Here is a 54379-nt window from a genome sequence, read left to right as displayed (position 1 = left end):
GCCCCACTTGCTCGGCGTACTTCCACAGCGCACCAGATGTATGGTTCGTCGCGCGAGGGGCCCATTTGGTCTTACGATTTGCGAGTTCGGCGTCGCTCAAATTTACGTTAAGGGTGCCGGCGACCGCATCGATCTCGATGATGTCGCCGTCTTGCAACAACCCGATCGGCCCGCCGACGGCCGCTTCAGGTCCAATATGTCCGATGCAGAAGCCACGGGTGGCGCCGGAGAACCGGCCATCGGTGATCAGGGCAATCTTGCCGCCCATCCCCTGCCCGGTCAGTGCCGCCGTGGTCGCCAGCATCTCCCGCATGCCGGGACCGCCCTTCGGCCCCTCATAGCGGATCACGATCACCTCGCCTTCCCTGTAGGTGCGCTTCTGCACCGCCTCGAAGGCGTCTTCCTCGCGGTCGAAGCACCGGGCCGGACCGGTAAACCTCAGGTTGGACATTCCCGCGACCTTCACGATCGCACCCTCCGGAGCGAGATTACCCTTTAGCCCGACAACGCCACCCGTCACGGTGATCGGATTGTCGGCGGGCCGCACCACATCCTGGTGCGGATTCCATTTCACGCTTTTGAGGTTTTCGGCGATCGTTCGGCCAGTGACGGTTAGGCAATTCCCGTGCAGGTGGCCATTGTCGAGCAGCGTCTTCATCAGCAGCGGAATGCCACCTACTTCAAACATGTCTTTGGCAACATAACGGCCGCCCGGCTTCAAATCCGCGACGTAAGGAGTCTTTTTGAAGATTTCGGCAACGTCGAACAAATTGAATTTAATGCCGCACTCATGGGCGATCGCCGGCAGGTGCAGCGCAGCATTGGTCGAACCACCTGAGGCTGCAACCACGGCCGCAGCATTTTCAAGGGCTTCGCGGGTGACGATGTCGCGGGGCCGGATGTTTTTCTCGATCAGCTCCATCACCTTCTCGCCGGCGGCGGCGCAGAAGGAGTCGCGGATCTCGTAAGGCGCCGGGGCCCCGGCGGAATACGGGAGCGCAAGGCCGATCGCCTCGGAGACGGTCGCCATGGTGTTGGCGGTGAACTGGGCGCCGCAGGCGCCGGCCGACGGGCACGCCACCCGCTCGATCTCGTCGAGGTCCTCGTCCGACATGGCGCCGACCGAGTGCTTGCCAACCGCCTCGAACATGTCCTGGACGGTGACCGGCTGGCCGCGGAAGTTGCCCGGCAGGATCGAGCCGCCATAGATGAAGATCGACGGCACGTTGAGGCGGACCATCGCCATCATCATGCCCGGCAGCGACTTGTCGCAGCCGGCGAGCCCGACCAGCGCGTCATAGGAGTGGCCGCGGACCGTCAGTTCGACCGAATCGGCGATGCATTCGCGCGACGGCAGCGACGAGCGCATGCCGTCATGACCCATCGCGATCCCGTCGGTGACGGTGATGGTGCAGAACTCGCGCGGCGTGCCGCCGGCCGAGGCCACGCCCTTCTTCACCGCCTGCGCCTGGCGCATCAGCGAAATGTTACAGGGAGCGGCTTCGTTCCAACATGAAGCAACGCCGACAAAGGGTTGATGAATCTGGGTTGTCGTCAGCCCCATCGCGTAGAGATAGGAACGGTGCGGAGCGCGCTCGGGCCCTTCGGTCACGTGACGGCTGGGCAGCCTGCCCTTGATGTTCGTCTTGGCGTCCATCGCACCCCTGTTCCCGGCGCTCTTTCCTCCATCAACGCCGGAACCCAAAAAAATGTCCCGCCGTCGGAGCGCTGGCTATTCAGCTAAGTGAATATCCTTTCATGTCGGGGTGTGGCTAAAAAGCGGCGCGAGTGCGGACCGGGTGCTTTTAAGGTTAAATGTTCAAGCACCGTTGCAACATCGCAACAATCGTGGCCGCCGGGCAACCATGTATTATCAGTCCTTATAGGGACCTGACGGGGACCCGACCACCTGCAATTTACCCGGCGGCCAGCTTCGGTGGCGACGGAGGTGACCAGCACTCCGTGCGATTCCTGCCGTGCTCCTTGGCCTGGTAGAGCGCCGCATCGGCAGCCTTCATTAGGGCATCGATCCCCGGCATGCTTGTGAGCGCCTCGGCAACGCCGATGCTCACCGTGAGTGATACCGGCCGATCATCCGCACCCACCGTCAGCGCTTCCGCCCTCTTGCGGATGCGTTCGGCGACGGTTCGGGCGCGCGACAATGTGGTCTCCGGCAGCAGGACGGCGAACTCCTCGCCTCCAACGCGGCCGACGACGTCGGACTTGCGCTTGCCCCGAATGCATATCCCGGCAACAGCCTTGATGGCCTCGTCACCGACCGCATGTCCGAAGCGGTCATTGATGCTCTTGAAGTGATCGATATCGACCATCAGCACGGATACCGAACGATAGTAGCGCTGGAACCGGCTCCACTCCGCATCCAGCGTCGTCAGGAAGTGCCTGCGGTTGAACAATCCGGTGAGCGGATCGGTGGTCGCGAGCACCTCCAGCTGCCGTGCGTTGCGTACGAGATCGGTCACGTCGACGAAGGTCAGCATGCGACCGCCGTTTGCCATCGTCGAGCAATGGATCCTGATATGGCGACCGTCCGGCGTCTGCACGTCGCGCTTGTGATCGCCTGCCTTGATCTCCGCAATCCGCTTCGCAGGAAAGGCCCTGATCTGCTCCGGGGTCGCGCCCGTCGGAGCGGCGCGGCGGCTGCGCGTGAGCAGCGTGATGTATGCCGGATGCCGCGCGACCTCCTCCTCGCTCACCTCCCAGAATTCCCGCATTCGCCGATTGAGGAAGATCGCATTGAGATCGCGGTCGAGCAGGACGACGCCGTCCTCCACAGTCTCGAGCGCGCCGGTCAGCACCTTCAGCTTGTCGGACGCGCGCACGATGTCGGTCACGGGCGTGTAGCTCACCATCCGGCCGCCGTCGGGCAGCGGCGTGCACTGACATCGAACCACGTCGCCATTGCTGCGCCTGAGATCGATCGGGCTCGGGTCCCCGACGTTCACGAGGCGGACGCGCTCGGCAACATAGGCTTCGAGTTGCGCGGCCGGCAGCTCGTAGGCCATCGTCTTGCAGCCGTGATGCATCAGGTCGGTGAAGCTGGGGTTGCGGTCGGCCACCTCGTCCGGAAGCCGCCACATGTTCCGAAACGCGCGGTTGATGAACTGGGCCTTCAGCTCCACGTCCAACAGCAGGATGCCGACGGGTATCTGATCGAGCGCCGCGCGCAGCGCCAGCATGTGCCCGCGCAGAATATCGCCGCTGCGCCGCTCCGGAATGGCGGCCGGCGCAGGAGCGGCAGGCGTGGGCGCCGCAGCGTTGGCCTGCTGCTCTTCAAAAGCCAGGCCGAGCTGGCGGTCCGATTGCCACAGCCGTTTGCATGGCTTCACCTGATTGCTGCCGACGAGCAACAGTTGAATGTGATCGGGAATGCCAACGACACTTTCGAGTTCCACGGTGGCGCCCGTCTCCGTGAGCTGGCGGACCGTGCAGTCGAAGGCCGACCGGCCGAAGTTGAAGACGATCTTTCCGGCCAGAAACGTTCGGCCGCGGGAAGCTGACACCTGTCCGGACATAGCGAGAATCCACCTGGAGCAATTGCGAGCCCCCTCACCTCAGCACGTTTGAGTCACCAAGCCATGAACGCTTTCCGGAGGGTTTATCGGGAGCCGAGCCGATGACGCCGGCTGTGTGCGCCGCAAAACGGGTTCCATTCGGTGGAAAGGACTCGCTCGTAGGGTGGAGCGAAGCGATACCCATCATTCGCGCCGCGGATACTGAATCGATGGGCTTCGCTGCGCGCTACCGATCCGATTACGGCTCCGCCGCATCGTCCTCATATCCGAGCGCTTCGATTTGCCTCCGGAATTCCTCGAAACGCTCATGCGCTTCCGCCTTCGCTGTTCGAGCTACGGCGGACAAGTCGCTCCCATCAATCGGTCAAAGTCACTGCCGGGAAGAATTTAGTTCTACCCTATAATTATGCTGTGTTAGACGCAGTCCGAGTAGTAGCGTCGCAACTCCCTCAGTAACAGTGTCAGGGAAACGCCGGCCATGTCTGCTCTCCAAGCAAAGCTGGAACGATTTGAGATCCTCGCCGACGAATGCGAGCTGATCGCTAGCAGGACGCTGGATGGGAGCAACCGCGAGCTATACCAGCGGCTGGGCGGGCACTATCGCGAGCTGGCGACCGATATGAGGGCCGTGATCGCGACGATCAATGCTCCTGCGGCGTAAGAAAAAGGGCCGCTCGAAACAACAAGCGGCCCAAGTCTAGGGAGGAAACGCCCTCAAGGAGGGCGGCGATAGCGCGAGGCGCTGTCGCACGCTACGCATATGGGTTGAGAGTCCAGCATCGGGAGCCCAGACTGCGCAAGCCAGAGGCGCGACTATGAGCCTTGAATCTGCGCTTCGCAGCGCATAACTCCGAACGCGACCGCCGACGATTGAGGCGGCTACGATCCCAAATCGCTCCAAGCATCCCACAATTTACGATTTGGCGAGCCGCGTGCGCTTCGCGTTGAGCGCGGACGCAACACGGCTGACCGGCGGACGGCCGAGCAAGCCGGCCATCTCGTTGGTCGCGGCCAGCAGTCTGTCCATATCGATCCCGGTCTTCACGCCCATGCCCTCGAGCATGTAGACGACGTCCTCGGTCGCAACGTTGCCGGTGGCGCCGGGGGCGTAGGGGCAGCCGCCGAGCCCCCCGGCGGCGGCATCGATGACGCGAACACCCTCTTCCATGCCGGCATAGAGATTGGCCAGCGCCTGGCCGTAGGTGTCGTGGAAGTGCATCCCGAGGTTGCCGACCGGCAACTCAGAACCGACCGCACGCAGCATCTGTTTGGCCTTCAGCGGCGTGCCGACGCCGATGGTGTCGCCAAGCGAGATCTCGTAGCAGCCGAGATCCCACAGCGTCACCGCGAGGTCGGCGACCGCCTTCGGCTTGATCTCGCCGTCGAACGGACAGCCGAGCACGCAGGAGATATAGCCACGCACCTTGACGCCGTCGGCCTTGGCGCGCGCCAGCACCGGCTTGAAACGCTCGATCGATTCCGCGACCGAGCAATTGATATTGGCGCGCGAGAAGCCTTCGGAGGCCGCCGCGAACACCGAGACCACCGCGGCGCCGGCCGCGCGCGCGGCGTCATAGCCCTTCTCGTTCGGCACCAGCACGTGGAATTCGGCGCCCTTGATGTGGCTGACGCCGCGCAGCACCTGGTCGGAGCTCGCCATCTGCGGGATCGCCTTCGGCGACACGAAGGCGCCGACCTCGACGGTATTGAGCCCGGCCGCCACCAGCGCCTCGACGAAGGCGATGCGCGCCTCGACGCTGACCGGCGTCTTCTCGTTCTGCAGGCCGTCGCGCGGCCCCATCTCGACGAGCTGGATCTGATCGCTCATGATGCGGCCGCAGGTTCGACTTCGGCAAGCTCGACGCCCTCGCCGACGATGTCGCCGACCTTGCATTTGAGCTTCTTCAGCAGCCCGGCATAGGGCGCGCGCAGGGTCTGCTCCATCTTCATCACTTCCAGGGTGAGGATCGGGGCGCCCTTCTCCAGTGTCGCGCCCTCCTCGGCCAGCAGCGCCACCACCGTGCCCGGCAAGGGCGCCACGATCTTGTCCTCGCCGACCTGCTCCTCGCTCTCGCCGCCGAACGGATCGACCCAGTGCAGGTCGAAGCGGCCGTTGCGGGTGCGCAAGTAAAGCTCGTGGCCCTCGATGACCGAGGCTATACGCGACTTGAGGCCGTTGAGCGTCAGGTCGAAGCCGTCATCGCCGGCTGACGAGATGGCGAAGACGAGTTCGCGCCCGCCGACGGAGAGCGTCGACGGTCCGTTGCCATAGTGCAGCGTGATGGTCTGGGCAGGCTCATGGCCCTGCCGGAACGAAAACACCCGCTGACGGCGGCCGACCGGCATCCAGCCGAAGGCCTGCCAGGGCGAGTTGGCCTCGCGTCGCGCCGCCTTCTGCTCGTCGTTGACGATCGCGGCCACCGCCGCGCAAAGCTCGAACTCGCCGGCCGTGCCCGTGCTCGATGTCAGGTTCTTCAGCTCGCGCTCGATGAAGCCGGTGTCGATCGCATTGGCTCGCGTATCCTTGTGCGTCACCAGCGCCGACAGGAACGGGATATTGGTGACGATGCCGCGGACATCGGTCTCCTGCAGTCCGCGATTGAGCTTGTCGATCGCGCCCTCGCGCGTCGGCGCCCAGGCGATCACCTTGGCGAGCATCGCGTCGTAGTACGGCGAGACGTTATCGCCGCTGCGATAGCCGGCATCGATGCGCAGGCCGTCGCCTTCCTGTGGCGTGCGCCAGGTCTTGATGCGGCCGACCGAGGGCATGAAGTTCTTCTGCGGGTTTTCCGCGTAAACGCGCGCCTCGATGGCATGCCCGTTCAGCCTGATCTCGTCCTGCTTCAGCGGCAGCGCCTCGCCGAAAGCGACGCGGAGCTGCCATTCAACGAGATCGACGCCGGTGATCAGCTCCGTGACGGGATGCTCGACCTGCAGGCGGGTGTTCATCTCGATGAAGAACACGTCCTTACCGTCGGAGACGAACTCGATGGTGCCGGCGCCGATATAGTTGACCGCGCCGGCGGCCTTGCGGGCGGCCTCGCAAACCGTCTCGCGTTGCGCGGCGTTCAGCGTCGGCGACGGCGCCTCCTCGATCACCTTCTGGTGACGGCGCTGCAGCGTGCATTCGCGCTCCCACAGCGAGAGCAGATTGCCGTGGCTGTCGCCGATGATCTGCACCTCGATGTGGCGCGGGTTCTGCACGTATTTCTCGATCAGCATGCGGTCGTCGCCAAACGCCGCCTTGGCCTCGCGCTTGGCGCTGGTGATCGCGGCCGTGAGCTCAGCCGCCGAATTGACCACGCGCATGCCGCGCCCGCCGCCGCCGGCGGACGCCTTCACCAGCACCGGGAAGCCGATCCGGTTGGCGGCTTCCGCCAGCGTCGCCTCGTCCTGGGCCTCGCCGTGATAGCCCGGCACCAGCGGCACGCCGGCCTTCTCCATCAGCGCCTTCGAGCCGGACTTCGACCCCATCGCCGTCATCATCTCGGCGGTCGGACCGACGAACACCAAACCTGCTTCAAGACAGGCCTGCGCGAACTCGGCATTTTCAGACAGGAAGCCGTAGCCAGGATGCACCGCCTCGGCGCCGGTCTCCTTGGCGGCGGCGATGACGCGCTCGATGTTGAGATAGCTGTCGCGCGCCCGGGCAGGCCCGAGCAGCACGGCCTCGTCGGCGAGCGCGACATGCATCGCGTCGCGGTCGGCCTCGGAATAAACCGCGACGGAGCGCAGCCCCATGGCGCGCGCCGAGCGGATGACGCGGCAGGCGATCTCGCCGCGGTTGGCGATCAGAAGCGTGCGAAAACGCCGGGTGAGTTTTGAGCGGTCCATGATCAGATCCTGGGTCACATCCTGAACAGGCCGAATTTCGTCGGCTCGATCGGCGCATTCGCCGCCGCCGAGAGGCCGAGCCCGAGCACGAGGCGCGTATCGGCGGGATCGATCACGCCGTCATCCCACAGCCGCGCCGTGGCGTAATAGGGATTGCCCTGCTTCTCGTATTGCGCGCGGATCGGCTCGCGGAACTTGTCTTCCTCTTCCGCCGACCAGCTCTCGCCCTTGGCCTCGATGCCGTCGCGCCGCACCTGGCTCAGCACCATCGAGGCCTGCTCGCCGCCCATCACCGAGATGCGCGCGTTCGGCCACAGCCAGAGGAAGCGCGGGCTGTAGGCGCGGCCGCACATGCCGTAATTGCCGGCGCCGTAGGAGCCGCCGATCACGACGGTGAATTTCGGCACCCCGGCGGTGGCGACCGCCGTCACCAGCTTGGCGCCGTCGCGCGCGATGCCGCCGGCCTCGTACTTCTTGCCGACCATGAAGCCGGTGATGTTCTGCAGGAACACCAGCGGAATGCCGCGCTGGCAGCACAGCTCGATGAAATGCGCGCCCTTCAGCGAGCTCTCGCTGAACAGGATGCCGTTGTTGGCGATGATGCCGACCGGATAGCCAAAAATATGGGCGAAGCCGCAGATCAGCGTGGTGCCGTAGAGCTTCTTGAACTCGTCGAATTCGGAGCCGTCGACGATCCGCGCGATGATGTCGTGCACGTCGAACGGTTTTCTGCCGTCGGCGGAGACCACGCCATAGATCTCCTCGGCCGGAAACAGCGGCTCCTGCGCAGGGCGCATGTTGAGCTGTGCCTTCACCGGCTGCTTCAGCGTGCCGACGATGCGGCGCGCGATCCCGATCGCGTGGGCGTCGTTCTGCGCGTAGTGATCAGTGACGCCCGACTGCCGCGAGTGGACATCGGCGCCGCCGAGCTCTTCGGCGGTGACGACCTCGCCGGTCGCCGCCTTCACCAGCGGCGGACCGCCGAGGAAGATCGTGCCTTGATTCCGCACGATGATGCTCTCGTCGGACATCGCCGGCACATAGGCGCCGCCCGCGGTGCAGGAGCCCATCACGATCGCGATCTGCGGGATGCCCTGCGACGACATCTGGGCCTGGTTGTAGAAGATGCGGCCGAAATGCCGTTCGTCGGGAAAGATCTCGTCCTGCAGCGGCAGGAAGGCGCCGCCGGAATCCACCATGTAGACGCAGGGCAGATTGTTCTGCCGCGCGATGTCCTGGGCGCGCAGATGCTTCTTCACCGTCATCGGGTAATAGGTGCCGCCCTTGATGGTGGCGTCGTTGGCGACGATGATGCATTCGCGGCCCGAGATGCGCCCGACGCCGGTGATCACGCTGGCCGAATGCACGTCACCGCCATAGAGCCCGTTGGCGGCGAGCGGCGACAGCTCGAGAAATGCGGTGCCGGGGTCGACCAGGAGATCGACGCGATCGCGCGCCAGCATCTTGCCGCGCGAGGTGTGCCGCTTGCGCGAGGTCTCGCCGCCGCCGCCGGCCACCTGGTTGAGCTTGCCGCGGAGCTCCGCGACCAGGCCGCGCATCACCTCGGCGTTGCGGGCAAATTCAGAAGATGTGGGATCGATCGTCGAATGAAGCGGCATCGGTGTTTGCACGTTTCGTTGGAGTATCGGTGGGGTTCAAGGTCAATCATCGTGCCGGGGTGAGCACAACTGCCACCACTGGTGCGGTGACAGCCCCTCACCCCGCCCCTCTCCCCGCAAGCGCGGGGCGAGGGAGAAGACATCAGGCTGTCTTGGCGAACAGTTCGCGGCCGATCAGCATGCGGCGGATCTCGCTGGTGCCGGCGCCGATCTCGTAGAGCTTTGCGTCGCGCAGCAAGCGGCCGGTGGGATAATCGTTGATGTAGCCGTTGCCGCCGAGCAGCTGGATCGCATCCAGCGCGCATTGGGTGGCCTTCTCCGCGGCATAGAGGATGGCGCCGGCGGCGTCCTCGCGCGTGGTCTCGCCGCGATCGCAGGCCTTCGCCACCGCGTAAACATAGGCGCGCGAGGCGTTCATCGTGGTGTACATGTCGGCGACCTTGCCCTGCACCAGCTGGAACGAGCCGATCGGCTCGCCGAACTGCTTACGCTCGTGCACGTAGGGCAGCACGACGTCCATGCAGGCCTGCATGATGCCGATCGGCCCGGCCGCCAGCACCGCGCGCTCATAGTCGAGACCGCTCATCAGCACGTTGACGCCGCGGCCGACCTCGGAGAGCACGTTCTCCTCCGGCACCTCGCAATCCTCGAACACCAGTTCGCAGGTGTCGGAGCCGCGCATGCCGAGCTTGTCAAGCTTCTGCGCGGTGGAAAATCCCTTCATGCCCTTTTCGATGATGAACGCGGTGATGCCGCGCGGGCCGGCGTTCGGATCGGTCTTGGCGTAGACCACCAGCGTATCGGCGACCGGGCCGTTGGTGATCCACATCTTGTTGCCATTGAGGACGAAGCGGTCGCCCTTCTTGTCGGCGCGCGTCTTCATCGAGACCACGTCCGAGCCCGCCTGCGGCTCCGACATCGCGAGCGAGCCGACATGCTCGCCCGAGATCAGCTTCGGCAGGTATTTGCGCTTCTGTGCCTCGTTGCCGTTGCGGCGGATCTGGTTGACGCAGAGGTTGGAATGCGCGCCGTAGGACAGGCCGACCGAGGCCGACGCCCGCGAGATCTCCTCGACCGCGATGCAGTGCTCGAGATAGCCGAGGCCCGAGCCGCCATACTCCTCCTCGACGGTGATGCCGTGCAGGCCGAGCGCGCCGATCCTGGGCCAGAGGTCGCGCGGAAACCGGTTGCTGCGGTCGATCTCGGCGGCGCGCGGCGCGATCTCGTTGGTCGAGAAATCATGCACCGTCTCGCGGATCGCATCTGCGGTCTCGCCAAGGTCAAAATTGAAGATTGCCGCCTGGTTCGAGGCCATGATCCCTCCCGTGACATTCATCTTGCAATTAAACGATCATACGTTTTTTTCTTGGCTTCGCAAGCAATCGTGCTATGGTTTGCGCGCGAAATCCGCAGTTCATTGAATTCACTGGGATTTCATGCGATATACATACGGTCGTTCGCTTGTTTCCTGGTCCTCCCTGGCAAGCCAACACCCTCCGAGGCCCCGATGGCACGCACGATCGGCTCACACGGCCCCACCACGCTGGAGGCGATCCGCAAGGCCGGCGTGCGCCTGATCTTCGAGCACGGCTACGAGGCCATGAGCCTGCGCCAGCTTGCCGCCGAGGTCGGCATCCAGGCGGGCTCACTCTACAACCATATCTCAACCAAGCAGGACCTGCTGTTCGATCTGGTGCAGGACCATATCAACGATTTGCTGCGCGAGCTTGACCTTGCGCTGGAGGGCAAGGCCGATCCGGGCGAGAAGCTGCGCGCCTTTGTCGCGTTCCACGTCACCTATCACATGACCCGCAAGCGCGAGGTCTTCATCGCCAATTCCGAGCTGCGCAGCCTCGATGCGAAGAACTACGACGCGGTGGTGGCGCTGCGCGGCGCCTATGAGCAGCGGCTGGCGCAGATCCTCACCGACGGGGTGGCGGACGGCGCGTTCGAGGTGGTCGACATCCAGGTCGCGACCTTCGCGATCCTGGCGCTGCTCACCGGGCTGTGCACCTGGTACCGCCCCGGCGGCCGGCTGACCCGCGACGCCATCATCGCGGCGCATGAGAAGCTGGTGCTGTCGGGCGTGGCGCCGCGGGCTGCGATCGGCCAGGCGAGCCACGGCAGCGACAGCCGGCGCGCCGCCGTGGCGGGCTCGTGACCGTGACCGAGCGCCCACAGCTCGATGACATCGATCTGCGGATCCTGTCCGAGTTGCAGCGGGACGGCCGGATCAGGATCAACGAGCTCGCCGAGCGGGTCGGCATCACTGCCCCGCCTTGCCTGCGCCGGGTTCGCGCCCTGCGCAGCCGCGGCGTGATCCAGGCGATCCGCGCCACGCTGGACGAGCGGCTGCTCGGCTATGAGGTGACGACCTTCGTGCTGATCCAGCTCGACAGCCAGACCCTGAGCGCGATCGAGGCGTTCGAGGCTGATGTGGCGGCCGTGCCGCGCTTCCTGCAATGCTGGCGGATCTCGGGCGATGCCGACTTCATGCTCCGATGCGTCGCGCCCAGCGTCGACGAGATGCGCCAGCAGCTGCTGCAATTCGCCGGCCTGCCCAATGTGCGTAAGATCAGAAGCTTTCCGGTGCTCGGCGTCTCCAAGGACGCGCCGCTGCCGATCCCGGGCGCCCTCGCCGCACCCGCGGCGAGCTGATCGGGCGCTAGTCTGGACTTAGTGGGTCCAACCTTAGTGGGTCCAAGGCTCCCAGCGGCGGAACGCGAAATTGTCGGCATAGGCGATCTGGCGGTGCGCCGAATCCTTCGGCTCGATCACCTGGTAGGCGATGCCCTTGCGCTCGCAATAGGCGACCGCCTCTTCCTTGGTCTCGAACTGCAGCGTCAGCTGCTGCTTCATGTCGGTGGACGAGGTCCAGCCCATCAAGGGCTCCACGGAGCGCGGCTGCTCCGGCTCGTAGTCCAGTTGCCACTCTTTGGTCTTGGCACGTCCCGATTGCATCGCGTTTTTGGCGGGCTTAAAAATGCGTGCGGTCATGGATGGTCGGCCCCGTGGGATGTGCGACATGGAAGCGATTTGAAGGAAACCGCCGGGATAGTATAGAGACACCTATCAACGATCTGATCGGTGATTCCTCGATCTCGGAGGCAGCCTTCGCCGGACCGGTATAGTCATTCTACCGCGCTGTGACAATCTGGCCTCGGGAGGCTTCCCTTAGCAGTCCCCCGGTCCCGCGGCGCGATCTTCTCGACAAGCATCACCTCGAGGAAACGGCGCGCCATGGAAATCCACGCTACCCTGCCCGAAAAAGGACGTGACCTCCGGCTCGACCTGTTCCGCGGGGTCGCGAACTGGGCGATTTACCTCGATCACATCCCCGACAACGTCGTGAACTGGATCACGACGCGGAATTACGGCTTCAGCGACGCCGCGGACCTGTTCGTCTTCATCTCCGGCTACACCGCCTCCTTCGTCTATGCCCGCATGATGCTGGAGCGCGGCTTCATCGTCGGCGCCACCCGGCTGACCAAGCGGGTCTGGCAGCTCTATGTCGCCCACATCATCCTGTTCGTGATCTACATCGCCTCGATCAGCTATCTGGCGCTGCGCTTCGGCGATTCCGAGATCATCAACGAGTTCAACGTCGCCGGCCTCGTCGACAACGCCACCGAGACGCTGCGCCAGGGCCTGTTCCTGAAATTCAAGCCGGTCAATCTCGACGTGCTGCCGCTCTATATCGTGCTGATGGGCCTGTTCCCCCCGGTGCTGTGGTTCATGCTGCGGCGGCCGAACTGGACCATGGCGGCCTCGCTCGTGCTGTGGCTGGTGTCGCGCCACCAGGGCTGGAACCTGCCGGCCTACCCGGCCGGCAGCTGGTACTTCAATCCGTTCGCCTGGCAGGTGCTGTTCGTGTTCGGCTCATGGTGCGCGATGGGCGGCGCCCGCAACAACATGCGCATCATCAACTCGCGCTACACGCTGTGGTTTTGCATCGCCTATATGATCTTCGCGCTGATCATGACGATGGCCGGGCGCTTCCCGGACTTCGGCGCCATGTTCCCGGACTGGCTCTATTCGGCCTTCAACCCGAACGACAAGACCAACCTCGCGCCGTATCGCTTCCTGCACTTCGTGGTGATCACGGTGCTGGTGATCCGCTTCATCCCGAAGGACTGGGCGGCGCTGGAGTGGAAGGTGTTCGATCCCCTGATCGTCTGCGGCCAGCAGTCGCTGGCGGTGTTCTGCGTCGGCGTGTTCCTGTCCTTTGTCGGACATTTCGAGCTGTCGATGAGCTCGGGCTCGCTGTTCGCGCAGGTCTTCGTCAGCATCTCCGGCATCGCGATCATGACGATCGTGGCCTATTACATCTCGTGGTCGAAGCGGCAGGACAAGCCGGTCAAGCCGCCGGCGGCAAAGCCCGCGGCGCCCGCGAAGGCGGCGTAAGTCCCTTATTTTTGAGCAAGGCCGCGCAAACGCTTCGCGTTTGTCGCGGGGAACCGCTTCGCACTTTTCCGGGTCATGCTCTAGCAGGCTGTTGAAGAAGCCGGTAGCGAAGCGTTTCGTATCGTGATTCTCTAGGGCCGAGATTTCACCGGGGGGCACGATGCGAGGAAGTGACGAACGGTCCGGCTCGCTTTTCAGCTACGTGGACCTGGAGGCTCGGGTTCGCGTCGACCACCCGCTACGGGTAATCCGGGACTTGGCGAATGCGACGCTGCGCGACCTTTCTGGGGAGTTCGGCAAGCTCTATACAGACTTCGGTCGCCCCTCGATCGCACCGGAGAAGTTGCTTCGGGCGATGCTCCTGCAGGCGTTTTATGGGGTTCGCTCGGAACGGCATCTAATGGAACGGATGGAGTTCGATCTTCTGTTCCGCTGGTTCGTTGGGCTTGGGGTGGACGATACGGTTTGGGACCATTCGACCTTCTCGAAGAACCGTGACCGGCTGCTCGAAGGCGAGATTGCGGCCAAGTTCTTGAACGCGCTTTTGGCGCAGCCAAAGGTCAAGCGCCTGCTATCGAGCGATCACTTCTCGGTGGATGGTACGCTGATTGAAGCCTGGGCTTCGATCAAGAGCTTCCGGAAGAAGGATGGCAGCGACAAAGACGAGGACGGTCCGGGACGCAACGCCGAGCGCAGCTTTCACAAGGAGAAGCGATCCAACGAGACCCATGCGAGCACGACCGATCCTGAGGCGCGGCTCTACAAGAAGGGTGACGGCCAGCCAGCCAAGCTGAGCTATATGGGCCATGCTCTGATGGAGAACCGCAACGGTTTAGCGGTTTTGGGTGGGGTGAGCCAAGCGACGGGCACCGCCGAACGGGAGATTGCGCTTGCCATGATCGACAGGCGGAGGTGCGCGAAGCGGATCACTCTGGGGGCGGATAAGGCCTATGATGTCACGCAGTTCGTGCACGAGCTGAGAGATCGATCGGTTACCCCGCATATCGCGATCGATGGACATCTGAGTAAGACCGGCAAACGGCGCAAGACGGCGATCGACGCGCGTACCACGCGTCACAGCGGCTACGATGTCAGCCAACGCTGCCGCAAACGCATCGAAGAAGTCTTCGGCTGGATCAAGAGTTCCGCTGGCTTGGCCAAGGTCAAACTGCGAGGCCGTGACCGCGTGGATGCCGTCTTCGTCCTGGCGCTTGCAGCCTACAATCTGATCCGGCTTCCCAAGCTTCTGGCGGCACCGGCATGAGCATTCGGGGAAGATGGCAGGTCGTCGAGACGCCGGGCTACGACCTGGCCTTGGCGGGCGCCTACATCCTGTTCGATGTGACCGGCGGCGAATTCGCCTTCGATTGCCTCACCGGTTCCATTCATGGAGCCTGCCACGGCGATACCGTCGAGTTCGCCTGGCAAGGAAACGACGAAATGGAGCCAGCCGAGGGTGACGGTTGGGCCGAACTGCACGATGACGGCTCACTCGAAGGGGAGGTTTGCCTCCTCAACGGCGACAACATCCCATTCATCGCGCGCCGTTCAAAGACTTCTTCAACAGCCTGCTAGAGCATTTTCGGTTCTGATTGAATCAGAACCGAAGCTCTAGATTCTTGTTTTGACGCGTTTTCTTCACGCGAACCGGTGCCCACTTCGCTCGAAAACGCTCTCTAGCCGCCGCGACTGGTGTCCTGGGTGGTCGAGGAGACGATGGTGGCGACGTCGCCGAACGTCGTCATCACGGGCGTGACGACCTTGTGCATGGCGGTCTTCGACACCAGCGTGTCATGCATCACGAGGTTGTCGATCCCGGTGGTGAGGAAGCAGCTCACCGCGTCCTGCGGCGTCTCGATGATCGGCTCGCCCTTGACGTTGAACGAGGTGTTGATCAGGACCGGCACGCCGGTCAGCGCCTCGAACTCCTTCAGCAGGCGATAGAGCATCGGGTTGGTCTCTTCCCGCACGCTCTGCACCCGCGCCGAACCGTCGACATGCACGATTGCCGGGATCTTGTCGCGCCATTCCGGCCGCACCGGCTTTGCGATCAGCATGTAGGGCGAGTCCTCCTCGCCTTCGAAGATCTCCTTCATGCGCTCGGCCAGCACGATCGGCGCGAACGGCCGGAAGGCCTGGCGGTGCTTGACCCGGCTGTTGAGGATGTCCTTCATCTCGGCCCTGCGCGGATCGGCGATCAGGCTGCGGTTGCCGAGCGCGCGCGGACCGAACTCGGAACGGTCCTGAAACCAGCCGATCACGCGCTGGTCGACGAGCAGCTTTGCGGTGTCGCGGCAGATATTGTCGCAGCGCTTCGCGTCGATCTGGATGCGCACCAGGAAGCTTTGCAGCGCGGCGGCCACCTCGGCGTCGCTGTAGCGCCGCCCGACATAGGCGTGGTCCATCACGAACGAGCGGCGCTGCTTGAGCACTTCGAGCCAGCCGTAATAAGCGCAACCAATCGCGATGCCGTCGTCGCCGGCGGCGGGCTGGATCCAGATGTTTTCGAAACCCGACTCGCGCGCGATGCGCCCGTTGGCCACGCAGTTCAGCGCGACGCCGCCGGCGATGCAGAGATTTTTCGCCCCCGTGGTCTCGCGCAGCCAGCGCGCCCGCGCCAGCAGCACGTTCTCGGTATCGTCCTGCACCCGCCAGGCGATGTCCTCCCAGTGCCGCATCGTCGGGCTCTTGTCCCAGCTGCCGCTGTCGAGCACGAAGGGCTGCTGGTTCTCGGCGCCCCAGAACGGCACGTGCAGCTTGCCGTCCTTCATCTCGAGCAGATGGCCGACCTGCTCATGGCGGCCATAGGGCGCCAGCCCCATCAACTCGCCGCACTTGTTCCAGTCGCCGAACACATAGGTCGAGACCCGGCTGTACAGCGCCCCCAGTCCCGGCATGTTGTAGAACTCGTCCGACAACAGCCCCCGCGCCGGCTCCATCCAGACCTTCTTCAGGCATTCGAGCCTGGCGTCGTCGAACCTGTAGTAGCTCTCGGACTCGCGGGCCAGCGGCGACGCCTCATCTTCGGAGCAGGACTCCATCGCGTCGGCCCGATAATTGCCGACGCCGTCGACGATCATCACGACGCCGTCCTTGAATGGGGACACCGCGAACGCGCTGTAGGCATGCGCGAGGTGGTGCGAGATCGACACCACCTTGTCGGATTTGGAACGAAACAGCGGGTGCTTGATTGCCTCGTTGCGTTCGGCGATCGGCAAGAAGCCCGGCATATCCTGGTGGAGCATCCGCTCCTCCATCTCGGGCACCGGCAGGATGTAGCTGTTGCGCACCACGAGATCGACGTCGTCGAGGGTGATGCCCTCGGCCGACAGGCAGTAGTCGACGACTTCCTTGTAGAAGCCGGAGGCGTGCTTCTCGCGGGTGATGCGCTCCTTGGAGATCGCGTAGGCGATCGCGCCGTCACGCAGCAGGCAGGCGCTGACGTCATGGTCGTAGACGTTGAGACCAAGGACGTAAGTGTGTTGTTTCGGCATGGGCACTCTTTGGAAGGATACAGCAACGCTGAGAGAACAGGATCGTGTCGACTTCAAGTTCTCGCCGGCATTTTCCGAGGTTCTCAAATCTCTGCTTCTGCGATGCACAAATCAAATCGGCGCAACGCAAGATGAACAGAATGAACGGCGGATGAACGACAAGATGAGCGCAGCAACGACAGTATCCTTTGCAGGCGGGACTGTAACTTGACCTTACCTGTTGGTCTCAATAGAGTCGTTAAAGCTCGCAAGAACCTTAGTGAAAATATTGTCTTAGCATGCACGAACCGAATGCCGGTGTCGCGCGTCTAAGCGAGACAGCCAGCATCAGTTCAGATGTTTGGAAGTGGACTGGAGATCTTCAGAATGACTAAACGCTACAATATCCTGACTCGTTGCCTGGCAGCAGTCGCTTTGTTGTTCGTCTATGTCGCAAGCACCTCCGCCATCCTGGTCGGCGCCACTACGTCGTCTGCGCAAGCGCAATGGCGCGGACGCGGCGGCTGGGGCTATCGCGGCGGCGGCTGGGGTCGCGGCCGCGGATGGGGTTATGGTCGCGGCTATGGATACGGACGCGGCTATGGCTACTACGGTGGTGGGCCCCGTTGCTGGTGGACCCCGCGTGGCGTTCGCGTTTGCCGGTGGTAACAACCGCCCGGTCGACACAAGCGATATTAAAGACATGAAATCAGGTGCGTCGGTCCCGACGCACCTGATTTGCTTTTTGGGGTTGGTTCACCTGCCGGGCTTGGCTCAGCTGCGGCACGCAAGAAAGAGCCCCGGAGACGCCGGGGCTCTAGTCACGGGAGAGAACGCTTCCGAAATCGGGACGCGAGGACGAGCCGGCGGCCCGATCACCCAATGCATCTACTGCGTGCATTAAAGCAGATTCGGCTGCCTCAGGCTGTAGCCGTGCCGCAACAACCCGCCGTAATGCACAGCCTGTCCACCGGTTCCCGAAGCTGGCCGATCACAACCCCGGCGCGCCTAGCCGTCGAGGATGGCGACCGCCCTCGTCCAGCCCGCCGACGCGCGCTCGATCTTCACCGGGAAGCACGACACCATGAATCCGGTCGACGGCAGCTGCTCGAGATTGTGCAGCTTCTCGATGTGGCAGTAACCGATGTGCCGCCCGGCCTTGTGGCCTTCCCAGATCAGGCTGGCGTCCCTGGTCTCGGCGTATCTCTTCGCGGTGAAGACGAACGGCGCGTCCCAGCTCCAGCCGTCGATGCCGGTCAGCCGCACGCCGCGCTCGAGCAGATACATCGTCGCCTCGTAGCCCATGCCGCAGCCCGAATTGACGTAGTCGGGCTGGCCATATTTCGCGCCCGCGCTGGTGTTGACGACGACGATCTCGAGCGGCGACAGCGTGTGGCCGATGCGCTTCAGCTCGGCTTCGACATCCTTGGCGGTCGCGACATAACCGTCAGCCAGATGGCGGAAGTCGAGCTTCACGCCCGGCTGGAAGCACCACTCCAGCGGCACCTCGTCGATGGTCCAGGATCGCTCGCCGCGGTTCATGGTCGGATGGAAATGCCAGGGCGCATCGAGATGCGTGCCGTTGTGGGTGGAGAGCGAGACCTGCTCGACGGCCCAGCCCTGTCCGTCGGGCAGGTCCTCCGCCTTCAGTCCATCGAAGAACTGCAGCATGCGCGGCAGCCCCTGCTGGTGATCGATATACTGGATGGTCGGATGGTTGCCGGGCGGATCGGCCGGAACGTCGTTCTGCAGGGGAACGGAGATATCGATCAGTCTGCGCGCCATGGTGCTTTTCTCGCGGATTGGTCTTGTCGGGCCGAACTACCCTGCCAGCGCGCGCGCGTTATCGGCAAGCCACATCCGCTCGAGATCGCGCAGCTCACGATGTCGTGGCTTGGACTGCGGCAAGGCGGCGCAACGTTGAACCTATCCCCCGCCGGCACGACCCATTGGCACTGGGGATTTCAGGGCCCAGTATTTCGACGGCGCCGTCTGGACGAGCATATTCCGTCCAGGCGGCGTTGTTGCCTCAGGCGAGACAATCCGGCCGAAGCTTGGTTACCCGTGCCGGAACGCTGTTCACGCACAGAGAGCCACGGAAACAATACGTGTGCTGATGTCGTGCGGATTGCTGGTGGTGTTGCCACGCCGATACAGAGATAACCCCGCAACGATGCTAACCAACCTGCATCTGAACCAAGACGGGGTTGCGTCGTGTCGGGATTTGATCACTGGAACGGTGCAAATAGAGCCTACTCGTCCGCCGAAGCGCCACATCTGCGCGATGAGCAGCAGCAGTTCGACCGCTATCACAAATTCGACGACCCCATCTCGCGACCGCCGGAGAGTGGCTCAAGAACCGTGATCCTAGATCGCTACAACCCGCCGGCTCGTTGATCTGGTCAGCGCCCGGGCGGCTGAAGTTGCGAGCAGTGGAGCGCGGGCGCTTCGGTCCCGCGCTTGCTATTTCAGGGTGCCAACTGACCGCGATTTGTGGACCAGGTCATGCGCGAATGCCGAGCACGCGCCGATCATGAACATCGCGTCCGCCTCATCTACCGACGGAGCGTCTCTGTTAAGTCTTTGATTGGGATGGTCGGGGCAGCTGGATTCGAACCAACGACCTGCAGTACCCAAAACTGCCGCGCTACCAGGCTGCGCTATACCCCGACATTTCCGAGAAGCCCCGTGGATACACGCTTCAGCCATCGCCAGCAAGGCACCGGTGCGGGACTTCGTGCGGCGAATCCGGCACCGGTTTCCGCCGGAAATCGCGTCAAAACCGGATGCTAACGGCCGCCGAACAGCGGATGGGCAACCCGGTCGCCGGGCTGAATGCCGTATTTCTGCGCGGTCCCGGCAATCACCTCGAGCACGCCCTTGGCGAGCCCGCGCGACGGAATGATCCGGGTCGAGAGCGGCTCGGTGTTTTCCGCGATCCGCAGGATGCGCCCGTCGGCGCGGATGAAGATCATGTCGAGCGAGATGTAGGTGTTCTTCATCCACATCGACACTTCCTGCTCCGGCGAGAAGTCGAACAGCATGCCTTTGCCGTCCGCGAGCTCCTTCCGGTACATCAGGCCGGTCTCCTTCTCCTGCTCTGTGGTTGCCATTTCGACCGAGAAGACGTGCACGCCCGATTTGGTGACGATCTCGAGCGGCTGGACGCTGGCGGCCTGCGCGGCCGGAGCCAGCAACGCACCGAACATGATCACGAGGCAGGCCATCAGCCACGAACGATGGCGTCCAACAATGCGAACGAAATTCATCGACAAATACTCACACCGGGGAAGATTTTCCGGCGGACCCTAACCCGACGATTGCGGCAAATGCCAGAGCCGAGACGGCTCGCCGGCGGCTCACGTTTCCGTCAGGGAGGATCAGACCCGGATCAGTGCGAGGACAGCGCCGACGGACCGGTCTCCGGGTGGATCTCGGCGGCCATCATGCCCTTGGAGCCGGGCCCAAACCGCACCAGCACGTACTGGCCGGGGCGCAGTTCGGTCATGCCGAAGCGGCGCAGCGTCTCCATATGCACGAAGATGTCGGGCGTGCCCTCGCCGCAAGTCACGAAGCCGAAGCCGCGCAGCCGGTTGAACCACTTGACCTGCGCGCGCTCGAGCCCGCTTGTTGCCGTCACCGTGACATGGGTGCGCGGCGGCAGCATCTGCGCCGGATGGATTGCCGTCGATTCGTCCATCGAGACGATGCGGAAAGCCTGGTAGCCCTTCGCGCGCTGCACGCATTCGACGACCAGCCGCGCGCCTTCATAGGCGGTCTGATAACCGTCGCGCCGCAGCACGGTCACGTGCAGCAGGATGTCGGGCCAGCCATTGTCGGGGACGATGAAGCCGTATCCCTTCGAGGCGTCGAACCATTTGATGACGCCGGAAACTTCGACGAGGTTGGCCGCTGCGTCGCCGAGGCCTGAGAAAGCATCCATCGCCGGATCGCGTGGCGCGCTTCCATACTCGCCTTGACCAATCCTGCTTTGCCCAACTCCGCCCATCGGCGGTCCGCCGAGCTTCTTGGACTCAAATCCGTCCGACCCCATGACCCCGGACCCCACACATCAAATGCAGATCGCCGTCGTTGCGGCGCACCCTGTACACGCTGCTCTCCATGACCAACTCACTCGGACTGATTTGGACGCGGCGCGAATCTCTCAACCAAAAGATAACACTCCCGCTTGCGGGGCATAGCTAAAAAACGATTCTTGCGGGAACTATGAACAGACTTGCAGAGCCGCGAATCAATCAGGCATCAATTGCCTACGAAAGGACCAAGCGTGTCGCCGATGTCGTGGCGGATCACCAGATCGGCGATGTCGTCCTGATCGGTCGGCTCGTTGTTGATGATCACGAGCCGCGCACCGCTCTCCTTCGCCATCATCGGAAAGCCTGCGGCGGGCCACACCACAAGCGATGATCCGATCGCCAGAAACAGGTCGCAGTGCCGGGAGAGTTCCGCCGCGCGGCGCATCGCATCCTCGGGCATCGATTGCCCGAACGAGATCGTCGCGGTCTTCACCGGATCGCCGCAGTCCGCGCAATCGGGCGCGCTGCCCGCCTTGTCGAACTGCTGCTTCACCCACGACAGCTCGTAGTCCTTGCCGCAGCCGATGCAGCGGCCATAGGTCGTGTTGCCGTGCAGCTCGATCACATCGTCGGCCTTGAAGCCCGACGCCTGATGCAGGTTGTCGATGTTTTGCGTGATGATGCCGGGAACCTTGCCGGCCCGGTAAAGCGACGCAAGCGCGCGATGCCCGCGACCGGGTTTGGCCGCCGCAAACGTCTGTTCCATCGCAAAGCGGCGCCGCCAGGACTCGTCGCGCGCGTCCTGGCTGGCGACGAACTCGTCGAACGGAATCGGTCGGTTGCGGGTCCACAGCCCGCCGGGCGAGCGGAAATCGGGAATGCCGCACTCGGTGGAGATGCCCGCCCCGGTGAAGGGCACGATGGACGACGCCTCCGCAATCATGTTGCCGAGCTGCTCGACGCCGCTGCGCAAGTCTTTTGCGATCACTAAAAACAATCCGGTTGGCCGCAGCGACTATAGCACGGCCAGACCGATTGCGAGCTCAACCGTTGCGCGAGCGATCGGCTGCGAGCGGCGTGTCTTGATCGATCGGCTTGCGATCAGCTGCGTCGGCGCCTCCGCTTGGTCGCTCTTCCAGCGCCTCAGCATCATCACATTCCTGCACTGGCTGCTCCGCATTGACGCCCAATTCGCCGACGCCAATGCGCCCGGGACAGGACCACGGCCAGGAGGATGGGCATGACCGATCAGGAAGACCGCGTCGCGCGCGAGCGCGAGGAGATCGTCGCACGCATTGCCAGCTTCAGGGCGACGCAGCAGAAGTTCGAGCGCGATCGCCAGGAATATTACGACAACACGCTCGGCAATGCCTGGAGTGGATTTCAACGCAAGACCGCTTGACGCAAGACCGCTTGATGCCCTTGCCAGGCGACCGCGTTCATGGTCCGGGCGCCATGAGGCGCAAGTGAGAAAGCCCCGAGCGGCGTGCTCCGGGCTTATGGCTATTGCCAGTGCCGCCGTGCGATGGTTGCCGCAAACGCAGTTCCGGTTCCCTCGAGCGTTTTCCGTTCCGATCGGATCGCTCGAAAACGCGCCAGCCATACGATAGCGCAAAGCTACCATCGGTTAGCGCTGGAACAAAAATACAACCTCAGAGATTAGCTTGGCGGTGAACGAGGTTGGCATCAATGCCGGCATGGATGGAACTGCTGCTTAACGTGATGGGCTTTGCCGGCTTCATCGGCATCGCGATGTATCACAAGCATCCGAATGGGAAGCTGCCCGACTGAGCGTCGGCGGCGCGTCTCGGCTTGCCGCTCCCCCGGCTTGCCGTCTTCAGTTTGCCTTCCGGGCCTCTCCCGCGGTCCGGACCAGCCGGTCCGACTTCACCAGCACTTTGCCGCTCTCCGGCTGCGGCCGCAGCCAGAAGCTGATCACGACAAAAGCCGAGCAGAACAGCAGCCCCACCACCATCACGCGCCGGTGGGTCGGTCGATCAGCACTGTGGAACGATGGCATCATGGCTGTCACCCGCAGCCATCCCAATCGCAATCGCAGGTGGAGACAACACGATGCTGCTCTTAACCTAACCAGGTAGGGTTAGCGGTGGCCGGGTAACGCCTCGTCCGGATCTTCCGATCGGCGGCCGCAGCGGGATTCACAGCGATATCCCCTGCTTGTCCGCAGCAAATCCACAACGCCAGCGGGTCCAATTATCCAACGAAATACGGATCTTGCTGCGCGCTTGTCCACAGCCTCGCGCCGCGTGCGCGCATTCAGGCATCGGCGAGCCATTTCAGGGTGGCCCGGAAACCCAGGCTGCGGGTTCCAACCAGCACGGTTCCGAACACCTCAGCCTCGTCGCCGCTGAATGTGCCGGAGAACCCGCTCGTCACTTCCTGTCCGGCGAACAGCGGACGGGTGAACGGGTCCGCGAAGGGCGAATGCTGGTTGGTGCTGAGATGTCCCTTCCAGGTGCCCTCGCCGGCCGTATAGGCCCCGATTGACCAGAAATATGGCCCGCCGCCGATCAAGAGACCGTCGCGCAGGATCAGGATGCCGCTGTCGCGGCCCCTCACGCCGTCGGTCATGTGGATGTGGATCGAATAGAGCCCGTTCTTCATCGATCGCGCCGCCCGGTCCTGGCGGCCCGCAGTATGGCTCCAATCCGGCCGGCGTGCGAGGCCGATACCGCCCGGCCCTCCGAATCGGCGCAAAAAGGCAGCTCCCCGGGCGCTTACAAATCGTTAAGAAACCCCTGACAAGGTTCGATCCTCCAGAGGGAGAGAGCCATGCTCGTATACCCCGTACCTGTCGAAGTGACGCAAGCCAGAGTGCAGCTCGTCGTCGACCAGACGGCGAAGGAGCAGCCGCGCATCATCAATGAGGATGTGCTGGATGTCTTCGCCGCGAAGAACCAGGCCGACCGTGAAGCGGTCGAGACCATCCTCGACATCAAGGTGTGAGAGCGGCAGTAGCCGACAGGAACCTCTCGACTGCGCACGGGTCATTCTGGTGACGCCAGGAGGTGCAAGCTGATCGCGGTCACCGTCTTCACCCTGATATGCGGCGGGGCCTTTGCCCAGGATATTGGTCCAGCGCCGCAGAGCGGCATGGAACGGCCTGAAAACACCAACGGAGCCACTCAGAGCGGCGCGATGGACACCACGGGGATGGATGTGAAGCGGGCCAACAAATCCGAGATGAAGAACACGGCAAAGGGCGCGGCAAAAAGGGACGACGCAAAAAAGTAGGTTCCCACGACGGAACGTCCGGGAAGCTGCGACCTTAAAAAGCGACCTTGAAAAAAAGACGCGACCATCAAAAAAAGGAAGGAACGAGTCTCTCGTTCCGCCGTTAGTTTGGCGAGCGGTACAACGAGGGAGAAATCCACCGGAAATATCAGCTCAACAAGCCCCGTCAGCTTACTTCGGTAACTGGCGGGGTTTTGTTTTGTGGAGGCGCCCATGTACGCCCTGTTCCGCGGCAAGACTCAGCTCGGAAGATCGTTCGCGACGGAGAAGGAAGTTTGGGAGGCGGCGCTGATCGACGGTCTTGTCGAGGATGTTCCGGTCGCAGACGAACTGGGTGGCCAGATCGTGCCTGCCGGACATCGCGTCGAGCGGGTCGATGAATACGAGCCGCAGCCCGATTGGAAACCCGGCCGTTCCTGACGCCGGTCAGCCAATTGGAGGAACCAGCCGGCCGAAACGACATGCACATCGCGCGTGGTGCCGACAGCTCACCGCCCTGTCGGCTTTGGAAGGCCCCGCGAATTCCCCTCGCGGGGTCTTTCCTTTGAACCTTTCGCGCGCCGCGAAGACATAAAGGGCGCTGGGGGATTTCAGGGCCCAGCATCCGGCGCAGCGCTGTGGGACGAACATACTCCGTCTACGCGGCGCTGTTGCATTTTACAAATTCAACCTTAAGTTTGGTGTCCAACAGTTGACGGCTCACGCCCTGAGAGATCCCCAGTCCGTCAGCTGGGAAAGCCCCGCATCCAGCCTGCGGGGCTTTCTATTTTCCGGCCCCAGGAACCTTCCGCGCGCAGCGACATTGTCTGCCCGGTTGCCGGCACGATCTCCCCAAGGCCGGTCGGCATCAGACCTCGCGAGCCCACTCGCGGGGTTTAGCGCTTTAGAGGCCGTCCAACCTCGCGCGTCCTTGATTGGCCGTGATCGCCAATCGGTGCGATAGAGGCCGCGCCTCCAAGGCTCGACCACAAGCCCCGTCCCAGAAATTTCGCTGGGCGGGGCTTTCTTGGATCCGCTGCTGCGCAAGCGTGTCGCGGCACGTCCCGTCCATATCCGGCCGCGTGATCGCGCGGCGCAACGGGAGCCAGCGCTCGCGAAGGCGTGAGCATGCAAAGGCGAAATGCGATCGGCAAAACTCGCGCTAACCCCTGCCCCGCGTCGCGTTTTGCTGCTATTCCTTGCCCCGTCTCGCCCGAGCCCAAACAAAATCTCTGAATCTGCAGGAGGATAAGAAAATGCGCTATCTGCACACCATGCTGCGCGTCCGCAATCTTGATGTCGCGATGAAATTCTATCAGGACGCGCTGGGGCTGAAGGAAGTGCGCCGCATCGACAATGAGAAGGGCCGCTTCACGCTGGTGTTTCTCTGCGCAGAGGAAGACCTCCATCTGCTCAAGTCCCTGCCGCAGACCCGCGGCGCGCCGCTGGTCGAGCTGACCTACAATTGGGATGAGGAGAAATACGGCGAGGACCGCCATTTCGGCCATCTCGCCTACGAGGTCGACGACATCTACGCGACCTGCGAGAAGCTGATGAAGATGGGCGTCACCATCAATCGTCCGCCGCGCGACGGCAACATGGCGTTCGTGCGTTCGCCCGACCTGCACTCGATCGAGATCCTGCAAAAGGGCGAGCCGAAAGCTCCGGCCGAGCCGTGGGCATCGATGCCGAACACCGGCCATTGGTAAACACCGCGCCCGCTCCTACGTTCCTGTCGGCGTTTCGCCCTTGCTGAAGCGCCGAACGATCGCGAGGAACGCGACACGATCGTTGACGTTGCTCCCTCACAAGCATGCGAGGAGGCAACGATGGGAAGAGGAATTTTGCTTTGGCTGTTGGGTGTGCCGATCCCGGTGATCATCGTGTTGTGGTTGTTGTTCGGTCACTGACGGCGTCTTGATGCATAGCGATCAGCGAGGCTCTGCCGCTATGCGGCGGAGCCTTTTTTTGCTCTCGGTACAATTCACCCCGCGCTTTTCCCCGACGCTTCAGCTATGAACGCGCGCAAAGCACAACAGCGGGAAGAAACGCGTGATGGACAGTAAGCCGCAACTGACGATCTGGGGTCGGGCGAACTCGGTCAACGTGCAGAAGGTGCTCTGGTGTCTCGCCGAGCTCGACCTCCCCTATCAGCGCATCGATGCCGGCATGCAGTTCGGCAAGAACGATCAGCCCGACTATCTCGCGATGAATCCGAATGGCCGCGTCCCGACGCTGGTCGACGGCGACTATGTGCTGTGGGAATCCAATTCGGTGATGCGTTATCTCTGCATGGCCTATGGTCATGGCGCGCCGCTCTATCCGCAAGCGCCCAAGGCGCGCGCCGCCGTCGACCGCTGGCTCGACTGGACGCTGTCGACGCTGCAGCCGGTCGACCGGCCGGTGTTCTGGGGGCTGGTGCGCACGCCGCCGGAGAAGCGCGATATGGTCCAGATCCAGAAGGACGCCGATGCCGAGGGCGTGGTGTGGCGCGTCGTCGAGGCGCAGCTTGCAAGGCGCCGCTTCATCGAGGGCGATCAGTTCACGATCGCCGACATCGCGCTCGGCGCCTTTGCGCGGCGCTGGCTCGGCGTCGAGGGCGTCACCAAGCCGAAGCTGCCCCATCTCGAACGCTGGTTCGGTGAGATCGCGGGGCGGCCGGCCTTCGTGCGGTTCATCGCGCCGCCGATGTCGTGAGCGCGGGCGGCAAGCCGCTCAACGCCCGCCGCTGGACATCCCGCCACCGACGCTGACGGCGCCACCGAGCTTCACGCAGGTGTCGGAGCCTTCCACCTTGACGAAGCCGGGTCCGTACGATGCGCATGGATTGCTCCGCGTCGCGGATTTCGACGGCAAGGTTTTGCCGGCGTCAGCGGGCGTCTGGAAATTGCGGCGGTCGCCCTGCTGGGCGAACGCGGCGGCGGGAAGCAGGACGGCGATGATGGCAATGCAGGTCTTGCGCATCCGGCCTTTTATCCCGCGCCACCGGATGAGGCTAGCTCATGATGCGATCGGGAAGGATCGCAGCATGAGCTAGCTCTTTTCTTGAGCATGATCTGTTCGGAAAACCGGATCCACTTTTCCGGATCATGCTCTACCGCACGAACTTGACGCCGAACGTCCTGCCTTCGCGCCACACCACTTCGCAGGCGCGCCCGGTGCGGGCGTCGCGCGAGAACGCCAGCCGCAGCTTGGCCGGCAGCGTGTTGTTGTCCTGGACCGTGATCTTGGCGCCCGACGAGGACATGTCCTCGACCACGCAGGGCCGCGCGGCGAATCCGCCGTCGAGCGTGATCCAGCCGGATTGCCGCAGCGATTTGCGCGTTTCGCGCTTCCTGGTCCCTGGAGCCATCACATCATTCCCGGGCCCAGCCGTATCGCCGCTAACTTACCAAAGGGTTGCGAAACAGCTGCGGATTGCAGCGATCCGCCGACCCGTGCACAACGGGCCGAGACGGTGCGGCGAGAGCGTCCGTCCGAGCACAATGCGTTGAGTTGGCTGGATTTCCAGTCTGGCAGTAATGGCGCTCCCTAGCGGAATCGAACCGCTCTCTCCACCGTGAAAGGGTGGCGTCCTAACCGATAGACGAAGGGAGCAAAACTCCCGGCAAATCAATACGTTAGACGTGAGATGCGCCGGACCGGCCACAGCCCTCAAGCCGCGACGGGCGAACGTATAGTGGCGATTGGCCGGGCGGGCAAGCGTTCAGAACGCTTTTCCCGGGTTGCCGCTGGGATCACCGGAAGGACATCACCTGCAGGACAATCCGGCCTCGATCGAGGTCCAGAAGCCGCAATGCGTCGGCACATGCGCATGCGCCCGCGAGCCCCCGACGTGAATCAGGATTGCGGCAGCAAGCGCGACGACGACGACGGGAACAATGAATCTTCGGATCGACATGGGCCTGCGCATCGACCGACATCGTGGCCTAACTAAGGCCTGCGAGCCGGTTGGATGTCCAGCAACAGCGCTTAGCGCCAGCCGCTAGTGATTGCTGGCGACGTCCTGACGATTATTCGGCTGCGCCGCCACAGGCGTCCGCTTGATGCAGGTGCTGCAGATCACGAGCTTGCGCGCCAGCCGGTCGTCGGCATCCGCTTCCGACAGTTGCGCGGGCGATGTCTCCGCCACCGCAGGCGACGCATTCCGCGCATGGCGCCGCGGCTGCGGGAGATTGGGATCCTGTCCGGCACCGTCCCAGGCCAGCGGACCTGTCCCCGGCGGCGGCGTGGTCATGCTGTATTGCTGCGAGACCTGCGCGCAGGCGCCGAGCGCGATCGGAAGAAACAGCACAGCGGCCTTGCGAGCCCAGTTCCGGAATGCAGACATGATCACACTCTCACGCTATTCGTACTGCGACCTAAGAGCAGAACCGCTAAGAAATCGTTTGCCCTGATTGTTCCGTCGCATCCAACCGCGTCGGCATCAAGACGGGATTGAGGCGCCAAGGCGCAAATCAAGACGTAAAATCAAGACGGCAATCCGGAGTCCAATCATGCCAGGCATCAACGGTCGCTTCGACGGCAAGCGCGTGCTCGCCGATCTCAACGCGTTGCGCGCGATCGGCACCTACAAGACCGGCGTGCACAAGCCGACATTCTCGGAACCGCATCTGCGCTCGCTCGACTGGCTCGCGACGCGTTTGCCCGACGCCAATCTCACCGCAACGATCGACGGCATCGGCAATGTGCTCGGCTCCAGCGCGAAGGCGGGACCAAAACTGCTCGCCGGCTCGCACCTGGAGAGCCAGAACCATGCGGGCTGGCTCGATGGGCCGCTCGGCGTGATCTACGCGCTCGAGGCGGCGCGCGTCATCAATACCGACCCGGACGCGAACGGCGCGGTCGAGGTCGCCGCGTGGTGCGACGAGGAAGGACATTTCGGCAGTTTCCTCGGCAGCCGGTCGTTTGTCGGCGCGGTGACCGAAGCCGACATCGACGCAGCCCGCGACCGCTCCAGCGATCGCACCATGCGCGATGCATTGCGCGACGCAGGCTTCGCCGGCCGCCCGCGCCTTAATGCCGAGGCCGGCCGCCATATCGGCTATCTCGAAGCGCATATCGAGCAAGGCGACACGCTGGAGAGTAGCGGACTCAAGATCGGCGTCGTCACCTCGATCGTCGGCATCTGGCAGTACCGCATCACGTTCGCCGGCGAGCAGAACCACGCCGGCACCACGCGGATGGCGGTGCGCAGGGACGCCGGCCTCGGGCTGGCGCGGTTCTGCGTCGCGATCGACGACAGCTTCCCTGCCCTGTCGGGACCGCGCACGGTGTGGACCACCGGCCGGATCACGCTGGACCCAGGCGCACCGAGCATCATTCCAGGCGGCGCCGAGATGCTATTCCAGATTCGCGACGACAATCCCGAAGTGATCGGCCGCCTCGAACAACAGCTGCATCGCCTGGCGGCCGAGGCCACCGCTCAGGGCCGTTGCGGTGTGAAGGTTGAGCGCATCCGCACCGGGGTGCCCGCGATGATGACGCCTGCATTCCAGGATGCGATCGAAGCCGCGAGCGCAGCCTGCGCCGGCGGCAAATCGATCCGCATGCCGAGCGGCGCCGGCCATGACGCCCAGGTCCTCGCCACCATCATGCCGGCGGCGATGCTGTTCGTGCCGTCGATCGGCGGCATCAGCCATCACTGGAGCGAGAACACCGACGACGCCGATATCGTCACGGGTGCCGAGGTCTTTGTCGAAACCTGCCGGCGCCTGCTCGCAGGTTAGAGCACCTTCAGGTCGGACCGCCCCGGTTGCCCGACTTCAGCGAAGCCAACGCGTGCGAGTCCTGCACGGTGCTTCTCCTCGCGGTGAAGAAAACGTACAGCAAGCAGATGTCGATCAGGATCGTGCCGGCCATGACGCCGTAGGCCCACGGGCTTTCCATCAGCTTCACTTCGATCAATACGCGCGACAGGCCGAATCCCACGACCCACGCATCAAAGCTCATGCAGATCCGGCGAAACGTCTCGGCGTCCAGCCGCCGGATCAGCCAGGCACCGAGCGGTATGCCGAGGACAACGCAGGGAACCAGCACAAACAGGATGCTCCGGCTCTCGTCGATGAACAGACCGAGCTTGTAATACGCGATTGCAGTCAGGCTGGACTCCGTCACCCGAACCAGTGCGAGACCGGCCCGAAACTCATCTTTGACGAGGCCCTGATTGTTGAAGAGGATCGCCAGCGGCGGGCCCGAAATGGTCGTGACCGAGTACAAGATCCCGAGCATCGTTCCGAAAGGCAAACCGACCAGCCATTTCGACTGGATCGGCCTCCGCCAACCGGCCGCCTGCAGCAGAATGAGCGGCAGAATGATCGAGTAGGTGGCGAACTTGGTCCAGCCGGGCTGAAACGACGTCAGCGCAAAGGCTCCGACCGCGATGCCGGGCAGCATGCCGATGAGAATAGGCAGCACGCGCCGCCACACGGCCGGAACGCCGCTCAGATTGATGCACAGGACATACAGATTGACGAAGACTTCGACGATGACCACCGCGGGATTGAGGACGCGGTTGGTGTAGAAGACGAGTGCGACCGGCACCGTGAGCGAGGAAAACCCGTAACCAAGCGCGCCATTTACAAACGCCGCAAACAGCGCGATCACGGCAAGAACGATCGCAGCAAAATCAATCGAAAGCATCTCTGGCTTTTACCGGATCAGTCGCCTTGCCCACGGCATTATAGCCCAACGACGGGGACGCGGTGCCGAAAGCTGATCGGACCCACAGGCCGCGATCCCGGAATCGTCGGGCTACCAAAGCTCCTGCGCCTGGAACGCCATGGACCTGGCGCTTGGCAGGAACCTGTCCGGGAGCCGCCCTAGGCCCTTAGCTGATCAAGGTCCGCAACGGCACTTTCCAACCCGCTTTCGTAAGGCACCGTGGCATATTGGTCACGAGAACGGCATCAGACCGATTTGCAATCCGCTGAACTTGCTGCCATTTCTTCGGCACGCATCGCTTTGGTGCCATTAAAGGGGCCCGTCCGGCTCATGTTGTTGCTTGAGTCGCTTCCAACAGTCATCGGCGCCGCCGCCATTGCCCCCGCATTGCTGGTGTTGTGGCTGGTCATCGCCGCTGACGAGCGCCCCGGACCGCCGGTTCAGGTGTGGCTCGCCTTCGTGCTCGGCGCGGCCAGCATCTCCCTGCTCGGCTTGGCGCGAATTCCGTTCAATGCGCTGCTTGCCATTCCCGACAATCCCTGGGCGACGCAGGCGGTGCGTGCAGCTTTCGGAGTCGCGGCACCGGAGGAGATCGTCAAGGTGCTCGTCATCGTCGTCATCTCGACGCGGCGCCGCGCCTTCGCCGATCCGATGGATACGGTGGTCTATGGCGCGGCCGCCGGACTTGGATTTGCCGCCTATGAGAACCTCGCCTATCTGGTCCAGCACAAGGACATGTGGCGCGCGCTCGCGGCATTGCGCAGCGTGCTCACGGTGCCGTTCCACGGCGCGCTCGGCATCATCGCCGGCGCCTATCTTGCGATCGCGCGCTCCGGTGGCGCGCTCGGCGCTTACCGGGGTCACCGCGACTGGGCGCGCATGACGAATTGGGCGCTGGTGCTGGTCGCGCCGGTCGCGCTGCACGCGGCGTTCGATTTTCCGCTGCTCGCGCTCCAGCGCATCCCCGATCTCGGCTCGACCACGCGGCTGCTGCTCGGCTCGGCCAGCGTGCTGATCGGCTTCTCCTCGATCGGCTTTGCAATCCGCCTGGTGCGACGCCTCGGCAAGCATCATGCGCCGCGCACCGACGTTGCGCGCGAGCGGCTCAGCCAGCTGCGGCGGATGTGGGCGCTGCTGCTGATCGGCGGCGGCGCCGGCTTTGCCGGCGTCTCCTTCCTGCTCACCTCGCTGCATCATTGGTACGTCAATCCCGAGCGCAATGCGTCGTTCATCCTGGTCCCGATCGGCTTCACCTCGATCCTGATCGGACTGGCGCTGCTCATCGCGACCACCGCCGTCTACTTCCTCGGCCGCAACCGGATGCGGACCGCCTCGGAGGGCTTTCCGTCCGCTCCCGGTCAAAGCTAGCGCCCCGGCCGGCACCGCTCCCCTTGCAAAACAACCTCGGCGGGTTCAGGGAGAGACACAGACCAGGCGCGAGAGGACGATGGGGCACAACTACAAGAATTATCGGCCGGATATCGACGGCCTGCGGGCCGTTGCCGTCTCGTTGGTCGTGCTCGGCCACGCGTTCCCGCAATATGTTCCCGGGGGTTTCGTCGGGGTCGACATCTTCTTCGTCATTTCCGGGTACCTGATCACCGGGATCATCTATGGCGACATTCAGAACGGGAGCTTCAGCCTTGCGACGTTCTATGCGCGTCGCATTCGCAGGATTTTTCCTGCCCTGATCGTCGTCTTGATCGCCGCCTTCATCGCCGGATGGCAACTTCTGATGCCGAGCGAGTTGGTGGCCCTTGGAAAGGAGATTGCGGCGGGCGCGGGTTTCTCGGCAAACCTGCTGTTCTATTCGGAGGGTGGCTATTTCGATGCGGCCGCGCAAACGAAGCCGCTGCTCCATCTCTGGTCGCTCGGCATCGAGGAACAGTTCTACCTTGTCTGGCCCTTGCTGCTGTGGGCGCTGATGCGATGGCGGATCGCCGCCGCCGCTCCCCTTGCCCTGATCTTCATCGCATCGCTTGTCGCAAATATCCTGGTCGTTCGAACCAACCCTGAAGCCGCATTCTACCAGCCGTTCACGCGGGCGTGGGAACTCGCGGCCGGAGCATTGGTGGCCGTCTGCCTGCCCAGCGGATTCTCCGCGGGGCGCGACCTTCTCGGATGGTCCGCGCTCGCAGTGATCGCGGCGGTAACCGCGTTCTATTCGCCCTCCATGACCTACCCCGGGATCGCAGCGGTGGCGCCGGTCGCCGCAGCTGCCGCCCTCATCATGTCAGGTCGCAATCGATTTCTCTCGACCCGTACCGCGGTCGCGATCGGGCTGATCAGCTATCCGCTCTACCTCTGGCATTGGCCGATCCTGGTTTTTGCGGCGAGCTTCAAAGGTCGTCCCCTGACTTTGGCCGAGAACGGGCTGGCCGTTGGGGCCAGCTTCATTCTGGCCTGGGCAACCTATCGCTACGTCGAGCGCCCAATCAGGTTCGGGCAGTGGCGGTTGGCGCCGGTCCTTGCGGCATCGATGGTAGCCGTTGCATCGGTGGGAGCGTTGGCGATCGTCGACGGCTTTGCCTTTCGGCTTCCGGCGATCGTTCGCGAAGCCGGCGCCATGACCGTATCCAGGGACTTCCTGAGATACGGCGAATGCCATATCTCCGCTTCCGCCGATCCCGCGTTTGATCCGAGTTGCGTTGACGCCAGCAAGCGCCCGCTTGTTTTCGTATGGGGCGATTCGACCGCCGGCATGCTTGCCGCCGGGCTGCGGCAAGTCCAGGGCGATCAATTCGGGTTAGCCCAGTTCACCGTCAATTCCTGCCCGCCACTCTTCACCGCGCAGGCCGAGACCATTCCGTTTTGTGTTCAAACCAATCGCCACATCGTTGCTGCGGTTGCCCGCTCGCACCCCGATGTCGTGCTTCTGCACCTGGCGTGGAGCAAAGAACCCACCGCCGACGATCTCCGCCCGACGATTGTCGCCCTCAGACAGGCCGGCGCCGCCCGTGTCATCCTGGTCGGCCCTGTCCCGGTCTGGACCGACACGGTGCCCCATCTGACGGTGCAATATTTCCTGCGCCATCATACATTGATCCCGGAACGCAGCCACGATGTGCGATCGACCAAGCAGACTGACGACAGCATTGGGCAGATCGCCGCCGATCTCGGGATCGAATATCTGTCGCCCTATGACGAGCTCTGCAACGCGGACGGATGTCTGACGAGGGTCGGGACCAGCGCAAACGACCTGGTATCGGCCGACTTCCTGCATCTGTCGCCGCGCGCCTCGCGATATCTGGCGGCCAGGCTTGTGCCAAGGATTCTGGCTGTCGAAAACCGCCATGCAGAAAGATGAGCGCACAGCTATTGCCGCCGCAACTGACGGGCTGACCATTTATAACCGGTTAGGATAGACTGCACACGCGCAGATCCGGAGAGCCGCGATGACCCTGTCCAACGACCTCGACAAGCTGCGATCGAAAATGCAGGCCGCGGTGAAGGCGCACTGGAAGGCGTTCCTGTTCGAAGGCATCCTGCTGGTGATCCTCGGCATCGCCGCGATGATCGTGCCGACCTTCGCGAGCCTCGCCGTCACCATCTTCCTCGGCTGGATGTTCCTGATCTCAGGGATCGGCGGGCTGATCGTGACGTTCTGGGCGCGCAACATGCCGGGCTTCTGGTGGTCGCTGATTTCGGCCGCGCTCGCCGTGCTGGCCGGCATGGTGCTGCTCGCCCGTCCGATGCAGGGTGTGCTGACGCTGACCATCGTGGTCGGCGCCTATTTCGTCGCCGAGGGCGTCGCCACCGTCATGTACGCGCTGGAGCACCGCCGCGAATTGTCGGGACGCTGGTCCTGGCTGCTGATCGCCGGCCTGATGGACATCGTGATCGCCTTCTTCATCATCGCGGGCTTGCCGGAATCCGCGGGATGGGCGATCGGCCTCCTCGTCGGCCTCAATCTGATGTTCGGCGGGGCGACCCTGATCGGCATGGCGTTGGCGGCGCGCAACACCTGACGCCGAACCGCGGGGGGCTTGCATTTGGGGGGTGACAGCCCCAAATCCCTGCGCTATAGAGCCGCCCCATGATCACCGTCGCCACCAGCTATTTTTGGTACTTTAGCTACGACAGCTCGCTGGCGGCAGGAGGATCGCGCTCAATCTGAAGAATTGCAGCAAACGTCCAAAACAAGCCGCCAGACCTGGCGGCTTTTTTGTGTGCCGGCAGGTCCCGAAATCCAAAGGAGCCAGCCGTGTTGAGTACGACAGACGATCTTCGCATCAAGGAATTGAAAGAGCTCAGTACGCCCGAGGAGGTGATGCGGGAGGTCCCGCGCACCCTGACGGCGACCCGAGTGGTGATGGGCGCCCGCAACGCCGTCCACGCGATCCTGAACGGCACCGATGACCGCCTGCTGGTCGTCGTCGGCCCCTGCTCCATCCACGATCCCGCGGCGGCCGTCGATTACGCCGAGCGCCTCGCCAGCCTGCGCGAACAGCTCGCCGACCGCCTCGAGATCGTGATGCGGGTCTATTTCGAGAAGCCGCGCACCACCGTCGGCTGGAAGGGGCTGATCAACGATCCCGATCTCGACGGCAGCTTCGACATCAACAAGGGCCTGCGGCTCGCCCGCAACGTGCTGTCGGCGGTGAACAATCTCGGCCTGCCGGCCGGCACCGAATTCCTCGACATGACGACGCCGCAATACATCGCCGATCTGGTTTCCTGGGCCGCGATCGGCGCGCGCACCACCGAGAGCCAGATCCATCGCGAGCTGGCTTCCGGCCTGTCCTGCCCCGTCGGCTTCAAGAACAGCACCGACGGCGGCGTGCGGATCGCGGCGGACGCGGTGAAGTCGGCCTCGCACCCGCATCACTTCATGGCGGTCACCAAGGGCGGCCGTTCAGCGATCGCCGCGACCAGCGGCAACGAAGACTGCCACGTCATCCTGCGTGGCGGCCGGGCGCCGAACTATGATGCCGCGAGCGTCGATGCTGCCGCCGCCGAGCTCGGCCGCGCCGGTGTCGCGGCGCGGCTGATGATCGACACCAGCCACGCCAACAGCAGCAAGAAGCCGGAGAACCAGCCGGCGGTTGCCTCCGACATCGCGCGCCAGGTCGCAGGCGGCGAACAGCGCATCATCGGCGTGATGATCGAGAGCAATCTTGTCGCGGGACGCCAGGACGTCGTGCCAGGCAAGGCGCTGACCTACGGCCAGAGCATCACGGATGGCTGCATCGACCTCGGGACGACGGCTGACGTGTTGAAGCAGCTGGCCGATGCCGTCGACGCAAGGCGCAGCGTGCGGCGTGACGGCCTGCAGGAGCGTTCGGCCTGACGCGGCCGAACGGATTGAGCGTTGCCGGCGGGGCGAATATCGCGCCTCGCCGGTCAGCTGCGTGGGTTAGCAACCGCGGCAGATGCTCTTGATCTTCCTGTCGAGCGCCGCGTCTTCCTTGTTGGCCTGACTGTTCGGATCGCTGATATTCTTCTCGCTGCCAACGTCGCCGCGGCGCGGCTGACGATGTCCGATCGGCGCCTCCGGGACCGTGCCGCCCTTCTGCATGGAGGACGATCCGCCCTGTTGCTGCGCCCAGGCTTGGGAGATGCCAAGCTGGGGCGCTCCGGCCGCAACCATCATCAGAGCCATCAACAAAACTGTCTTCCGCATCTCGCGTCTCCGCTTCTCAACCCTATCGCGCCCGTTCCGGCACCTCGACGGTAGCACAGTTGCGTCGCCCCTGCGCTGCGCAATCCTGTACCTTCCGTATATCGGCCATCGTGCCAAGGAGCCAGATTCCCGCGGCGACCAGCACCACAAAGAAGCCGAACATCACAGCATTTTCGATGCTGCGGTTGCCCCCATCCTCGGGCGGCTCCTGCCGTCCGTCCCCGGCCCCGCTCATCGCCGCCTCAGGATTGCGGCGGGTAAAGATGAACGTCACCACAATAATCGACGATACGGTAGCGCCGTTCCATCGGATCTTCACGTTCGCGGGAAGCCGGCTGCGACAAATAGCTCGGGCCGATCGGCGCTTTGCCGTGGCCGCCGGGGATGTCGAGCACATAATCCGGCTGACAAAGTCCGGACACACGCCCGCGCAACGCCCGCATCAGTTCCTGCCCGGCTTCGATCGTGGTGCGCAAATGCGCTGTGCCGGGCGCAAGGTCGCCGTGATGCAGATAATAGGGCTTGATCCGGCACTCGACGAAGCCGCGCATCAGCGCCTCGAGCGTCGCAGCATCATCATTGACGCCGCGCAGCAGGACGGACTGGCTTACCAAGGGAATGCCGGCGTCTGCAAGGCGCGCGCACGCTGCGCGGGCATTGTTGCTCAGCTCACGCGGATGGTTGGCATGGATCGCAATCCAGGTCGTCGCGCCTTCGACCCGCAGTGCCGCGATCATCTCGGGATTGATACGGCCCGGATCGGCGATCGGAACACGGGTGTGGAGGCGAACGATCTTCACATGATCGATGTCGGCGAGATCGGCCATGGTCTCGGTCAGCCTGCGCGGCGACAGCATCAAGGGATCGCCGCCGGTCAGGATGACTTCCCAGATCTCCGGATGGCTGCGGATGTAATCCAGCGCCGCACGGTAGGCGTCATCGGACAAGGCCGAGGCCTTTCCCGGCCCGACCATTTCGCGCCGGAAACAGAACCGGCAATACACCGCGCAGACATGGACGAGCTTGAACAACACCCGATCGGGATAGCGATGCACGATTCCGGCGACCGGCGAATGCGCATCGTCGCCGATCGGATCGGCGTTCTCGCCCGGCTGCTCGACGAGTTCGTCGGCGCTCGGGATGAACTGCCGCGCGATCGGGTCGGCGGGATCGGCCGAATCAATCAGCGCGGCGAGCTCCGGCGTCACCGCGACCGCGTAGCGCGCAGCGACCCGCTCGAGCCCGGCCAGTGCTGCGACCGGCGCGAGCCCGGCATCGACCAGCTCGCGCGGCTGTCGCAGCGTCGCCGCCAGTTTTGGATCGATCCTGTTCATGTCTCTCCCGCAGGCGGCGTCCAGACCACCTGATCAATTCGTGGCGCGCCGCTCGCGAGCATCACCAGCCGGTCGAAGCCGAGCGCGACGCCGCTGGCTTCCGGCATCTGGCCGACCGCGGCAAGGAAATCGTCGTCGAGCGGATAGCGCTCGCCATAACGGCGGGCCTTCTCGTCCATCGCTGCGGTGAAACGATGGCGCTGCTCGGCCGCGTCGGTCAGCTCGCCGAAGCCGTTGGCGAGCTCGACGCCGCAGGCATAGACCTCGAAACGCTCGGCGACGCGCTGATCGCCGGCCTTGGTGCGCGCCAGCGCGGCCTCTGGCGACGGATATTCGAACAGCACCGTCAGACGGCCCTGTCCCAGATGAGGCTCGATATGCTCGACCAGCACCTTGCTGAAGATATCGGACCAGGTGTCGTCATCTGCAACCCGCACCCGCGCTGCTGCAGCCGACGCCAGCGCTTCGCGGTCGCCTTCGCCGCCTGAGATCGTCGCCAACAGATCGATGCCGGCGAAGCGCTCGAAACCTGCCGCGACCGTTAACAACTCCGGCTCCGCAAACGGATCGGCCGTCCTGCCGCGGAATGAAAACCGGCCGATCCCGGTCGCCTGAGCCGCATGGGCGATCACCACGATCGTGTCGGCCATGATGGCGTCATAGCCGGCATTGGCGCGGTACCATTCCAGCATCGTGAATTCGGGCAGATGCAGGTCGCCGCGCTCGCGGTCGCGGAACACCCGCGCGAACTCGTAGATCTTCGGCTCGCCGGCCGCGAGCAGCTTCTTGCAGGCGAACTCCGGCGAGGTGCGCAGATAGCGGGGCGCATGTGAGCCATCGGCCTGCCTGAGCTCGGTGCGAGGAGCGTGCAGATGGGTCTCGTTGCCCGGCGAGATCTGCAGGATCGCGGTCTCGACCTCGGCAAATCCCTGCTCCTCGAACCAGGCGCGCAGCGCTCGCGTGATCGCCGTCCGCGCCTGCAGGAACGGCCTGCGGTCGGCATAGCGCTGCGGCATCCACCAGGGCGACGGCCGGTCATGAGCTGTCATCGCCAGAGCATCCTCACGGATTCAACATCAACGAGCCGCCATCCGCACTCAAGAGTCCCGCGCAACCGATTGATTCCACACAAATTCATAAGCCTACACAGCCCGAGCCTCCGCGGAACGCAGCGAGGCTGATCCCTTCTTGTCGAAAGACGCGCACCTTGTCCATGCGCGCGCGTGGCTGAACCTGAACCACGGCTCGCGCGTCCCATCCGCAGTTTCGCTGAAACGGATGAGCCCATGGCCGAAAAATAGGGCCGATCGGGACGGCCGGGACGGTTGGCAACCTTGCGAATTCGGCCGCAAAAGACTGGCATCTCAGGGACAAATCAGTATGTTGCAGCCCGAAATCGCCGCCATGGCCGAGGGGCTGCCGATCCGGTTGGCGCCCTTAGGCTCTCAAATTCAGGAAAACACCTTTGAAAGTCATCGCCAGTTCCATCCGCAAGGGCAACGTCATCGAGCAGGACGGCAAGCTCTATGTGGTCCTGTCCGCCGAGAACATCCATCCCGGCAAGGGCACCCCGGTCAGCCAGATCGAAATGCGCCGCATCGGCGACGGCGTGAAGGTCTCGGAGCGCTACAAGACCACCGACCAGGTCGAGAAGGCCACCGTCGAGGACCACAACTACAACTACCTCTATGAAGATGGCGACGGCTTCCACTTCATGAACAACGACAACTACGACCAGGTCCAGGTCTCCAAGGAGATCGTCGGCTCGTCCGCGCCGTATCTGCAGGAGAACATGACCGTGAAGCTCTCGATGCACGAGGGCAACCCGGTCGCGATCCAGCTGCCGCAGCGCGTGACGCTGGAAGTGGTCGAGACCGAGCCCGTGACCAAGGGCCAGACCGCCTCCTCGTCCTACAAGCCGGCCATGCTGTCCAACGGCCTGCGCACCGGCGTGCCGCCGCACATCACCACGGGCACGCGCATCGTGGTCATGACCGAAGACGGTTCCTACGTCGAACGCGCCAAGGACTGAGCGCTTGAGGCGCGGTGGGATTTGAAATGAATCGTCACCGCGCCTCAACTTGTTGGTTAAGCATCAACTTTAGCGAAAACCGCTACACACTTTTCCGGAACTTGCTTTAGTCTTACGGGCGATCAGACATGAGCCCGGGGTGTGCAGTGAACAGGAAGGTGGTCAGCTTCGTCAGTTGCTGGCTGGCAGCCCTGCTCTCGCCTCTTCCCGGCGCCCATGCCGACGAATTCCGAACGCCATCGATCTCGGCCATGCGGGTCGAATGGCGCGCCGTGCTCGACCAGCTGCGGCAGGAGATCGGCAGCCGCCCGGCCATCGCCGCCGGCTTCACTTTCGCAGGCCAGCGCCGCGTGCCCGCCACCGATCCGCGGGCGACGCCTGCGCTGGTGCAGTTGAACGCGGTGACAGCGCCGCTGTTTCCCGGCATTGCGCAGAGCCCGATCCCGGTGCTGCTGCCGCTCGACCCCGCAAGCTATCTCGAAGCGCGGCAAAACGGTGCGCCGGACAGCCTGTCGATCGCGCGCTACCAGGCCGACTTCCACGCGGTCGATTTCTTCCATGCCGGTGCATCGGGCTACGATGCCGTGTTCTCGCTCGACCCCGGCGCCGGCGACGGCCTGCCGCCGCGGACATTTGCAAAGCCGGTCGAGGTGCAGATTTCCGGCTCGATCCTCGTCTACGACCTCGCCGACCGGCTCGGCGGCAAGGGCGAGCCGGTCAAGACGCTGGCCGCGCAGTTTCCGGACCTGCGCCGCTTCATTCGCGAGGGCTATGTCCGCTACGCCTTCACCCGCTTCGGAATTCCCTATGTCGTCTCGATCCAGTGCCTCGACAGCGCGCCGCGGCCGAAGCGGCTGGCCTGCCGCGAGGCCTATCCGGTCGCCGAGCGCTTTCTGAAGGCCCTGCGCATCGCCGGCGGCCAGCCGTCACGGCCGCGCAGCGACGTCGCCTCCGATATCGCCGAGCGGCCGGCCGTGCAATCCGCCGACTTCACCTACCACCCGAGCGGCGACATCGTCGCGGGCAGCGGCGGCCGCAGGCAACAAGGCGGCCACGCCGACTTCACCGTCTATTCGCAGATCCGCTTTCCGCTCGAGAAGGCGCCGGCCTTCGCCCACTCGCAATCCTTCGCCAAGCGCAAGCCCGGCGCGGTCATCGACACGTATCCCTGGCAAGACAATTTCTGCGAGGCGCGCAGCTTCGAGGTCGGCCAATGCGCCAGCGGCTACGGCCATCAGGGCCAGGACATCCGCCCCGGCGCATGTCCGGCCGACGGCAAGGATGGCTGCGACCCCAAGCAGCAGGCGGTCGTTGCAGTGCGCGACAGTATCGTGATCCGCTCGGCGCAGCAGCAGGCCGCGACGTTGCAGGTCAACACCCGCACCGAGCATGTCCGCTTCCGCTACATGCACATGAACCCGTCAGTGATGGATGCCGACGGCCTGCTCAACGGGCGCCGCGTCAGCGAGGGCGAAAAGATCGGCGTGGTCTCGAACTATCTCGACCACCCCAACGGCACATCGCGGCATCTGCATTTCGACGTCCAGCTGTTCACGCGCGACGGCTGGCTGTGGGTCAATCCCTACACCACGCTGGTGTCGGCCTATGAGCGGCTGATCCGCGGCCGCGGCCGCGAGATCGGACCGGAGCCCGGGCTTGCAGCCGCCGTGGCCCATGCCCTGCCCGACGACGTCGTGCATCGCATCGACACCCAGGAAGGCGGCGGCAATTAGAGCGTTGTCGAGCGAAGGGGACACCGGTTCGGAGCGCACTGCCAAAATATCGAAAACAACCCCATGCAAAGTAGCCGGCGGCTGCTGTCGTTCGACACGACAACTTGAACGTCGGGCAAATCAGCGGCATTATTCCATTATTCCGAAATTGTGCAAACGCCCACCGCAGGTTCCATCCGGAATCGCATCGATGCGCGCCATGTCGCGGCGACAATTGCCAGCTTGAATGATCATGATGGAAGCAGCAATCCGCGGGAACCTGTCCCGCTTTGACCGTCGGATGCAAGTCTCTATCAGATGCCCATTCAGGCTGGACCACAACCAAGCATGCTCTCGACCTTCAGCTGGTTCTTTCTTTCGGTGAAAGGCCGCATCAGCCGGCAGGAATTCGGCCTGGGATTTTTCGGCCTCGTGCTGGTCGACATGTTCATCATTCGCATCGGCGTAAGGCTCGACCCCGGTCCGCGGTATTATGACAGCAGCCCGCCCGCCGACGACCTATCCGTCCTGCGCTTGCTGCTCATGCTGTCACTGTGGCCGTTCGCCGCGATCCTGGTGAAGCGGCTGCACGACCTCAACGTCTCGGGCTGGTGGGCGCTGACGATCCTCGCCGTTCCCCACCTCGCCGCCGCGCTGCACGTCAAATACTGGATCCCCTATCTGGCGCTCGTTGCAACGCTGAGCGTGCTGCCGGGATCGAAGGGTGACAACCGGTTCGGCCGCGACCCGCTAGCGCGCGCCGGCATCTAGCGCCCTCCGCCGTGGTTGCGATCAGTCGATCTCCATCGCCGCCAACGTCTCCTTGACCCGCCTCTGAGCGTCCGCGGGCAGCGGCAATATCGGACGTGGAGGCTCGGCCGTGCAGACCCCTCTGAGATCGGCAAGTGCGTAGACGACACGCAGACTGGAATATGTCCTGAACAGATCCCAAATCGGCTGCAGACGCGCGTTGAGCTGTCGCGCCCGGGCCGCATCGCCGCTCGTCGCGGCGCGCACGATGTCCACGCAGACCTTCGGGAAGATTCCTGCGAGAACGCTGTACCAGGTGTCTCCGCCCGCCAGCAGCGCCTCGGTGCAATTCCAGTCGGCGCTGTATCCCAACGCAACGCTGTCCGGAACCACAGCCCGCAATTCCCCGAGATGGCCCGCCACGGTCGAAGCATCCAGCGCCGGACTTTTCACCGCGACGATTCCCTCGATCCGGCTCAGACGGCCGATGAGAGCCGGCGTGAATTGAAAATGAGTCGTTCCGGGATTGTCATAGATGCAGATCGGCAACCCGCTCTCGCGGGCCACGGTTTGGAAGTGCTCAAAGACCTCGTCATCGGTCAGCGGCGTATAGGAAACCGCTGCCAACAGGCCCGCCGTCGCGCCGGCATCACGCGCATCTTGAGCCAGCCGCACCGCATCGTCGGTGCGCAGTGCGCCGATGCCAACCAGTATTGGTGTGTTGCCGTCCGCCAAGGCGGTCGCCGCCTGCACGGCGCGCCGCCGCTCATCGCGGCTGAAATACGGATATGAGCCGGTGCTTCCGAGCAGCCCGACCGAATCCACCTTCGCCGCAATCAAGGGGTCGAGCAAGGCGCGGAGCGCACCCACGTCAACCCGCCCATCCCGGTTCGAAGGCGTTATCGGGAAGGCAGAGAGCCCCTTCAGGCTGATCATCGATTTGTCCCTCGTCGGCAACCGTCGCCGCAACGTGTCGTGCAATCAATCGACACGCCCCGTTGCGCGCAAGGTCCAGTTTCACGCGAACTGGGCACCAAACTGGTCCAGTGCGCACGTCTTGCAGAACTAGCGCCCAACCGATCGCTATTCGAGCATCGTGGTCAGCTGCGCGCCCTCATCCGCCACGAACACCGCGATCAGCTCCGCCGGCTCCGTGGTGCTCGCATTGGCCGAGACCATGTGGGTCGAGCCCGGCGGCTCGAAGAAGGACTGGCCGACCTTGAAGGTCTCGACCGGCCCGCCACCGAGCTGGGAGCGGATTTCTCCCTTGGTGATGTAGGCCGTCACCGAACCGGAATGGCGGTGCGGCGGCGTGAAGCCACCGGGACCATAGAACACGCGCACCACCGTGACACGCTTGCCCGCCACGTTGGGCAGCGCATGCGAGCTGATGACCTCGACCTTGTCGAGCGGCGACGCCGCATTGGCGCTGGCGCACAGCGGAGCGATGACGGAGGAGATCGCGTCCATCGGGGTCGGCAGTGCCTTCCCGATCACGAAGGCGGAGACCAGTCCCGCGATCACGGCCAGCATGACCGGCCGCGGCGGCCGCGCGAATGGAAGGGATGGTGTCATCGCCATCGAGGTCATTGTTTTTCTCCCTGTCGGTTGCCGTTTGATCCGTCTCGACGTTACGAAGCCGCCGCGTCCGCGCGCTGCCGGCGCGGCGGCGGCGTCCAGCGATAGGCCGCGCCGAACCGGTTCCAGACATTGATCGATGCGATCGCCGAGGTCAGATAAGTCAGCTCCTGCTCGGAAAATTCGGTGGTGGCCTGCGCATAGACCTCGTCGCTGACGCCGTTCGGCAGGGTCGTCAACGCTTCGGTCCAGGCCAGCGCGGCGCGCTCGCGCGGCGTGAACTGCGGCGCCTCGCGCCACACCACGACGAGGTTCAGCTTGTCGGCGGGCACGCCGAGGCTCTCGCCCTGCAGGATGTGATACTGCACGCAGAACGCACAGCCGTTGATCTGCGAGGCGCGCAGCTTGACGAGTTCGAGCAGCTGCTTGTCGAGGCCGGCCTTCGCCGCGAACTGGCCGAGTGCGCGCACCGCGGCGAAGACGTCGGGCGCGAGCTTCTCGAAGTCGGTGTATTCCTTGCGGGCATGTGACATTGGTCCGGCCTCATGTTATCAGTGTACTGAGATGTTATCAGAGCTCTGATATCATCGGCAAGATGCGGGCATCGGCCAAGGCGACAGCAGGCGACATGGCGGCAATGCAGAAACGAGGCAAATTCGGCACCGCCGAACGGCGTCCAGTCGGAAAAGCCGCCGGCCGAAGGGCCGCAGCGAATGCGGGATCGAGCGCTGGCGACGTCGTGTTCGCCCCTTCCGTTCCGGCGCCGGGCGAAGGCAAGCGCGGCGAGCAGGGCTATCTCGCCTATCTGCTGCGTCAGGCCCACGCGGCCTCGCGGCTGTCGATGGAGCGCCAACTGGGACGGCTCGGCGTCACCTCGCCGCAATTCGTCGTGCTGACGATGCTGAAGGCCTATCCGGGGCTCTCAGGCGCCGATCTGGCTCGCGTCGCGCTGCTGACGCCGCAGACCGTCAGCGTGATCATCCACAACCTCGAGCGCGACGGCGCGATCGGCAAGACGCCGCACCCCGTCCACGGCCGCGTGTTGCAATGGACCCTGACCGGCCACGGAACCGCGCTGCTGGAGAAATGCCGGCAGATCGCCCAGGCCCAGGAGCGGCGGCTCGCCGCTAGCCTCGACGCGAGGTCGGAGCAAATTGTCCGGCAATGGCTGTCAAAAATCGCCACAGATTTGCAAGATACATAGCTCCTGCGGCGGCGTGGCTTTTGGCTCACCCGATCGGCGCCGCTACACTGGCCCGATGAAACAGCCTGATTCTCCGAAATCCCCTGCCCGCCGCGCCGTCCTGAAGGCCGGGCTCGCGGCCGGCGTGGTGCTCGTCAATCCGCTCGGCGCGCTCGCCGCCGCCCCTCCGGGCTTCGACCAGTGGCGCGACAATTTTCGCGCTCGCGCGCTCGCCAAGGGCATTTCGGAGGAGACCTGGAATCGCTGCATGGGCCGGATCGAGCCCGACATGAGCGTGTTCAGGCAGATGCGCAACCAGCCTGAATTCCACGAGCAGATCTGGCAGTACATCAACCGCCGCGTCTCCGACTGGCGGGTCATTCACGGCAAGGAGGCGCTGAAGAAGAACGAGGCGCTGTTCGGCCGGATCGAACGCGATTTCGGCGTCGAGCGCGGCACGCTGCTCGCGCTGTGGGGCGTCGAGTCGGCCTATGGCGATCCGCTGGTGCAGCAGAACCACATGACGCCGGTGTTTCCCTCGCTGGCGGCGCTCGCCTGGAACGAGCCGCGTCGCAAGGCCTATTGGGAGACCGAGTTGATCAACGCGATGAAGATCGTGCAGCGCGGCTGGAGCACGCCCCAGGAGATGAACGGCTCCTGGGCCGGCGCGATGGGTCATTCGCAGTGGATGCCGGAAGTCTGGCTCAATGTCGGCTTCGACTATGACGGCGACGGCAAGGTCTCGCCGTTCGGCCGGCCCGACGACGCGCTGGGCTCGACCGCGAAATATCTCGTCAACCGCGGCAAGTGGCACCGCGGCGAGCATTGGGGCTACGAGGTCCGCGCGCCCGGCGGCGGCGGCAGCGGCAGCCGCACCTATGCGGCCTGGGCCAGCGCCGGCGTCGTCAGAGCCGACGGCCAGCCGTTTCCGCAGCCGAACGCATCAGCGCAACTGTGGATCCCCGTCTCGGGCGGCCCGGCCTTCTTGCTCGGTCCGAACTTCAATTCGGTGAAGAGCTACAACCCGTCGATGAACTACGCGCTGGCGATCTGCCATCTCGGCGATCGCTGCCTCGGCGGGCCGCCCTTCATCCAACCCTTCCCGGGCTCGGAGCGCGCGCTGACGCTCGCCGAGGTGCAGGAGATGCAGACGCGGCTGACCAAGGCCGGCTTCGACACCGGCGGCACCGACGGCCGCGTCGGCAACGACACCATGAAGGCGATCAAGGATTTTCAAATCAAGACGGGCCTGTTGCCCGCCGATGGTTACGGCGGGCTCAAGGTGCTGGCGCGGTTGCGCCAAGGCGGCTAGCCATCATGCGATCCGCGTAGCCCGGGTGAGCGAAAGCGATACCCGGGGACGCATTTCCCGCATATCGCTCCGCTCATGCGGGCTACGACAGTTCGCTCCTACCGGCTCGCAGACTGCCGCACGACGCCGCCGGCATTCATGCCGCCGTCGATCACGAGCTCGCTGCCTGTGACGTAACGCGACGCGTCGGAAGCGAGATAGAGCACGCCCTGGGCGATCTCGATGGCCTGGCCGGCGCGGCCCAGCGGTGTGGCGAACCTCGCGCGCTCCTCCGGATCGATCGGCGCGTTCTGGCCGGCGCCGGTCGCGCCGGTCGGGATCTTGCCCCAGATCGGCGTGTCGATGATGCCGGGATGCACCGAGTTGACGCGGATGCCGTCGCCGATCTGCGCGCATTCCATCGCGATCGACTTGGCGAACAGCCGCACCGCGCCCTTCGTCGCGCTGTAGCCGGAGAGCGTCGCCGCGCCGCGCAGGCCGGCCAGCGACGACATCATGATGATGGAGCCGCCGCCATGCTTGCGCATCAGCGGCAGCGAGTGCTTCACCGACAGGAATACGCCGTCGATATTGATGGCGGTCTGGCGGCGCCAGTCCGCGAGCGACATCTCGACAATCGAGGGCGCTCCGATGCCGATGCCGGCATTCGAGACCATGATATCGAGGCGGCCATGGCGCTTGCCGATCTCACTGATGATTTCGATCCAGCGCTCCTCGCTGGTGACGTCCTGCGGCAAGAAGGTCACGTTCCGCCCGGCCTTGGTGAGCCGCGCGGCGAGCTCGGGTCCCCTCAACTCATCGATATCGGTCGCAATAACGGTCGCGCCTTCCTGCGCGAGCAATTCAACGATGGCCTCGCCAATGCCCGATGCGCCGCCGGTCACCAGCGCAACCTTGCCTTCAACCTGTCCTGACATGTCCTCTCCCAACGTTTCTTATCGGATCACCGTCGGGCCCTGATCCGGCACCGCGACGTCGAGGACACGGAATTGCACACGTTCGGTGCCTTGCCAACGGTCGACCGCAAGAGAGCCCGCCACGTGCAATTGCTGGCCGCGATTTTGCGTCAAGGCGCTGCCGAGCTTCTGTCCGACGGAACGGAACGCGATACCGTTGACGATGGAGCCGTCGCCGGACTTGAAACGCAGCCGCAGATGCGCCTGCCCGAGCTCGTCGGCATAGACCAGCTGATGCGACGGCAGCGCGATCACCGGCTCCGGATTGGCGCTGCCGAATGGACCCGCGCGATTGAGCGTCGCGGCGAACTCCGGCGTCACCGCGCGCGCGCTCACGGCGCCATCGATGAACAGCTCGTTCTCGTGCCGCGAATTGGCGACGTCGGCCGCCAGCGCGCTCTCCATGTAAGCGCGGAATTCGGCGAGCTTCTCCTTGCGCAGCGTGACGCCGGCCGCCATCGCGTGCCCGCCGCCCTTCATCAAAAGGCCGTCGTGCACCGCCTGCCGCACCGCCTTGCCGAGATCGACGCCGCCGATCGAGCGGCCCGATCCGGTGCCGATGCCGCCGGGCTCCAGCGCGATCGCGAACGCAGGACGCGCGAACTTCTCCTTCAGCCGCGCCGCCACAAGCCCGACCACGCCGGGATGCCAGCCTTCCGCCGCGGTGACGATGACAGCGCCCTTGTCCTCGAGCCCGAGCGAAGCCAGCGCCTCGGCCTCGGCCTGCGCCTCGGCCGCCTGCTCGATCACGCGCCGTTCGGCATTGAGGCGATCGAGCTCGGCCGCGATCCGCGCAGCTTCCGAGATATCGCCTTCGAGCAATAGCCGCACGCCGAGATCGGCGCGCCCGATCCGGCCGCCGGCATTGATGCGCGGTCCCAGCATGAAGCCGAGATGCCAGGCCTCCGGCGGGCCGTTCAGGCGCGCGACATCCATCAGCGCGGTGTGGCCGACATGGTCGCGGCGACGCATCGCGATCAGGCCCTTGGCGACGAAGGCCCGGTTGAGCCCGATCAGCGGCGCGACGTCGGCCACGGTGCCGAGCGCGACGTGATGCAGCACGCTGAGCAGGTCCGGCTCCGGCATCTCGCCGGTCCAGAAGCCGCGCTGGCGCAGTTCGCGATTCACCGCGACCAAGGTCACCAGCACGAGGCCGACCGCTGCGAGATGGCCGAGCCCGGAGAGATCGTCGGGCCGGTTCGGATTCACCAGTGCATCGACCTCGGGCAACACATCGCCGGTCTGGTGATGATCGATCACGACGACCGACATGCCGAGCTTCCTGGCTTCCGCCAGCGGCTCGATGCTGGTGGTGCCGCAATCGACCGTGACCAGCAGCGTCGCGCCCTTCGCCGCCAGCGCACGCACGGCGTCGACGTTCGGCCCGTAGCCTTCGAAAATGCGGTCGGGAATGTGGATCAGCGGGTCCAGCCCGCAGTGGCGCAGATGCCAGGTCAGCAGCGCGGCCGAGGTCGCACCGTCGACATCATAGTCGCCGAAGATCGCAACCTTCTCGCCGCGCACCGCGGCATCCGCGATGCGCTTGGCCGCGTGCTCCATCTCGGTGACCGTGTGAGGATCCGGCATCAGCTTGCGGATGGTCGGGTCGAGGAAGTCGGGAACCTCGTCGATCCCGACGTCGCGCCCCGCCAGCACGCGCGCCAGCATTTCCGGCAATTGATAGCGCTGCACGATCGCGAGCGCCCGCGCCGCCCCGCGCGCATCCAGCCGGTCGCGCCAGAGTTTTCCGGTCAGCGACCGCGTCACGCCGAGGAACGCCTGTGGCGCCTCGACGGGCAGTGCGGATGCGTGCAGCGTCATGAGCCCTTCCGAACAGAGCGTTTTCAAGCGAAGTGGGCACCGGTTCGCGTGAAGAAAACGCGTCAAACAAAAATCCGGAACATCGGTCCTGATCCAATCAGGGCCGATGCGTCCGGCAGGAATCGTAACGCTTCGATGATTTGTGGACCAGTTCTAGCAGCCCATTCGGCTGGCGATTTCCCCGAAATCCTTGGCCACGATGTCCCACTCGCCGGTGGCCTCGAAATCGTACTTCTGCAGCGGACCGTATTCGGTCGGACGCGCCACGAAGGCGGTCTTCAGGCCGAGCTTCTGCGCGTGCTTCAGGTCGTAATTGTGGGCGGCGACCATCATCACCTGCTCCGGCGGCAGACAGAGCAGCTTCGCGGCGCCGAGATAGGTTTCCGGATCGGGCTTGTAGTGCTCGAACAGTTCGGCCGACATCACGAGGTCCCAGGGCAGGCCTGCGAACTTCGCCATGTTGGTGAGCAGCGCGACGTTGCCGTTGGAGAGCGGCGAGATGATGTATTTGGTCTTCAGCCGGGTCAGGCCGGCGACGCTGTCGGGCCACCCGTGCAGGCGATGCCAGCCCAGCGTCAGATGCTGCAAATCGGCCTCACTCAGCCCCTTGATGTCGAATTGCGCGACGAGTTTTTCCAGCGAGCGGCGGTGCAATACGTCGAGGATGACGTAGCCGTTCTGCGGGTTCTTGCGCACCTCGTCCATCGAGGCCGCATAGACCGCGCGCCAGCCGTCGACCAGCGCCGTCCAATCGGCCTTGATACCGCGCGTCTCGCCCCATCTGGTGAAGTCGTTGATCAGGCTGGTGCGCCAGTCGACCACGGTCCCGAACACGTCGAACACCAGCGCCTTGACCCCGGACAGATCGGACATGCGCGTCTCCCTTGTTGTTGTTTTTGGTCCGTCGTTCCGGGGCGATGCGAAGCATCGAACCCGGAACCTCGAGATTCCGGGTTCGCGCTTCGCGCGCCCCGGAATGACGGTTGTTGTAGGCTCGTCCTCAATCCAGGTGGAATTTCTCAAGCTGCCGATGTTCGGCCTTGATGTAGCGCACGGTGCCGGTGACCGAGCGCATCACGACCGTCTCGGTCTCGATCACGTCCTTCTTGAACTTCACGCCGGTCAGCAGCGAGCCGGTGGTGACGCCGGTAGCGGCGAACAGGCAGTCGCCCTTGGCCATGTCCTCGATGCCGTAGATCATCTTCGGATCGGTGACGCCCATCTTGTGCGCGCGCTCGCGCTTCTCCTCGGTGTCGAGGATCAGGCGGCACTGCATCTGGCCGCCAATGCAGCGCAGCGCGACCGCCGCGAGCACGCCCTCGGGCGCACCGCCGGTGCCGATATACATGTCGACGCCGGTCTCATCAGGCTTGGCGCAGTGAATGACGCCGGCGACGTCGCCGTCGGTGATCAGCTGCACGGCAGCGCCGGTCGAACGCACGCTGTTGATGATGTCGGCATGGCGCGGACGATCGAGCACCAGCACGTTGATGGCGGTCGGGTCGACGCCCTTGGCCTTGGCGAGCCGGCGGACATTGTCGGCCGGCGGCGCGTCGAGTTCGATCACATTCTTGGCGTAGCCCGGGCCGATCGCGATCTTCTGCATGTAGACGTCGGGCGCGTGCAGCAGCGTGCCGCCATCGGCCATCGCCATGGTGGCGATCGAGCCCGGCATGTTCTTGGCGCACAACGTGGTGCCCTCGAGCGGGTCGACCGCGATGTCGACCTTGGGGCCGGCATTGAGGCCGACCTTCTCGCCGATGAACAGCATCGGCGCCTCGTCGCGCTCACCCTCGCCGATTACGACCGTCCCCTCGATCGGCAGCTTGTTGAGCTCGCGCCGCATCGCGTCGACCGCGGCCTTGTCGGCGGCCTTCTCCTGGCCGTGGCCACGCAGCCGCGCGGCCGACACCGCAGCGCGCTCCGTCACGCGCACGATTTCGAGCGTCAGGATGCGCTCGAGCAGCATCTGCGGCGGAACGGAAATATGGGTCGACATCGGCGTACTCCTTAAGCCTCTGGGACAGGCCAGCCTGCCCGCATCAATCGTCTCACGCCCGACCCGTTCAGGCCATGCGCTAGTTTTTCTCGATCCGGATCACCTGCGGCCGGCCGCTGATGACCTTATCGCGCTGCACTGCGGCCAGCGCACGATGCACGGCATCCTCGCTGGTCGCATAGGTAATCAGAATGACCGGGACCGGTGAAGGTTTTTTGGCCGCACCGTTCACATCGACGCCATCCGGGTGCCGTTGCACGATGGATTCCAGAGATATCTTCTGTTCCGCCAGCCGGGTGGCGATTGTTGCGGCAGTGCCTGCAAGATCACGCGCCATCAGGCGGATATAATAGCCACCCTCATGGCGTTCCATCGGCGCCTTGGTGGTCTCGCGCAACCGCTCCACCGGACGGCCGAACGGCTTGGCGCGGATGCCGCGGGCGACGTCGGCGATGTCGGCGACCACGGCGGAGGCCGTCGCGCCGCCGCCGGCGCCGGGTCCCACCAGCGTGATCGGCGGAATCCCCTCGCCGTCGATCGCGACCGCATTGGTGACGCCCATCACCTGCGCGATCGACGATGATTTCGGCACCATGGTCGGGTGCACGCGCTGCTCAATGCCCTTTGCCGTGCGCACCGCGACGCCGAGCAGCTTGACCCGGTAACCGAGTTCCGCGGCGGCCTTGAGGTCTTCCGGCGTGATCGAGGAGATGCCTTCGACGTAAACCGCGCTTTCCGCAACCTTGGTTCCGAAGGCGAGGCTGGCCAGGATCGCGAGCTTCTGCGCGGTGTCGTGACCATCGACGTCGAACGACGGGTTGGCTTCGGCATAGCCGAGACGCTGGGCGTCCTTGAGACACTCCTCGAACGACAGGCCCTCCTGCTCCATCCGGGTCAGGATGTAATTGCAGGTGCCGTTGAGGATGCCGTAGACGCGGTTGACGCTGGTGCCCGCGAGGCCCTCGCGCAGCGTCTTGATGACCGGGATCGCCGCACCGACCGCCGCCTCGAAATTCAGCGCGCCGCCGTGCTTTTCGGCAGCCGCGGCGAGACGCAGTCCATGCTTGGCGATCAGCGCCTTGTTGGCGGTGACGACCGACTTGCCGGCCTTCAGCGCGGTCTCGATCGCGGACAGCGCGGGATCTCCGGCGCCGCCCATCAATTCGACGAAGCAGTCGATATCGGGATCCTCGGCGAGCGCCTCGGGGCTCTTCGCCCAGGCGATGCCGCGCAGGTCGAGGCCACGCTTCTTGGCTTTCGAGCGCGCCGTGACTGCGACGACGCGAACGCCGCGGCCGCTGCGCTCGGCCAGCGCCCGTCCTTGCGTTTCGATGAGGCGGACGACATCGGCACCGACGGTGCCGAGCCCCGCTATGCCCACGTTCAGGGGTGCGACCATGGATTTAAGGGACCTGGAGATTAAGCAACCTGGAAGGATTAGCGTCGGTTGGCGAGAGGAACGACGTTGTGCAACGTTTCGATGCCGCTTTCAAGGAAGCGGCGCACACCGCGCGCGGCCTGCCGGATGCGCTGCTCGTTCTCCACCATCGCGATGCGGACATAGCCCTCGCCATGCTCGCCGAACGCAACGCCCGGCGACACCACGACACCGGATTTCTCCACCATCAGGGTCGCGAACTGCATGCTGCCGACCGCCTCGAACGCCTTGGGCAGCGGCGCCCAGGCGAACATCGAGGCTTGCGGCGGCGGAATGTCCCAGCCCGCGCGGCCGAATGACTCGACCAGCGCATCGCGGCGCTTGCGGTAGGTGTCGCGCATCTCGCGGATACAGTCGTCGGGACCGTTCAGCGCCGCGGTCGCCGCCACCTGGACCGGCGTGAACGCGCCATAATCGAGATAGGATTTGACCCGCGCCAGCGCCGCGATGATCCGCTCATTGCCGACCGCGAAGCCCATGCGCCAGCCGGCCATCGAGAATGTCTTCGACATCGAGGTGAACTCGACGGTGACGTCGATCGCGCCGGGCACCTGCAGCACCGACGGCGGCGGATTGTTCTCGTCGAAATAAACCTCGGCGTAGGCGAGATCGGACAGGATGAAGATGTCGTGCTTCTTCGCGAACGCGACGAGGTCCCTGTAGAAGTCGAGGTCCGCGACATAGGCGGTCGGGTTCGACGGATAGCAGACGATCAGCGCAATCGGCTTCGGGATCGAATGGATGATCGCCCGCTCGACCGCCTCGAAGAACTGCGGCGTCGGCTCCGAGGGCACCGAGCGGATCACGCCGCCCGCCATCAGGAAGCCGAAGGCATGGATCGGGTAGCTCGGATTGGGGCACAGCACGACGTCGCCGGGCGCCGTGATCGCCTGCGCGACGTTGGCAAACCCCTCCTTCGAGCCGAGCGTCGCAACCACCTGGGTGTCGGGGTTGAGCTTGACGCCGAAGCGGCGCGCATAATAGGCGGCCTGGGCCTTGCGCAGGCCGTTGATGCCGCGCGAGGCCGAGTAGCGGTCGGTCCGCGGCTTGCCCAGCGTCTCCTTGAGCTTCTCGATCACATGCGGCGGGGTCGGCAGGTCCGGGTTCCCCATACCCATGTCGATGATGTCGGCCCCGGCGTTGCGCGCGGCCGCCTTGGCCTGGTTGACCTTCTCAAAGACATAAGGCGGCAGACGGCGAATGCGGTAAAAATCTTCCATGGGATCCTTGCTCCGACAACCGCGATGCCAGAATCGACCCCCTTGGCGTAGTTTGCGGAAGCCGGCTCGGCCTCTGACAGAAATCGCACTGAATCAATGACTTAGAGCGAATTCAGGCGCACGATCTGGGGGCTGCGGCCGGATCTGCGGTTGAACTGGGTTTCTTTTAGCACGGACACCGGGCGGCGCCAGCGCTGATCGGCCGTTTGTCGGGCGCTACTTCCCGCTTTGGGCAGCCGTCGAGGCCTGGCGCGCGCGCGCGGCAATCAGCTCCTGCTCGATCTTGGCCTGGTCCGCCGGCTTGATCGTCGGATCGGCGCGGTCGGGCGGAAGATCATGGACCGGCAGGTAGCCGCCGGCGTCCTTCTCGCGCGCCGGCGCATCGGCCGGCATCGTCATATCGGCGATCGTGCTCGAGCACCCGCTCAGCGCCACCAACGACGCGAGCAGCACTGCGGCCGCGAGCCCCCTGTTCATTCGATCGATCGGCATGCGCCGAATTGTCCCCAACAAGCTAGAGCCTGTCTTCAGTTGAGGGATTCCCAAATCAGGGGATAAGTGATTCATGGGTGGTCGGCTTTTGGAGGGGCCGGCCGATGCGACGCTATGCATTGCGCGACGACC

The 54379-nt window shown here is 64.3% G+C and carries 56 protein-coding genes and 2 tRNA genes (1 of these 58 cut by a window edge); 22 read left to right on the top strand and 36 right to left on the bottom strand.

Annotation, left to right across the window (positions count from 1 at the left end; all coding sequences use genetic code 11):
* On the bottom strand, window positions 1–1657 hold the 5' portion of the coding sequence (gene ilvD, locus ACZBJS_RS25180) for a dihydroxy-acid dehydratase (protein WP_057018548.1). Its footprint begins 68 nt before the window's first position; only the first 1657 of its 1725 coding nucleotides appear in the window; the start codon lies at window positions 1655–1657; the stop codon falls past the left edge of the window.
* 259 nt (window positions 1658–1916) lie between these two features.
* Window positions 1917–3533 carry a sensor domain-containing diguanylate cyclase gene (locus ACZBJS_RS25175; protein WP_463439404.1) on the bottom strand — a complete coding sequence of 539 codons (1617 nt, stop codon included), beginning with the start codon at window positions 3531–3533 and terminating at the stop codon, window positions 1917–1919.
* A 478-nt stretch (window positions 3534–4011) separates the two neighbouring features.
* Here ACZBJS_RS25175 and ACZBJS_RS25170 point away from each other — a divergent pair, with 478 nt between their 5' ends.
* Window positions 4012–4194 carry a hypothetical protein gene (locus ACZBJS_RS25170; protein WP_016846867.1) on the top strand — a complete coding sequence of 61 codons (183 nt, stop codon included), beginning with the start codon at window positions 4012–4014 and terminating at the stop codon, window positions 4192–4194.
* 252 nt (window positions 4195–4446) lie between these two features.
* On the opposite strand, the gene ACZBJS_RS25165 is transcribed toward ACZBJS_RS25170, so the two are convergent.
* The 4 genes from ACZBJS_RS25165 to ACZBJS_RS25150 form a co-directional block, all read right to left on the bottom strand.
* Entirely contained in the window at window positions 4447–5361 is a 915-nt protein-coding gene (locus tag ACZBJS_RS25165; RefSeq protein WP_316398366.1) for a hydroxymethylglutaryl-CoA lyase, read from the bottom strand.
* Window positions 5358–7367 carry an acetyl/propionyl/methylcrotonyl-CoA carboxylase subunit alpha gene (locus ACZBJS_RS25160; protein WP_168858637.1) on the bottom strand — a complete coding sequence of 670 codons (2010 nt, stop codon included), beginning with the start codon at window positions 7365–7367 and terminating at the stop codon, window positions 5358–5360. The genes ACZBJS_RS25165 and ACZBJS_RS25160 overlap by 4 nt, the downstream gene beginning before the upstream one ends.
* A 14-nt stretch (window positions 7368–7381) precedes the next feature.
* Window positions 7382–8986, bottom strand: a complete 1605-nt coding sequence (locus tag ACZBJS_RS25155; RefSeq protein WP_057018551.1) for a carboxyl transferase domain-containing protein — start codon at window positions 8984–8986, stop codon at window positions 7382–7384.
* Between the two features lie 142 nt (window positions 8987–9128).
* Complete coding sequence (locus tag ACZBJS_RS25150; RefSeq protein WP_316398367.1) at window positions 9129–10301, bottom strand: isovaleryl-CoA dehydrogenase; 1173 nt, start codon at window positions 10299–10301, stop codon at window positions 9129–9131.
* A 192-nt stretch (window positions 10302–10493) separates the two neighbouring features.
* On the opposite strand from ACZBJS_RS25150, the gene ACZBJS_RS25145 reads away from it, so the two are divergent.
* Both ACZBJS_RS25145 and ACZBJS_RS25140 read left to right on the top strand, forming a co-directional pair.
* The gene (locus tag ACZBJS_RS25145; protein WP_076828648.1) at window positions 10494–11147 is read left to right on the top strand and encodes a TetR/AcrR family transcriptional regulator; all 654 of its coding nucleotides are present in this window, start codon (window positions 10494–10496) and stop codon (window positions 11145–11147) included.
* A gap of 2 nt (window positions 11148–11149) precedes the next feature.
* A complete protein-coding gene (locus ACZBJS_RS25140) occupies window positions 11150–11644 on the top strand; it encodes an Lrp/AsnC family transcriptional regulator (protein WP_057018554.1) in 495 nt (164 codons plus the stop codon).
* A gap of 33 nt (window positions 11645–11677) precedes the next feature.
* On the opposite strand, the gene ACZBJS_RS25135 is transcribed toward ACZBJS_RS25140, so the two are convergent.
* A complete protein-coding gene (locus ACZBJS_RS25135) occupies window positions 11678–11983 on the bottom strand; it encodes an ETC complex I subunit (RefSeq protein ID WP_016846428.1) in 306 nt (101 codons plus the stop codon).
* Window positions 11984–12226: 243 nt separating this feature from the next.
* On the opposite strand from ACZBJS_RS25135, the gene ACZBJS_RS25130 reads away from it, so the two are divergent.
* The 3 genes from ACZBJS_RS25130 to ACZBJS_RS25120 all read left to right on the top strand — a co-directional run bounded on the left by ACZBJS_RS25130 (window position 12227) and on the right by ACZBJS_RS25120 (window position 14965).
* Entirely contained in the window at window positions 12227–13390 is a 1164-nt protein-coding gene (locus tag ACZBJS_RS25130) for an OpgC domain-containing protein (protein WP_316398368.1), read from the top strand.
* A 160-nt stretch (window positions 13391–13550) separates the two neighbouring features.
* Entirely contained in the window at window positions 13551–14654 is a 1104-nt protein-coding gene (locus tag ACZBJS_RS25125) for an IS5 family transposase (RefSeq protein ID WP_316399510.1), read from the top strand.
* Window positions 14651–14965 (top strand): hypothetical protein, encoded by a 315-nt coding sequence (locus ACZBJS_RS25120; RefSeq protein ID WP_316399509.1) that lies wholly within the window; start codon window positions 14651–14653, stop codon window positions 14963–14965. Before ACZBJS_RS25125 ends, ACZBJS_RS25120 begins: the two co-directional genes overlap by 4 nt.
* Window positions 14966–15066: 101 nt before the next feature.
* Here ACZBJS_RS25120 and ACZBJS_RS25115 read toward each other — a convergent pair whose 3' ends face one another.
* On the bottom strand, window positions 15067–16884 hold the full coding sequence (locus ACZBJS_RS25115; RefSeq protein ID WP_316397229.1) for a carbamoyltransferase family protein: 1818 nt from the start codon (window positions 16882–16884) through the stop codon (window positions 15067–15069).
* A gap of 366 nt (window positions 16885–17250) precedes the next feature.
* On the opposite strand from ACZBJS_RS25115, the gene ACZBJS_RS25110 reads away from it, so the two are divergent.
* Window positions 17251–17532, top strand: coding sequence for a hypothetical protein (locus ACZBJS_RS25110; protein ID WP_076828733.1), 282 nt, complete (start codon window positions 17251–17253; stop codon window positions 17530–17532).
* Between the two features lie 339 nt (window positions 17533–17871).
* Here ACZBJS_RS25110 and ACZBJS_RS25105 read toward each other — a convergent pair whose 3' ends face one another.
* The 5 genes from ACZBJS_RS25105 to ACZBJS_RS25085 form a co-directional block, all read right to left on the bottom strand.
* Window positions 17872–18648 (bottom strand): cyclase family protein, encoded by a 777-nt coding sequence (locus tag ACZBJS_RS25105; protein WP_057018557.1) that lies wholly within the window; start codon window positions 18646–18648, stop codon window positions 17872–17874.
* Window positions 18649–19456: 808 nt separating this feature from the next.
* Window positions 19457–19533, bottom strand: a tRNA-Pro gene (locus tag ACZBJS_RS25100).
* A 119-nt stretch (window positions 19534–19652) separates the two neighbouring features.
* A complete protein-coding gene (locus ACZBJS_RS25095) occupies window positions 19653–20132 on the bottom strand; it encodes a DUF192 domain-containing protein (protein ID WP_057018558.1) in 480 nt (159 codons plus the stop codon).
* A 122-nt stretch (window positions 20133–20254) separates the two neighbouring features.
* Complete coding sequence (locus tag ACZBJS_RS25090; protein WP_057018559.1) at window positions 20255–20917, bottom strand: cold-shock protein; 663 nt, start codon at window positions 20915–20917, stop codon at window positions 20255–20257.
* Between the two features lie 209 nt (window positions 20918–21126).
* Window positions 21127–21888: an SIR2 family NAD-dependent protein deacylase gene (locus ACZBJS_RS25085; RefSeq protein WP_225160997.1), complete on the bottom strand. Its 762-nt coding sequence runs from the start codon at window positions 21886–21888 to the stop codon at window positions 21127–21129.
* A 252-nt stretch (window positions 21889–22140) separates the two neighbouring features.
* Here ACZBJS_RS25085 and ACZBJS_RS25080 point away from each other — a divergent pair, with 252 nt between their 5' ends.
* On the top strand, window positions 22141–22302 hold the full coding sequence (locus ACZBJS_RS25080; RefSeq protein ID WP_229189477.1) for a hypothetical protein: 162 nt from the start codon (window positions 22141–22143) through the stop codon (window positions 22300–22302).
* 435 nt (window positions 22303–22737) lie between these two features.
* On the opposite strand, the gene ACZBJS_RS25075 is transcribed toward ACZBJS_RS25080, so the two are convergent.
* Complete coding sequence (locus ACZBJS_RS25075) at window positions 22738–22923, bottom strand: hypothetical protein (RefSeq protein WP_057018561.1); 186 nt, start codon at window positions 22921–22923, stop codon at window positions 22738–22740.
* 254 nt (window positions 22924–23177) lie between these two features.
* A complete protein-coding gene (locus tag ACZBJS_RS25070) occupies window positions 23178–23618 on the bottom strand; it encodes a GrlR family regulatory protein (RefSeq protein ID WP_244558847.1) in 441 nt (146 codons plus the stop codon).
* 75 nt (window positions 23619–23693) lie between these two features.
* On the opposite strand from ACZBJS_RS25070, the gene ACZBJS_RS25065 reads away from it, so the two are divergent.
* On the top strand, window positions 23694–23867 hold the full coding sequence (locus ACZBJS_RS25065) for a hypothetical protein (RefSeq protein ID WP_018271496.1): 174 nt from the start codon (window positions 23694–23696) through the stop codon (window positions 23865–23867).
* A gap of 179 nt (window positions 23868–24046) precedes the next feature.
* On the opposite strand, the gene ACZBJS_RS25060 is transcribed toward ACZBJS_RS25065, so the two are convergent.
* On the bottom strand, window positions 24047–24370 hold the full coding sequence (locus ACZBJS_RS25060; RefSeq protein ID WP_316397228.1) for a hypothetical protein: 324 nt from the start codon (window positions 24368–24370) through the stop codon (window positions 24047–24049).
* Here ACZBJS_RS25060 and ACZBJS_RS25055 point away from each other — a divergent pair.
* The 3 genes from ACZBJS_RS25055 to ACZBJS_RS25045 all read left to right on the top strand — a co-directional run bounded on the left by ACZBJS_RS25055 (window position 24369) and on the right by ACZBJS_RS25045 (window position 26831).
* Entirely contained in the window at window positions 24369–24575 is a 207-nt protein-coding gene (locus tag ACZBJS_RS25055; protein ID WP_316397227.1) for a hypothetical protein, read from the top strand. The genes ACZBJS_RS25060 and ACZBJS_RS25055 overlap by 2 nt on opposite strands.
* Before the next feature lie 815 nt (window positions 24576–25390).
* A complete protein-coding gene (locus tag ACZBJS_RS25050) occupies window positions 25391–25843 on the top strand; it encodes a VOC family protein (RefSeq protein WP_016844600.1) in 453 nt (150 codons plus the stop codon).
* A 346-nt stretch (window positions 25844–26189) separates the two neighbouring features.
* A complete protein-coding gene (locus tag ACZBJS_RS25045; RefSeq protein WP_168858948.1) occupies window positions 26190–26831 on the top strand; it encodes a glutathione S-transferase family protein in 642 nt (213 codons plus the stop codon).
* 18 nt (window positions 26832–26849) lie between these two features.
* Here ACZBJS_RS25045 and ACZBJS_RS25040 read toward each other — a convergent pair whose 3' ends face one another.
* From ACZBJS_RS25040 to ACZBJS_RS25020, 5 genes are all read right to left on the bottom strand, one after another.
* A complete protein-coding gene (locus ACZBJS_RS25040; RefSeq protein ID WP_253590323.1) occupies window positions 26850–27098 on the bottom strand; it encodes a hypothetical protein in 249 nt (82 codons plus the stop codon).
* 130 nt (window positions 27099–27228) lie between these two features.
* A complete protein-coding gene (locus ACZBJS_RS25035) occupies window positions 27229–27486 on the bottom strand; it encodes a PilZ domain-containing protein (protein ID WP_018271493.1) in 258 nt (85 codons plus the stop codon).
* Between the two features lie 170 nt (window positions 27487–27656).
* Window positions 27657–27731 (bottom strand) — tRNA-Glu (locus tag ACZBJS_RS25030).
* Between the two features lie 154 nt (window positions 27732–27885).
* Window positions 27886–28035, bottom strand: a complete 150-nt coding sequence (locus ACZBJS_RS25025; protein WP_016844593.1) for a hypothetical protein — start codon at window positions 28033–28035, stop codon at window positions 27886–27888.
* An 84-nt stretch (window positions 28036–28119) separates the two neighbouring features.
* Entirely contained in the window at window positions 28120–28464 is a 345-nt protein-coding gene (locus ACZBJS_RS25020; RefSeq protein ID WP_076828667.1) for a hypothetical protein, read from the bottom strand.
* A gap of 166 nt (window positions 28465–28630) precedes the next feature.
* Between ACZBJS_RS25020 and ACZBJS_RS25015 the strand changes: the two genes are divergently transcribed.
* Complete coding sequence (locus ACZBJS_RS25015) at window positions 28631–29863, top strand: Zn-dependent hydrolase (RefSeq protein WP_316397226.1); 1233 nt, start codon at window positions 28631–28633, stop codon at window positions 29861–29863.
* A 7-nt stretch (window positions 29864–29870) separates the two neighbouring features.
* Here the strand turns inward: ACZBJS_RS25015 and ACZBJS_RS25010 are convergent, their stop codons facing one another.
* Window positions 29871–30740, bottom strand: a complete 870-nt coding sequence (locus ACZBJS_RS25010) for a sulfite exporter TauE/SafE family protein (protein ID WP_316397225.1) — start codon at window positions 30738–30740, stop codon at window positions 29871–29873.
* A gap of 387 nt (window positions 30741–31127) precedes the next feature.
* Here ACZBJS_RS25010 and ACZBJS_RS25005 point away from each other — a divergent pair, with 387 nt between their 5' ends.
* The 4 genes from ACZBJS_RS25005 (at window position 31128) to ACZBJS_RS24990 (ending at window position 36087) form a co-directional block, all read left to right on the top strand.
* Window positions 31128–32165 carry a PrsW family glutamic-type intramembrane protease gene (locus ACZBJS_RS25005; protein ID WP_028342108.1) on the top strand — a complete coding sequence of 346 codons (1038 nt, stop codon included), beginning with the start codon at window positions 31128–31130 and terminating at the stop codon, window positions 32163–32165.
* Window positions 32166–32244: 79 nt separating this feature from the next.
* Complete coding sequence (locus ACZBJS_RS25000) at window positions 32245–34104, top strand: acyltransferase family protein (protein WP_463439403.1); 1860 nt, start codon at window positions 32245–32247, stop codon at window positions 34102–34104.
* An 88-nt stretch (window positions 34105–34192) separates the two neighbouring features.
* Window positions 34193–34765 carry an HdeD family acid-resistance protein gene (locus ACZBJS_RS24995; RefSeq protein ID WP_057018572.1) on the top strand — a complete coding sequence of 191 codons (573 nt, stop codon included), beginning with the start codon at window positions 34193–34195 and terminating at the stop codon, window positions 34763–34765.
* 236 nt (window positions 34766–35001) lie between these two features.
* On the top strand, window positions 35002–36087 hold the full coding sequence (locus tag ACZBJS_RS24990) for a 3-deoxy-7-phosphoheptulonate synthase (RefSeq protein WP_057018573.1): 1086 nt from the start codon (window positions 35002–35004) through the stop codon (window positions 36085–36087).
* A 66-nt stretch (window positions 36088–36153) separates the two neighbouring features.
* On the opposite strand, the gene ACZBJS_RS24985 is transcribed toward ACZBJS_RS24990, so the two are convergent.
* From ACZBJS_RS24985 to epmA, 4 genes are read right to left on the bottom strand one after another with little or no spacing between them, the layout of a single operon-like run.
* Complete coding sequence (locus ACZBJS_RS24985) at window positions 36154–36420, bottom strand: hypothetical protein (protein ID WP_050384296.1); 267 nt, start codon at window positions 36418–36420, stop codon at window positions 36154–36156.
* A 22-nt stretch (window positions 36421–36442) separates the two neighbouring features.
* Complete coding sequence (locus ACZBJS_RS24980; protein ID WP_316397223.1) at window positions 36443–36694, bottom strand: hypothetical protein; 252 nt, start codon at window positions 36692–36694, stop codon at window positions 36443–36445.
* Window positions 36663–37754: a lysine-2,3-aminomutase-like protein gene (locus ACZBJS_RS24975; RefSeq protein WP_316397222.1), complete on the bottom strand. Its 1092-nt coding sequence runs from the start codon at window positions 37752–37754 to the stop codon at window positions 36663–36665. The genes ACZBJS_RS24980 and ACZBJS_RS24975 overlap by 32 nt, the downstream gene beginning before the upstream one ends.
* Window positions 37751–38803 (bottom strand): EF-P lysine aminoacylase EpmA, encoded by a 1053-nt coding sequence (gene epmA, locus ACZBJS_RS24970; protein ID WP_057018575.1) that lies wholly within the window; start codon window positions 38801–38803, stop codon window positions 37751–37753. Before epmA ends, ACZBJS_RS24975 begins: the two co-directional genes overlap by 4 nt.
* Before the next feature lie 416 nt (window positions 38804–39219).
* Between epmA and efp the strand changes: the two genes are divergently transcribed.
* The 3 genes from efp (at window position 39220) to ACZBJS_RS24955 (ending at window position 42269) form a co-directional block, all read left to right on the top strand.
* Window positions 39220–39786, top strand: coding sequence for an elongation factor P (gene efp, locus ACZBJS_RS24965; RefSeq protein ID WP_016844580.1), 567 nt, complete (start codon window positions 39220–39222; stop codon window positions 39784–39786).
* A gap of 128 nt (window positions 39787–39914) precedes the next feature.
* Window positions 39915–41519, top strand: coding sequence for a M23 family metallopeptidase (locus tag ACZBJS_RS24960; RefSeq protein WP_316397221.1), 1605 nt, complete (start codon window positions 39915–39917; stop codon window positions 41517–41519).
* A 327-nt stretch (window positions 41520–41846) separates the two neighbouring features.
* Window positions 41847–42269, top strand: coding sequence for a DUF805 domain-containing protein (locus ACZBJS_RS24955; RefSeq protein WP_316397220.1), 423 nt, complete (start codon window positions 41847–41849; stop codon window positions 42267–42269).
* 21 nt (window positions 42270–42290) lie between these two features.
* On the opposite strand, the gene ACZBJS_RS24950 is transcribed toward ACZBJS_RS24955, so the two are convergent.
* From ACZBJS_RS24950 to ACZBJS_RS24940, 3 genes are all read right to left on the bottom strand, one after another.
* A complete protein-coding gene (locus ACZBJS_RS24950; RefSeq protein WP_316397219.1) occupies window positions 42291–43184 on the bottom strand; it encodes a dihydrodipicolinate synthase family protein in 894 nt (297 codons plus the stop codon).
* A gap of 147 nt (window positions 43185–43331) precedes the next feature.
* The gene (locus tag ACZBJS_RS24945; RefSeq protein WP_057018578.1) at window positions 43332–43838 is read right to left on the bottom strand and encodes a cupin domain-containing protein; all 507 of its coding nucleotides are present in this window, start codon (window positions 43836–43838) and stop codon (window positions 43332–43334) included.
* Window positions 43839–43879: 41 nt separating this feature from the next.
* Window positions 43880–44359 carry a carboxymuconolactone decarboxylase family protein gene (locus tag ACZBJS_RS24940; protein ID WP_057018579.1) on the bottom strand — a complete coding sequence of 160 codons (480 nt, stop codon included), beginning with the start codon at window positions 44357–44359 and terminating at the stop codon, window positions 43880–43882.
* Between the two features lie 95 nt (window positions 44360–44454).
* Between ACZBJS_RS24940 and ACZBJS_RS24935 the strand changes: the two genes are divergently transcribed.
* Window positions 44455–45030, top strand: coding sequence for a MarR family winged helix-turn-helix transcriptional regulator (locus tag ACZBJS_RS24935; RefSeq protein ID WP_316397218.1), 576 nt, complete (start codon window positions 44455–44457; stop codon window positions 45028–45030).
* 55 nt (window positions 45031–45085) lie between these two features.
* Complete coding sequence (locus ACZBJS_RS24930; protein ID WP_316397217.1) at window positions 45086–46321, top strand: lytic murein transglycosylase; 1236 nt, start codon at window positions 45086–45088, stop codon at window positions 46319–46321.
* Between the two features lie 98 nt (window positions 46322–46419).
* Here ACZBJS_RS24930 and ACZBJS_RS24925 read toward each other — a convergent pair whose 3' ends face one another.
* From ACZBJS_RS24925 to ACZBJS_RS24895, 7 genes are all read right to left on the bottom strand, one after another.
* Entirely contained in the window at window positions 46420–47238 is an 819-nt protein-coding gene (locus ACZBJS_RS24925) for an SDR family NAD(P)-dependent oxidoreductase (RefSeq protein ID WP_316397216.1), read from the bottom strand.
* An 18-nt stretch (window positions 47239–47256) separates the two neighbouring features.
* Window positions 47257–49098, bottom strand: coding sequence for a single-stranded-DNA-specific exonuclease RecJ (recJ, locus tag ACZBJS_RS24920; RefSeq protein WP_316397215.1), 1842 nt, complete (start codon window positions 49096–49098; stop codon window positions 47257–47259).
* A 153-nt stretch (window positions 49099–49251) separates the two neighbouring features.
* Window positions 49252–49971, bottom strand: a complete 720-nt coding sequence (locus ACZBJS_RS24915) for a haloacid dehalogenase type II (RefSeq protein WP_057018584.1) — start codon at window positions 49969–49971, stop codon at window positions 49252–49254.
* A 127-nt stretch (window positions 49972–50098) separates the two neighbouring features.
* Complete coding sequence (glpX, locus tag ACZBJS_RS24910; RefSeq protein ID WP_050420275.1) at window positions 50099–51097, bottom strand: class II fructose-bisphosphatase; 999 nt, start codon at window positions 51095–51097, stop codon at window positions 50099–50101.
* 79 nt (window positions 51098–51176) lie between these two features.
* Window positions 51177–52496, bottom strand: a complete 1320-nt coding sequence (locus ACZBJS_RS24905; protein WP_076828689.1) for a homoserine dehydrogenase — start codon at window positions 52494–52496, stop codon at window positions 51177–51179.
* 38 nt (window positions 52497–52534) lie between these two features.
* Window positions 52535–53755: an LL-diaminopimelate aminotransferase gene (locus ACZBJS_RS24900; RefSeq protein WP_092083451.1), complete on the bottom strand. Its 1221-nt coding sequence runs from the start codon at window positions 53753–53755 to the stop codon at window positions 52535–52537.
* A 216-nt stretch (window positions 53756–53971) separates the two neighbouring features.
* The gene (locus tag ACZBJS_RS24895) at window positions 53972–54247 is read right to left on the bottom strand and encodes a hypothetical protein (RefSeq protein ID WP_016842954.1); all 276 of its coding nucleotides are present in this window, start codon (window positions 54245–54247) and stop codon (window positions 53972–53974) included.
* Window positions 54248–54379 lie beyond the last annotated feature (132 nt).

The organism is Bradyrhizobium sp. KZN70725 (assembly GCF_055264925.1).
This window is presented reverse-complemented; position numbering and strand designations above follow the sequence as displayed.

What these genes read in the sequence shown, in the direction of transcription:
- ACZBJS_RS25175 (WP_463439404.1), bottom strand. Translation starts at nt 3,533, where the DNA reads ATGTCCGGACAGGTGTCAGCTTCCCGCGGCCGAACGTTTCTGGCCGGA.
- ACZBJS_RS25170 (WP_016846867.1), top strand. Translation starts at nt 4,012, where the DNA reads ATGTCTGCTCTCCAAGCAAAGCTGGAACGATTTGAGATCCTCGCCGAC.
- ACZBJS_RS25165 (WP_316398366.1), bottom strand. Translation starts at nt 5,361, where the DNA reads ATGAGCGATCAGATCCAGCTCGTCGAGATGGGGCCGCGCGACGGCCTG.
- ACZBJS_RS25160 (WP_168858637.1), bottom strand. Translation starts at nt 7,367, where the DNA reads ATGGACCGCTCAAAACTCACCCGGCGTTTTCGCACGCTTCTGATCGCC.
- ACZBJS_RS25155 (WP_057018551.1), bottom strand. Translation starts at nt 8,986, where the DNA reads ATGCCGCTTCATTCGACGATCGATCCCACATCTTCTGAATTTGCCCGC.
- ACZBJS_RS25150 (WP_316398367.1), bottom strand. Translation starts at nt 10,301, where the DNA reads ATGGCCTCGAACCAGGCGGCAATCTTCAATTTTGACCTTGGCGAGACC.
- ACZBJS_RS25145 (WP_076828648.1), top strand. Translation starts at nt 10,494, where the DNA reads ATGGCACGCACGATCGGCTCACACGGCCCCACCACGCTGGAGGCGATC.
- ACZBJS_RS25135 (WP_016846428.1), bottom strand. Translation starts at nt 11,983, where the DNA reads ATGACCGCACGCATTTTTAAGCCCGCCAAAAACGCGATGCAATCGGGA.
- ACZBJS_RS25130 (WP_316398368.1), top strand. Translation starts at nt 12,227, where the DNA reads ATGGAAATCCACGCTACCCTGCCCGAAAAAGGACGTGACCTCCGGCTC.
- ACZBJS_RS25125 (WP_316399510.1), top strand. Translation starts at nt 13,551, where the DNA reads ATGCGAGGAAGTGACGAACGGTCCGGCTCGCTTTTCAGCTACGTGGAC.
- ACZBJS_RS25120 (WP_316399509.1), top strand. Translation starts at nt 14,651, where the DNA reads ATGAGCATTCGGGGAAGATGGCAGGTCGTCGAGACGCCGGGCTACGAC.
- ACZBJS_RS25115 (WP_316397229.1), bottom strand. Translation starts at nt 16,884, where the DNA reads ATGCCGAAACAACACACTTACGTCCTTGGTCTCAACGTCTACGACCAT.
- ACZBJS_RS25110 (WP_076828733.1), top strand. Translation starts at nt 17,251, where the DNA reads ATGACTAAACGCTACAATATCCTGACTCGTTGCCTGGCAGCAGTCGCT.
- ACZBJS_RS25105 (WP_057018557.1), bottom strand. Translation starts at nt 18,648, where the DNA reads ATGGCGCGCAGACTGATCGATATCTCCGTTCCCCTGCAGAACGACGTT.
- ACZBJS_RS25095 (WP_057018558.1), bottom strand. Translation starts at nt 20,132, where the DNA reads ATGAATTTCGTTCGCATTGTTGGACGCCATCGTTCGTGGCTGATGGCC.
- ACZBJS_RS25090 (WP_057018559.1), bottom strand. Translation starts at nt 20,917, where the DNA reads ATGGGGTCGGACGGATTTGAGTCCAAGAAGCTCGGCGGACCGCCGATG.
- ACZBJS_RS25080 (WP_229189477.1), top strand. Translation starts at nt 22,141, where the DNA reads ATGACCGATCAGGAAGACCGCGTCGCGCGCGAGCGCGAGGAGATCGTC.
- ACZBJS_RS25075 (WP_057018561.1), bottom strand. Translation starts at nt 22,923, where the DNA reads ATGATGCCATCGTTCCACAGTGCTGATCGACCGACCCACCGGCGCGTG.
- ACZBJS_RS25065 (WP_018271496.1), top strand. Translation starts at nt 23,694, where the DNA reads ATGCTCGTATACCCCGTACCTGTCGAAGTGACGCAAGCCAGAGTGCAG.
- ACZBJS_RS25055 (WP_316397227.1), top strand. Translation starts at nt 24,369, where the DNA reads ATGTACGCCCTGTTCCGCGGCAAGACTCAGCTCGGAAGATCGTTCGCG.
- ACZBJS_RS25060 (WP_316397228.1), bottom strand. Translation starts at nt 24,370, where the DNA reads ATGGGCGCCTCCACAAAACAAAACCCCGCCAGTTACCGAAGTAAGCTG.
- ACZBJS_RS25050 (WP_016844600.1), top strand. Translation starts at nt 25,391, where the DNA reads ATGCGCTATCTGCACACCATGCTGCGCGTCCGCAATCTTGATGTCGCG.
- ACZBJS_RS25045 (WP_168858948.1), top strand. Translation starts at nt 26,190, where the DNA reads ATGGACAGTAAGCCGCAACTGACGATCTGGGGTCGGGCGAACTCGGTC.
- ACZBJS_RS25040 (WP_253590323.1), bottom strand. Translation starts at nt 27,098, where the DNA reads ATGCGCAAGACCTGCATTGCCATCATCGCCGTCCTGCTTCCCGCCGCC.
- ACZBJS_RS25035 (WP_018271493.1), bottom strand. Translation starts at nt 27,486, where the DNA reads ATGGCTCCAGGGACCAGGAAGCGCGAAACGCGCAAATCGCTGCGGCAA.
- ACZBJS_RS25025 (WP_016844593.1), bottom strand. Translation starts at nt 28,035, where the DNA reads ATGTCGATCCGAAGATTCATTGTTCCCGTCGTCGTCGTCGCGCTTGCT.
- ACZBJS_RS25020 (WP_076828667.1), bottom strand. Translation starts at nt 28,464, where the DNA reads ATGTCTGCATTCCGGAACTGGGCTCGCAAGGCCGCTGTGCTGTTTCTT.
- ACZBJS_RS25015 (WP_316397226.1), top strand. Translation starts at nt 28,631, where the DNA reads ATGCCAGGCATCAACGGTCGCTTCGACGGCAAGCGCGTGCTCGCCGAT.
- ACZBJS_RS25005 (WP_028342108.1), top strand. Translation starts at nt 31,128, where the DNA reads ATGTTGTTGCTTGAGTCGCTTCCAACAGTCATCGGCGCCGCCGCCATT.
- ACZBJS_RS25000 (WP_463439403.1), top strand. Translation starts at nt 32,245, where the DNA reads ATGGGGCACAACTACAAGAATTATCGGCCGGATATCGACGGCCTGCGG.
- ACZBJS_RS24995 (WP_057018572.1), top strand. Translation starts at nt 34,193, where the DNA reads ATGACCCTGTCCAACGACCTCGACAAGCTGCGATCGAAAATGCAGGCC.
- ACZBJS_RS24985 (WP_050384296.1), bottom strand. Translation starts at nt 36,420, where the DNA reads ATGCGGAAGACAGTTTTGTTGATGGCTCTGATGATGGTTGCGGCCGGA.
- ACZBJS_RS24975 (WP_316397222.1), bottom strand. Translation starts at nt 37,754, where the DNA reads ATGAACAGGATCGATCCAAAACTGGCGGCGACGCTGCGACAGCCGCGC.
- epmA (WP_057018575.1), bottom strand. Translation starts at nt 38,803, where the DNA reads ATGACAGCTCATGACCGGCCGTCGCCCTGGTGGATGCCGCAGCGCTAT.
- ACZBJS_RS24960 (WP_316397221.1), top strand. Translation starts at nt 39,915, where the DNA reads ATGAGCCCGGGGTGTGCAGTGAACAGGAAGGTGGTCAGCTTCGTCAGT.
- ACZBJS_RS24955 (WP_316397220.1), top strand. Translation starts at nt 41,847, where the DNA reads ATGCTCTCGACCTTCAGCTGGTTCTTTCTTTCGGTGAAAGGCCGCATC.
- ACZBJS_RS24950 (WP_316397219.1), bottom strand. Translation starts at nt 43,184, where the DNA reads ATGATCAGCCTGAAGGGGCTCTCTGCCTTCCCGATAACGCCTTCGAAC.
- ACZBJS_RS24945 (WP_057018578.1), bottom strand. Translation starts at nt 43,838, where the DNA reads ATGACCTCGATGGCGATGACACCATCCCTTCCATTCGCGCGGCCGCCG.
- ACZBJS_RS24940 (WP_057018579.1), bottom strand. Translation starts at nt 44,359, where the DNA reads ATGTCACATGCCCGCAAGGAATACACCGACTTCGAGAAGCTCGCGCCC.
- ACZBJS_RS24935 (WP_316397218.1), top strand. Translation starts at nt 44,455, where the DNA reads ATGGCGGCAATGCAGAAACGAGGCAAATTCGGCACCGCCGAACGGCGT.
- ACZBJS_RS24930 (WP_316397217.1), top strand. Translation starts at nt 45,086, where the DNA reads ATGAAACAGCCTGATTCTCCGAAATCCCCTGCCCGCCGCGCCGTCCTG.
- ACZBJS_RS24925 (WP_316397216.1), bottom strand. Translation starts at nt 47,238, where the DNA reads ATGTCAGGACAGGTTGAAGGCAAGGTTGCGCTGGTGACCGGCGGCGCA.
- recJ (WP_316397215.1), bottom strand. Translation starts at nt 49,098, where the DNA reads ATGACGCTGCACGCATCCGCACTGCCCGTCGAGGCGCCACAGGCGTTC.
- ACZBJS_RS24915 (WP_057018584.1), bottom strand. Translation starts at nt 49,971, where the DNA reads ATGTCCGATCTGTCCGGGGTCAAGGCGCTGGTGTTCGACGTGTTCGGG.
- glpX (WP_050420275.1), bottom strand. Translation starts at nt 51,097, where the DNA reads ATGTCGACCCATATTTCCGTTCCGCCGCAGATGCTGCTCGAGCGCATC.
- ACZBJS_RS24905 (WP_076828689.1), bottom strand. Translation starts at nt 52,496, where the DNA reads ATGGTCGCACCCCTGAACGTGGGCATAGCGGGGCTCGGCACCGTCGGT.
- ACZBJS_RS24900 (WP_092083451.1), bottom strand. Translation starts at nt 53,755, where the DNA reads ATGGAAGATTTTTACCGCATTCGCCGTCTGCCGCCTTATGTCTTTGAG.
- ACZBJS_RS24895 (WP_016842954.1), bottom strand. Translation starts at nt 54,247, where the DNA reads ATGCCGATCGATCGAATGAACAGGGGGCTCGCGGCCGCAGTGCTGCTC.